This window comes from Saccharothrix ecbatanensis, assembly GCF_014205015.1.
GTDB lineage: Bacteria > Actinomycetota > Actinomycetes > Mycobacteriales > Pseudonocardiaceae > Actinosynnema > Actinosynnema ecbatanense.
In genome coordinates, this window is sequence record NZ_JACHMO010000001.1 from 1,659,963 (window position 1) to 1,717,633 (window position 57,671).

Annotated in this window: 51 protein-coding genes (1 of these 51 only partly in view); 24 read left to right on the top strand and 27 right to left on the bottom strand. The window is 70.6% G+C overall.

Going from position 1 to position 57,671, the window contains the following annotated elements; all coding sequences use genetic code 11:
- A protein-coding gene (locus F4560_RS07325; RefSeq protein WP_184917923.1) for an ABC transporter ATP-binding protein crosses the window boundary here: on the top strand, positions 1–805 show its 3' portion. The gene continues 47 nt to the left of window position 1, outside the view; only the last 805 of its 852 coding nucleotides appear in the window; its start codon lies off the left edge, out of view; it ends in the stop codon at positions 803–805.
- On the opposite strand, the gene F4560_RS07330 is transcribed toward F4560_RS07325, so the two are convergent.
- Complete coding sequence (locus F4560_RS07330; RefSeq protein WP_184917926.1) at positions 789–1,616, bottom strand: SDR family NAD(P)-dependent oxidoreductase; 828 nt, start codon at positions 1,614–1,616, stop codon at positions 789–791. The genes F4560_RS07325 and F4560_RS07330 overlap by 17 nt on opposite strands.
- A 104-nt stretch (positions 1,617–1,720) precedes the next feature.
- Between F4560_RS07330 and F4560_RS07335 the strand changes: the two genes are divergently transcribed.
- A complete protein-coding gene (locus tag F4560_RS07335; protein ID WP_184917930.1) occupies positions 1,721–3,733 on the top strand; it encodes a UvrD-helicase domain-containing protein in 2,013 nt (670 codons plus the stop codon).
- 282 nt (positions 3,734–4,015) lie between these two features.
- Here the strand turns inward: F4560_RS07335 and F4560_RS07340 are convergent, their stop codons facing one another.
- Positions 4,016–5,035, bottom strand: coding sequence for an LLM class flavin-dependent oxidoreductase (locus F4560_RS07340; RefSeq protein WP_184917933.1), 1,020 nt, complete (start codon positions 5,033–5,035; stop codon positions 4,016–4,018).
- An 83-nt stretch (positions 5,036–5,118) separates the two neighbouring features.
- On the opposite strand from F4560_RS07340, the gene F4560_RS07345 reads away from it, so the two are divergent.
- Positions 5,119–5,397, top strand: coding sequence for a GNAT family N-acetyltransferase (locus tag F4560_RS07345; protein ID WP_184917936.1), 279 nt, complete (start codon positions 5,119–5,121; stop codon positions 5,395–5,397).
- A 10-nt stretch (positions 5,398–5,407) separates the two neighbouring features.
- Positions 5,408–6,430: an MBL fold metallo-hydrolase gene (locus F4560_RS07350; protein ID WP_184917939.1), complete on the top strand. Its 1,023-nt coding sequence runs from the start codon at positions 5,408–5,410 to the stop codon at positions 6,428–6,430.
- Positions 6,431–6,450: 20 nt separating this feature from the next.
- Here F4560_RS07350 and F4560_RS07355 read toward each other — a convergent pair whose 3' ends face one another.
- Positions 6,451–7,218: an alpha/beta fold hydrolase gene (locus F4560_RS07355; RefSeq protein WP_184917942.1), complete on the bottom strand. Its 768-nt coding sequence runs from the start codon at positions 7,216–7,218 to the stop codon at positions 6,451–6,453.
- Positions 7,219–7,271: 53 nt separating this feature from the next.
- On the opposite strand from F4560_RS07355, the gene F4560_RS07360 reads away from it, so the two are divergent.
- Positions 7,272–7,883: a TetR/AcrR family transcriptional regulator gene (locus F4560_RS07360; RefSeq protein ID WP_184917945.1), complete on the top strand. Its 612-nt coding sequence runs from the start codon at positions 7,272–7,274 to the stop codon at positions 7,881–7,883.
- 5 nt (positions 7,884–7,888) lie between these two features.
- Here the strand turns inward: F4560_RS07360 and F4560_RS07365 are convergent, their stop codons facing one another.
- From F4560_RS07365 to F4560_RS07375, 3 genes are read right to left on the bottom strand one after another with little or no spacing between them, the layout of a single operon-like run.
- A complete protein-coding gene (locus tag F4560_RS07365; RefSeq protein WP_184917948.1) occupies positions 7,889–8,326 on the bottom strand; it encodes a response regulator in 438 nt (145 codons plus the stop codon).
- Positions 8,323–9,780: a sensor histidine kinase gene (locus F4560_RS07370; protein WP_184928959.1), complete on the bottom strand. Its 1,458-nt coding sequence runs from the start codon at positions 9,778–9,780 to the stop codon at positions 8,323–8,325. The genes F4560_RS07365 and F4560_RS07370 overlap by 4 nt, the downstream gene beginning before the upstream one ends.
- A gap of 38 nt (positions 9,781–9,818) precedes the next feature.
- A complete protein-coding gene (locus F4560_RS07375; protein ID WP_184917951.1) occupies positions 9,819–11,024 on the bottom strand; it encodes a PP2C family protein-serine/threonine phosphatase in 1,206 nt (401 codons plus the stop codon).
- Between the two features lie 77 nt (positions 11,025–11,101).
- Between F4560_RS07375 and F4560_RS07380 the strand changes: the two genes are divergently transcribed.
- A complete protein-coding gene (locus F4560_RS07380; protein ID WP_246477752.1) occupies positions 11,102–11,836 on the top strand; it encodes a lysophospholipid acyltransferase family protein in 735 nt (244 codons plus the stop codon).
- Position 11,837: 1 nt separating this feature from the next.
- Here the strand turns inward: F4560_RS07380 and F4560_RS07385 are convergent, their stop codons facing one another.
- Complete coding sequence (locus tag F4560_RS07385) at positions 11,838–12,302, bottom strand: YkvA family protein (RefSeq protein ID WP_184917954.1); 465 nt, start codon at positions 12,300–12,302, stop codon at positions 11,838–11,840.
- A 118-nt stretch (positions 12,303–12,420) separates the two neighbouring features.
- On the opposite strand from F4560_RS07385, the gene F4560_RS07390 reads away from it, so the two are divergent.
- Complete coding sequence (locus F4560_RS07390) at positions 12,421–13,062, top strand: hypothetical protein (RefSeq protein ID WP_184917957.1); 642 nt, start codon at positions 12,421–12,423, stop codon at positions 13,060–13,062.
- Positions 13,059–14,453, top strand: a complete 1,395-nt coding sequence (locus F4560_RS07395; RefSeq protein WP_184917960.1) for a trypsin-like peptidase domain-containing protein — start codon at positions 13,059–13,061, stop codon at positions 14,451–14,453. Before F4560_RS07390 ends, F4560_RS07395 begins: the two co-directional genes overlap by 4 nt.
- 17 nt (positions 14,454–14,470) lie before the next feature.
- Here the strand turns inward: F4560_RS07395 and F4560_RS07400 are convergent, their stop codons facing one another.
- The 6 genes from F4560_RS07400 to F4560_RS07425 form a co-directional block, all read right to left on the bottom strand.
- Complete coding sequence (locus tag F4560_RS07400; RefSeq protein WP_184917963.1) at positions 14,471–18,958, bottom strand: nSTAND1 domain-containing NTPase; 4,488 nt, start codon at positions 18,956–18,958, stop codon at positions 14,471–14,473.
- 175 nt (positions 18,959–19,133) lie between these two features.
- Positions 19,134–19,835: a D-Ala-D-Ala carboxypeptidase family metallohydrolase gene (locus F4560_RS07405; RefSeq protein ID WP_312869841.1), complete on the bottom strand. Its 702-nt coding sequence runs from the start codon at positions 19,833–19,835 to the stop codon at positions 19,134–19,136.
- Positions 19,836–19,999: 164 nt separating this feature from the next.
- Positions 20,000–21,322, bottom strand: a complete 1,323-nt coding sequence (locus F4560_RS07410; protein WP_184917969.1) for an NAD(P)/FAD-dependent oxidoreductase — start codon at positions 21,320–21,322, stop codon at positions 20,000–20,002.
- Complete coding sequence (locus tag F4560_RS07415; protein ID WP_184917972.1) at positions 21,319–22,158, bottom strand: ferredoxin; 840 nt, start codon at positions 22,156–22,158, stop codon at positions 21,319–21,321. The genes F4560_RS07410 and F4560_RS07415 overlap by 4 nt, the downstream gene beginning before the upstream one ends.
- A gap of 57 nt (positions 22,159–22,215) precedes the next feature.
- Positions 22,216–22,968 (bottom strand): DUF4142 domain-containing protein, encoded by a 753-nt coding sequence (locus F4560_RS07420; protein WP_184917975.1) that lies wholly within the window; start codon positions 22,966–22,968, stop codon positions 22,216–22,218.
- 12 nt (positions 22,969–22,980) lie between these two features.
- The gene (locus F4560_RS07425) at positions 22,981–23,559 is read right to left on the bottom strand and encodes a hypothetical protein (RefSeq protein WP_184917978.1); all 579 of its coding nucleotides are present in this window, start codon (positions 23,557–23,559) and stop codon (positions 22,981–22,983) included.
- Between the two features lie 177 nt (positions 23,560–23,736).
- Here F4560_RS07425 and F4560_RS07430 point away from each other — a divergent pair, with 177 nt between their 5' ends.
- From F4560_RS07430 to F4560_RS07440, 3 genes are all read left to right on the top strand, one after another.
- Positions 23,737–24,300 (top strand): sigma-70 family RNA polymerase sigma factor, encoded by a 564-nt coding sequence (locus tag F4560_RS07430; RefSeq protein WP_081915624.1) that lies wholly within the window; start codon positions 23,737–23,739, stop codon positions 24,298–24,300.
- A 3-nt stretch (positions 24,301–24,303) separates the two neighbouring features.
- Positions 24,304–25,035: an anti-sigma factor family protein gene (locus F4560_RS07435; protein ID WP_184917981.1), complete on the top strand. Its 732-nt coding sequence runs from the start codon at positions 24,304–24,306 to the stop codon at positions 25,033–25,035.
- Between the two features lie 125 nt (positions 25,036–25,160).
- Entirely contained in the window at positions 25,161–26,072 is a 912-nt protein-coding gene (locus F4560_RS07440; RefSeq protein ID WP_221484071.1) for an NAD(P)-dependent oxidoreductase, read from the top strand.
- On the opposite strand, the gene F4560_RS07445 is transcribed toward F4560_RS07440, so the two are convergent.
- Together F4560_RS07445 and F4560_RS43435 are read right to left on the bottom strand one after the other, a co-directional pair.
- Positions 26,025–26,369, bottom strand: a complete 345-nt coding sequence (locus F4560_RS07445; protein ID WP_184917987.1) for a DUF742 domain-containing protein — start codon at positions 26,367–26,369, stop codon at positions 26,025–26,027. The two genes, F4560_RS07440 and F4560_RS07445, sit on opposite strands and share 48 nt — an antisense overlap.
- Positions 26,370–26,666: 297 nt before the next feature.
- Entirely contained in the window at positions 26,667–27,362 is a 696-nt protein-coding gene (locus F4560_RS43435; RefSeq protein ID WP_221483379.1) for an eCIS core domain-containing protein, read from the bottom strand.
- Positions 27,363–27,771: 409 nt separating this feature from the next.
- On the opposite strand from F4560_RS43435, the gene F4560_RS07460 reads away from it, so the two are divergent.
- Together F4560_RS07460 and F4560_RS07465 are read left to right on the top strand one after the other, a co-directional pair.
- The gene (locus F4560_RS07460) at positions 27,772–28,530 is read left to right on the top strand and encodes an ABC transporter ATP-binding protein (protein ID WP_184917990.1); all 759 of its coding nucleotides are present in this window, start codon (positions 27,772–27,774) and stop codon (positions 28,528–28,530) included.
- Positions 28,530–31,070, top strand: coding sequence for an ABC transporter permease (locus tag F4560_RS07465; protein ID WP_184917993.1), 2,541 nt, complete (start codon positions 28,530–28,532; stop codon positions 31,068–31,070). Before F4560_RS07460 ends, F4560_RS07465 begins: the two co-directional genes overlap by 1 nt.
- Before the next feature lie 146 nt (positions 31,071–31,216).
- On the opposite strand, the gene F4560_RS07470 is transcribed toward F4560_RS07465, so the two are convergent.
- The 4 genes from F4560_RS07470 to bdeA all read right to left on the bottom strand — a co-directional run bounded on the left by F4560_RS07470 (position 31,217) and on the right by bdeA (position 36,390).
- Entirely contained in the window at positions 31,217–32,254 is a 1,038-nt protein-coding gene (locus F4560_RS07470; protein ID WP_184917997.1) for a family 2 encapsulin nanocompartment cargo protein polyprenyl transferase, read from the bottom strand.
- Between the two features lie 104 nt (positions 32,255–32,358).
- Positions 32,359–33,768, bottom strand: a complete 1,410-nt coding sequence (locus F4560_RS07475; RefSeq protein ID WP_184918000.1) for a family 2B encapsulin nanocompartment shell protein — start codon at positions 33,766–33,768, stop codon at positions 32,359–32,361.
- A gap of 31 nt (positions 33,769–33,799) precedes the next feature.
- A complete protein-coding gene (locus F4560_RS07480; protein ID WP_184918003.1) occupies positions 33,800–35,206 on the bottom strand; it encodes a family 2B encapsulin nanocompartment shell protein in 1,407 nt (468 codons plus the stop codon).
- Positions 35,207–35,523: 317 nt separating this feature from the next.
- Positions 35,524–36,390: a bis(hydroxyethyl) terephthalate hydrolase gene (gene bdeA, locus F4560_RS07485; RefSeq protein WP_184918005.1), complete on the bottom strand. Its 867-nt coding sequence runs from the start codon at positions 36,388–36,390 to the stop codon at positions 35,524–35,526.
- Between the two features lie 170 nt (positions 36,391–36,560).
- Between bdeA and F4560_RS07490 the strand changes: the two genes are divergently transcribed.
- The 4 genes from F4560_RS07490 to F4560_RS07505 all read left to right on the top strand — a co-directional run bounded on the left by F4560_RS07490 (position 36,561) and on the right by F4560_RS07505 (position 41,465).
- The gene (locus F4560_RS07490; protein ID WP_184918008.1) at positions 36,561–39,053 is read left to right on the top strand and encodes a helix-turn-helix domain-containing protein; all 2,493 of its coding nucleotides are present in this window, start codon (positions 36,561–36,563) and stop codon (positions 39,051–39,053) included.
- 32 nt (positions 39,054–39,085) lie between these two features.
- Entirely contained in the window at positions 39,086–39,502 is a 417-nt protein-coding gene (locus F4560_RS07495; protein WP_184918011.1) for an acyl-CoA thioesterase, read from the top strand.
- Entirely contained in the window at positions 39,499–40,593 is a 1,095-nt protein-coding gene (locus F4560_RS07500; protein WP_184918014.1) for a zinc-binding dehydrogenase, read from the top strand. The genes F4560_RS07495 and F4560_RS07500 overlap by 4 nt, the downstream gene beginning before the upstream one ends.
- Before the next feature lie 86 nt (positions 40,594–40,679).
- Positions 40,680–41,465, top strand: a complete 786-nt coding sequence (locus F4560_RS07505) for a cyclase family protein (RefSeq protein ID WP_312868741.1) — start codon at positions 40,680–40,682, stop codon at positions 41,463–41,465.
- 123 nt (positions 41,466–41,588) lie between these two features.
- Here the strand turns inward: F4560_RS07505 and F4560_RS07510 are convergent, their stop codons facing one another.
- Positions 41,589–41,912: a hypothetical protein gene (locus tag F4560_RS07510; RefSeq protein WP_184918017.1), complete on the bottom strand. Its 324-nt coding sequence runs from the start codon at positions 41,910–41,912 to the stop codon at positions 41,589–41,591.
- A gap of 350 nt (positions 41,913–42,262) precedes the next feature.
- Between F4560_RS07510 and F4560_RS07515 the strand changes: the two genes are divergently transcribed.
- Both F4560_RS07515 and F4560_RS07520 read left to right on the top strand, forming a co-directional pair.
- Positions 42,263–42,901, top strand: a complete 639-nt coding sequence (locus F4560_RS07515; RefSeq protein ID WP_184918019.1) for a RhiA family protein — start codon at positions 42,263–42,265, stop codon at positions 42,899–42,901.
- Between the two features lie 244 nt (positions 42,902–43,145).
- The gene (locus tag F4560_RS07520; protein WP_184918022.1) at positions 43,146–43,718 is read left to right on the top strand and encodes a hypothetical protein; all 573 of its coding nucleotides are present in this window, start codon (positions 43,146–43,148) and stop codon (positions 43,716–43,718) included.
- 201 nt (positions 43,719–43,919) lie between these two features.
- On the opposite strand, the gene F4560_RS07525 is transcribed toward F4560_RS07520, so the two are convergent.
- The gene (locus F4560_RS07525) at positions 43,920–45,431 is read right to left on the bottom strand and encodes a GGDEF domain-containing protein (RefSeq protein WP_184918025.1); all 1,512 of its coding nucleotides are present in this window, start codon (positions 45,429–45,431) and stop codon (positions 43,920–43,922) included.
- A 59-nt stretch (positions 45,432–45,490) separates the two neighbouring features.
- Here F4560_RS07525 and F4560_RS46015 point away from each other — a divergent pair, with 59 nt between their 5' ends.
- From F4560_RS46015 to F4560_RS07545, 4 genes are all read left to right on the top strand, one after another.
- Complete coding sequence (locus F4560_RS46015) at positions 45,491–46,009, top strand: MarR family winged helix-turn-helix transcriptional regulator (protein WP_184918028.1); 519 nt, start codon at positions 45,491–45,493, stop codon at positions 46,007–46,009.
- Positions 46,010–46,219: 210 nt separating this feature from the next.
- The gene (locus F4560_RS07535; RefSeq protein ID WP_184918030.1) at positions 46,220–46,837 is read left to right on the top strand and encodes a DUF4360 domain-containing protein; all 618 of its coding nucleotides are present in this window, start codon (positions 46,220–46,222) and stop codon (positions 46,835–46,837) included.
- 104 nt (positions 46,838–46,941) lie between these two features.
- Positions 46,942–47,574 (top strand): DUF4360 domain-containing protein, encoded by a 633-nt coding sequence (locus tag F4560_RS07540; protein WP_184918033.1) that lies wholly within the window; start codon positions 46,942–46,944, stop codon positions 47,572–47,574.
- Between the two features lie 70 nt (positions 47,575–47,644).
- Positions 47,645–47,863 carry a hypothetical protein gene (locus F4560_RS07545; RefSeq protein WP_184918036.1) on the top strand — a complete coding sequence of 73 codons (219 nt, stop codon included), beginning with the start codon at positions 47,645–47,647 and terminating at the stop codon, positions 47,861–47,863.
- A 77-nt stretch (positions 47,864–47,940) separates the two neighbouring features.
- On the opposite strand, the gene F4560_RS07550 is transcribed toward F4560_RS07545, so the two are convergent.
- The 4 genes from F4560_RS07550 to F4560_RS07565 all read right to left on the bottom strand — a co-directional run bounded on the left by F4560_RS07550 (position 47,941) and on the right by F4560_RS07565 (position 55,320).
- The gene (locus F4560_RS07550) at positions 47,941–49,392 is read right to left on the bottom strand and encodes a glutamate synthase subunit beta (protein WP_184918039.1); all 1,452 of its coding nucleotides are present in this window, start codon (positions 49,390–49,392) and stop codon (positions 47,941–47,943) included.
- Complete coding sequence (gltB, locus tag F4560_RS07555) at positions 49,385–53,881, bottom strand: glutamate synthase large subunit (RefSeq protein WP_312868747.1); 4,497 nt, start codon at positions 53,879–53,881, stop codon at positions 49,385–49,387. Before gltB ends, F4560_RS07550 begins: the two co-directional genes overlap by 8 nt.
- A gap of 384 nt (positions 53,882–54,265) precedes the next feature.
- Positions 54,266–54,478, bottom strand: a complete 213-nt coding sequence (locus F4560_RS07560; protein WP_184918045.1) for a hypothetical protein — start codon at positions 54,476–54,478, stop codon at positions 54,266–54,268.
- 137 nt (positions 54,479–54,615) lie between these two features.
- On the bottom strand, positions 54,616–55,320 hold the full coding sequence (locus tag F4560_RS07565) for a VIT1/CCC1 transporter family protein (protein WP_184918048.1): 705 nt from the start codon (positions 55,318–55,320) through the stop codon (positions 54,616–54,618).
- A gap of 152 nt (positions 55,321–55,472) precedes the next feature.
- On the opposite strand from F4560_RS07565, the gene F4560_RS07570 reads away from it, so the two are divergent.
- The gene (locus F4560_RS07570; RefSeq protein ID WP_312868751.1) at positions 55,473–56,093 is read left to right on the top strand and encodes a peptidoglycan recognition protein family protein; all 621 of its coding nucleotides are present in this window, start codon (positions 55,473–55,475) and stop codon (positions 56,091–56,093) included.
- 63 nt (positions 56,094–56,156) lie between these two features.
- Here F4560_RS07570 and F4560_RS07575 read toward each other — a convergent pair whose 3' ends face one another.
- Both F4560_RS07575 and F4560_RS07580 read right to left on the bottom strand, forming a co-directional pair.
- Entirely contained in the window at positions 56,157–56,711 is a 555-nt protein-coding gene (locus tag F4560_RS07575; protein WP_184918054.1) for a hypothetical protein, read from the bottom strand.
- A 104-nt stretch (positions 56,712–56,815) separates the two neighbouring features.
- Positions 56,816–57,598 carry an SGNH/GDSL hydrolase family protein gene (locus tag F4560_RS07580; RefSeq protein ID WP_184918056.1) on the bottom strand — a complete coding sequence of 261 codons (783 nt, stop codon included), beginning with the start codon at positions 57,596–57,598 and terminating at the stop codon, positions 56,816–56,818.
- Positions 57,599–57,671 lie beyond the last annotated feature (73 nt).

Sequence of the window (57,671 nt, forward strand, 5' to 3'; positions counted from 1 at the left end):
GATCGGACGACTGCGTGGTTCGGATCTGACGCTGTCCTACGACGAGCGCGTGGTCGTGTCCGGGCTGGACGTCGAGATCCCGGACGGCTCGTTCACCGTCATCGTCGGCCCCAACGCGTGCGGCAAGTCCACCGTGCTCAAAGCGTTGGCGCGCATGCTCAAACCGCGCCACGGCGCCGTCTACCTGGACGGGGAGGCGATCTCGTCGTACCGGTCCAAGGAGGTCGCACGTCGGCTCGGCCTGTTGCCGCAGTCGTCCATCGCGCCCGGCGGCATCACCGTCGGCGAACTCGTCGCGCGCGGCCGGTACCCGCACCAGCGGCTGCTGCGGCAGTGGTCGGTGGACGACGAGGTGGTGACCGAGGAGGCGATGCGGCTGACCGGCGTGCACGACCTGGCCGACCGGCTGGTGGACGAACTGTCCGGCGGGCAGCGGCAACGGGTGTGGCTGGCCATGGTGCTCGCCCAGCAGACGTCGATCCTGCTGCTCGACGAGCCGACCACGTTCCTCGACATCGCGCACCAGATCGAGGTGCTGGACCTGTGCGCGAACCTGCACGAGGACGGCAACCACACGCTCGTCGCCGTCCTGCACGACCTCAACCAGGCGTGTCGTTACGCCACCCACCTGATCGCGATGAAGCCCGGCATCGGCGTCGTCGCGCAGGGCAGGCCGAGCGACATCGTGACCGCCGAACTGGTGGAGGACGTGTTCGGCCTGCCGTGCCGGGTGATCGCCGACCCGGAAACCGACACCCCGCTGATCGTGCCGTTGCGCCGGCAGCGCGTCACACTCGCCACCTGACGCGGCTTGGCGGTTCGGCGGTCAGGTCGGTGGCGAACACGGAGGCGATGTCCTCCACCTGCCACGAGTCGCGGACCAGGACGGGCTGCTTCACGGCGTACTGCGCGATGACGTGCAGCTTGTCCGGCAGGAAGCGCACCAGCTGGCCGGAGACGTCACTGGAGAGGTCGCTGAGCAGGTACGTCACCAACGGGGCCATCTTGTCCGGGGTCTGGTCGCGGGAGCTGATCTCGGCGGCGCGCGGGTCGGTGTCCATCATCGGGGTCCACGCCAGCGGCGCCACCGCGTTGACCCGGACGTTCCGCGCGGCCAGTGAGCCTGCCCACGACAGGGTCAGTGACGCGACCGCGCCCTTCGACGCCGAGTAGGCGGCGGCACCGGCACGGCCGAGCATGGCGCCGGACACGACGTTCACGATCGACCCGCCGCGCATCACCTTGGCCGCCGCCGTGCCGCAGTACATGGTGCCGAGCACGTTCACCTCGATCACCGAGCGCAGCACGTCGGGCTCGTCGTCCCACGGCTCGGCGAAGTGCGTGATGCCCGCGTTGTTGACCAGGCCGTCCACCTGCCCGAACGACGACACGCACAGGTCCACGAGCGCCGACGCGGTCGACGGGTCCGCCACCGATCCGGTGTGCGCCACGGCCAGACCTCCGGCGGACGTGATCGAGGCGGCGACGTCCTCCGCACCTTTGATGTCGTTCACCACGACCCGAGCGCCCTCGGCCGCCGCGTGCCGCGCGTACGCCTCACCCAGTCCACGACCGGCACCGGTAACGATCACGGCCTTGCCGTCCAGAATTCCCACGCGACCGATCAAACCACGTGTCGGGGAAATGTGGTAAACATAAAGGTTGACCACGCCAGAAATGGCGGAATAGAGACAACCCAAGTATATCACAGGGGGCAAGCGTGACAACCGGGGAATTGTCCGCCGAACAGCGGCGCATCGCGTTCCTGCACGACCGCCTCGATCGGGAACGGGCCGCCGCCCAAGCCGCGTTCGACGCCGCGCTCAAGGACGGCCACGAGCAGCGCTGGCACCGTGAAGTAGCCGTACGCACGCTGTCCGAGCAGGTCAGCCGCTTGAACGTGGCCGACGAGAACCTGTGCTTCGGACGCATCGACACCACCGACGACCGCGTCTACGTCGGCCGGGTCGGCTTGTTCGACACCGAGAACGACTACGAGCCGTTGTTGACCGACTGGCGCGCACCGGCCGCACGCCCGTTCTACACCGCGACCGCCGCAAACCCCGAAGGGGTGACGCTCCGACGCCATTTCCGCACCAAGGGGCGGCACCTGGAAAGCTTTCACGACGACGAACTCCAGCTCACGTCGAAAGCACTGCTCGACGCCTTGAACGCGCCCCGCTCGGACACCATGCGCGACATCGTGGCGACGATCCAGGCCGAGCAGGACGAGGTGATCCGACTGCCGCAGCGGGGCGTCCTGGTGATCGAGGGCGGGCCGGGCACCGGGAAGACGGCGGTCGCGCTGCACCGCGTCGCCTACCTGCTCTACACGCAGCGGGAGCGGCTGTCCCGGCAAGGCGTGCTGGTGGTCGGCCCGAACCCCGGTTTCCTGCGGTACATCGGTGAGGTGCTGCCGTCGCTGGGGGAGACCGACGTCGTGTTCGCCACGCCCGGTGAACTGTTCCCCGGCGTGCGGACGCAACGGGAGGACACGCCCGAGCTCCAAGCCCTCAAGGGCGGTCTGGCGGCGGTGGACCTGCTGGTGGAGGCCATCGCCGACCGGCAGGAGGTGCCCGCCGAGCCCATCCCGGTCGAGCTGGAGGACGTCACCGTTCCCCTGACCGCAGAGATCGCCGAGCAGGCGCGGGAACGGACGCGGAACGCCGGTCTCAAGCACAACGAGGCCCAGTCCGTGTTCCACGCGGCCCTGGTGGACGCCCTGGTCGGCCCTGCGTTGGACCTCATCGGCGAGGACTGGCCGGAGCTGGCGGCCGACGTGCGCCGCGAGCTGACCGGGCACCCCGACGTGCGGCGTGCGGTCGCGACGTTGTGGCCCAACCTCACCGCATTCGGGCTGCTGGCCGACCTCTACGACGGCCGCTGCTTCGCGCTCGGCTACCCGGAGCTGCACCGCGACGACCCGCACGCGTGGACCGTCTCCGACGTGCCGCTGCTGGACGAGGCCGCCGAGCTGCTCGGGTCGGACGGTGCGGCGGAACGGCGGGCGGCCGAGGAACGCCGGCAGGCCGTGGAGTACGCGCAGGGCGTGCTGGACGTGATCGACACGGACCAGGTCATGCACGAAGACGAGCTGCGGGCCGTGGACCTGGTCGACGCCGAGTGGCTGGCCGACCGGCACACCGCGCTCGACCACCGGGTGTTGGCCGAGCGTGCCGCCGTGGACCGGGAGTGGACCTACGGCCACGTGGTGGTGGACGAGGCCCAGGAACTGTCCGAAATGGACTGGCGGGTGCTGTCCCGGCGCAGCCCGAACCGGTCCATGACGATCGTCGGCGACCTGGCCCAACGCCAGGCGGAAGCGGGGGTCCGCGACTGGCGCCGGGTGCTCGCCCCGCTCGCCCGTGACCGCTGGGAGTACCGCCGGCTCACGGTCAACTACCGCACGCCCGCCGAGATCATGGCGTACGCCGCTGCCACGCTGGCCGAAGTGGACCCCACCGCCGTTGCGCCGACATCCGTCCGGCACGGCGAACCGCCGCTGGAGGTCACCGGCGCCGACCCGGAGTCGTTCCGGCCGACGAGGGGCACGTTCGCCGTGATCAGCCCCGACGGTCCGCTGACGCCGCGTGCGTCCAAGGGGCTGGAGTTCGACACGGTGGTCGTGGTCGACCCGGAGCGGATGACGCCGGCCGAGCGGTACGTGGCCCTGACCCGAGCCACCCGCCGCCTGGTCGTCCTACGTGAGGTGGGCGCCGACAACGTCACGTAGGCGTGGGCGGCTCCGGCGTGGGCGGAACCGGAGGTTCGGTGCCCGGCGAGGGCTCGGGGCCGGGTGGCTTGGGCACCGGCTCCGGCACCGGCACGGGTTTCGGCGGGGGCGGTTGAGGCTGAACCATGGCGACCTCCTCCTCCCGGGACTACCCACCCCGCGACCCCGCCACTCCGCCCGCGCGAGTCGAACGCTCAGGTCCCGCGTGTCGAACACTCACGTCCCGTGAGTCCTACGTTCGCGTCACCCGTGTCCTACGTTCCGGACCCCTGAATTCAACGCTCAGAACGCGGCCCGGCGGGCGGCGGTGGCGGGGGAGGGGGTGAGGTTGGGCAGGACTTCCCGGCCGAACAGGCGGATCGTGTCGAGCACGGCCTGGTGCGGCATGCCGCCGATGTCGACCATGACCAGTTGCGCGTCCAGCCCCAGCAGTTCGGTCAGGCCGTTCAGCCGTTCCGCCACCTCCGCCGGATCTCCGCACACCGCCGCGCCGTCCATCAACGCGTCCAGGTTCACGTCGCCATCCCCGCGCCAGGGGTCGGCGAACTCGGCGTACGCGGCGAGGTGGGGGCGCCACATGGCCCGTGCCCCGGCGGCCGTCGGCGCTACGAACACGTGGCTCGGCAACGCCACCCGGCCCGCGCCACCCAACGCCGCCCGGTAACGCTCCACCACCGAACGGTGCGTGCTCGGGTCGCGCAACGTGCTCGGCAGCATCAACGGCAAGTCCAGCTCGACCGCCAGGTCCGCCGACACCGCCGACCCGCTCCCGATCCACACCAACGGCCGGGGCTGCTGCACCGGACGCGGTGTCGTGGTGACGTCCACCAGCGGGCTCCGGTACTTGCCCTCCCACGTCACGTGCGGCTCCTCCAGCAGCCGCAGCAGCAGCCGCAGGTTCTCGTCGAACCGCGCCCGCAGGTCGTCCTGCACCCCGAACGCCACGTCCGTGCGCTGCGACACCCCCCGCGCCACGATCAGCTCCGCCCGACCCCTGGACAGCACGTCCAGCGTGGCCAACTCCTCCGCCACCCGCACCGGGTCGTGGTGCGCCAGCAACGTCACCCCGGTGGACAGCCGCAACGTGGAGGTGCGCGCGGCGATCGTGGCGAGCAGCAACTCGGGCGCGGACACGATGTACCGGGTGAAGTGGTGCTCGCCGATCGCCACGCCGGTGAACCCGGCCTCCTCCGCCACCACCGCCTGATCCACGAACGCCTGCAGCCGCTCGCCCTCGGTGACGACGATCCCGGTGGCCGGGTCGGGTAGGTGGTCGCCCAGGATCAGCAGGTAGACGTCCATCCGACAATCTTGCACGGCGCGGCTACGGTGGCACGCGGGAGCCTCGACCGAGGCCAGGCCGCGCGAAGAGATCAGGAGCCGACGTGACCGACGTGTCCGTGTCCGACAACCCCGATCAGTTCCGCTACGAGGTGCGCTTGGACGGCGAGCTGGGCGGCTTCGCCGAGTACAAGCTGGCCGACGGTGTCGTGACGTTCACCCACACGGAGGTCGCGATCGAGGGCAAGGGGCTGGGCAGCAAGCTGGTCCGGCACGCGCTGGAGGACGTTCGGGCCAAGGGGCTGACCGTGGTGGCGCAGTGCCCGTTCGTGCGCGGCTACTTGGAGAAACATCCCGAGCTGATCGAAGCTACCGACAAGTAGTATCCCGGGGATGGAGTGGACCGAACCCGGAGTCTTCGAGGTCGCGCCCGGTGTATACCGGATACCGTTGCCACTGCCCAACGACGGACTGCATACCGTCAACGTGTATGCAATAGACGATGGCGACGGCATCGTGCTGATCGACTCGGGCTGGGCGCTCGACGCGGGCGAGACGGCACTGGAGTCGGCACTGGGCAGCCTCGGGCACGGCTTCGAGGACGTCCACCGCTTCCTCGTCACCCACGTCCACCGCGATCACTACACGATGGCCGTGGCACTGCGCCGCCGGTTCGGCACGAAGGTCGCCCTCGGCGCCGGTGAGCAGCCGTCACTGGCGAAGATCATCTCCCGCACTCGGGACGGCCAGGTCAACGACCTGACCACGTGGGGCGCGCCGCACCTGGCCGAGAAGTGGCGGGCACTGATGGCGTCCGTGGGCGAAAGCGCGTTGCGCGACTACGAAGAGCCCGACGAATGGCTCGACGGCACCGATGTGGCGCTGGAGAAACGCGTGCTGCGCGTCCTGCCCACGCCGGGCCACACCCGTGGGCACGTCGTGTTCATCGACGCCGACTCGTCACTGCTCTTCGCGGGCGACCACGTGCTGCCGCACATCACCCCGTCGATCGGCTTCGAACCCGCCCGCCCCGCGCTCCCGCTCGGCGACTACCTCGACTCGCTGCGCCTGGTCCGCGACTTCCCCGACCTGCGCCTGCTGCCCGCGCACGGACCGGTCACCGAGTCCAGCCACGCACGGGTGGACGAACTGCTGGCCCACCACGAGGACCGGTTGGCCGCCACGCTGGACGCCGTCCAGTCCGGCACCGGCACCGCCTTCGAGACCGCCCGCAAGCTCGGCTGGACCCGGCGACAGCGGAAGTTCGTCGAACTCGACGTGTTCAACCAGGTCCTGGCCACCGGGGAGACCGCCGCGCACCTGGACGTGCTCGTCCACCGGGGTCTGCTGACCACTGCCGCCGCCGATGGCGTCATGCAGTACGCGGTCGTGGCTGCTGAGGGCTGTCAGGTCTGAGGAAGTCAGGTCTGAGCAGGTCAGGCCTGGGAGTGGCTGAAGTGGTCGGTCAGGACGGGGGCCAGGACGTCCGGGGCGATGCCGTGCCACTCGCCGTCCAGGGTGCGGCGCCGCGCGTTCGGCAGGCGTTCGGCGACCCCGTCGGCCCAGCCGCGCAACCGCTCGTCGCTGCTCCGGCTGTCCAGCACCAACGTCGGCACCTCGATCGACGCCAGGTCCGGGGGAGTGGCGGTGATCGTCAGGTCGTAGACGGTCGTGTGGGCCAACGCCTCCAGGGCGGGCCAGCCCGGTGACTGCCGCATCCCGGCCGTGAACTCCTCCGGCACGCCGCACGCCACCTGGAAGTGGATCATCGCGTCGCCACGCCGACCGGCCGCCACCAGGGCGTTGATCTCGTCCCGCACGTCCGGACCCGAGTGCTCCTCGAACGACAGCGGCGGCTCCAGCAGGGCCAGTGCGGTGATCGGCACCCCGGCCGCGGCGGCGTGCAGGGCCAGGACGGCGCCGGACGAGAAGCCGTAGACGAACGTCGACCCGCCCGCCGCCTCCACCACCGCGGCCAGGTCCTCCACCTCGCGTGAGATCGCGTACGGCGGGAGGTCCCCGCTTTCGCCCCGGCCGCGGCGGTCGTAGGTGAACGCGGTGTACCCGGTCAACGCCTCCGCCACCGCGGGCATCGGACCGGAACCGCGGAAGCAGCACGCGGCGTCCACCAGCACCACCGACGGGCCGTCACCGACCCGGGAGAACCCGATCGTCGTGCCGTCCTTCGAGGTCACGGTACCCATGGCAACTCCTCACCGGCTAGGAACGGAACTAGACGGTACAGTACTGTGAGCGTATGGAAGAAGGAAGGTCGGCCCGCAAACGCAGGGCAACCCTGGACGCGGCCCGTGCGGTCTTCATGAGACACGGCTACGTCGGCGCGAGCATGGACGAGGTCGCCGCGCTCGCCGCGGTCTCCAAGCAGACCGTATACAAGCATTTTGTAGACAAAAAACAGCTGTTCGCGGAGATCATCACCGCCGACATCCGGAACGCCGAACAACAGTCGGACGACGTGGTCGCCGGGCTCGCGGACACCACGGACCTGGACGGCGACCTGCGCGAGATCGCCCGCAAGCTGGTCACGGTGGTCACCCAGCCGCACCTGGTCCGGCTGCGGCAGGTCGTCATCGGCGAGGCCGACCGGTTCCCCGACCTGGCCCGCGCCTGGTACGCGTCCGGCCCGGAACGCGGTTACCAGCGCCTGGCCGACCGATTCGCCGACCTCACCGAGCAAGGCCGACTGAACACGCCCGACCCGCTGCTCGCCGCCCAGCAGTTCCTCTGGCTGGCGCTGTCGGTCCCGCTGAACCGGGCGATGTTCGACCCTGAGCCCTACCCGCGCGACGAACTGCTGAAGTTCGCCGACGAGGGCGTGCGGGTGTTCCTGAAGGCGTACGAAGCCTGACGGGACTAGCGGGGCAGCTTCACCACGGTCACGAAGAAGTCGTCGATCTGCCGCACGACCTCGATGAACCGGTCGAAGTCCACCGGCTTGGTGACGTACGCGTTCGCGTGCAGGTTGTAGCTGCGCAGGATGTCCTCCTCCGCCTCCGACGTGGTCAGCACCACCACCGGGATCGGGCGCAGCGTCGCGTCCGCCTTGATCTCCGCCAGCACCTCCCGGCCGTCCATCTTCGGCAGGTTCAGGTCGAGCAGGATCAGCCCCGGCCGCGGCGCGTCTTCGTACTGGCCCTCACGGCGCAGGAACTCCAGCGCCTCGATGCCGTCGCGCACCACGTGCAGCTGGTTGCGGATCTTGTGGTGTTCGAACGCCTCCTGCGTCATGAGCGCGTCGCCCGGGTCGTCCTCGACCAGCAGGACGTCGATCACGTTCAGCGGATTGCTCATTGCTCGTCGTCCTCTACGGCCGGCAGGGTGAACTTGAAGGTGGTCCCGGTGTCCTGGCCGGTCTCGGTGTCCAACCAGATCGTGCCACCGTGGTACTCGATGATCTTCCGGCACATGGCCAGCCCGATCCCGGTGCCGGGGTAGTCGTCCTTGTGGTGCAGGCGCTGGAAGATCACGAAGATCCGCTCAGCGTACTCGGCATCGATTCCGATGCCCTTGTCGCTGACCACGAACGTCCAGAAATCACCGGTCCGCTCCACGTCGACGCGCACCTGCGGCGGCTCCGACCCGTGGAACTTCAACGCGTTGCTGATCAGGTTGCCGAACACGCCACCCAGCAACGACGCCTCGCCGCGCACCGTCGGCAGGTCCGCCACCTCGACCGTCGCCCGGGTCCGCTCGATGACCTCGGAGTAGTTGTCCAGCACCTGGGCGACCAGCTCGTCGCAGTCCACCAGCGTCTGCTCGCGCGACATCCGGCCGACCCGCGAGAACGCGAGCAGGTCGTTGATCAGCACCTGCATCCGCTTCGCGCCGTCGACGGCGAACCTCAGGTACTGCTCGCCGCGCTCGTCCAGCTCACCCGAGTACCGCCGCTCCAGCAGCTGGCAGAAGCTCGCCACCTTGCGCAGCGGCTCCTGGAGGTCGTGCGACGCGACGTACGCGAACTGCTCCAGCTCCGAGTTCGACCGCCGCAGCTCCTCCAGGTCGGCCAGGATCCGGACCCGCATGGCCTCCACGTCCTGGCCGAGCATCACCGTCTCCCGCGGCCCACCGGCCTCGACCGGGTGCTCGAAATCGCCGGACGACACCTGCCGCACGTCCGCCGCCAGCCCGGTCAACGGCGCGATGACGATCCGGTACAGGATCACCGCCACCCCGCTGATGATCAGCACCAGCAGCACGCCGAGCATGACGACCAGCCACATCACGTCGGCCGCGAGCTCGTCCAGCCGGTCCCGCGCCTGGTCGGACGCCTGGTCCAGCTCGGCGCCGAGCCCGCCGAGGGCGGCGCGCACCCGGTCGAACAGCTCCCTGCCGCGCTGGGCGTCGGCCAGCCCTGTCCGCGGCACGCCGGACTGCCGCACCAGCTCGACCTGCGGTTCCGCGTAGCTCGCCCGCCAGTCGGCCGCGAGCCGGCCGACCTCGTCCAGGTCGCGGACCAGGTCCGGCCGCACCGGTTCGAGCATGGATCGGGCGACCATGAGCTCGTTGTGCTCCGCGCGCTGCCCGTTGGTGTAGGGGGTCAGGTGGTTCTGCTTCGCCGTGAGCAGGTAGCCCTGCACCCCGGACTCCTGGTTGATCAACGCGGTGTCGGCCCGGAGCACCGCGGTGCGGGCAGGCGCGATCTGGTCCAGCAGCAGCACCCGGGCGTCCGCGAGGCTGGTCAGCGCCACAGCGAGGCTGCCGATCGCGCCCGCGCACACCAGGATCAGGATCGCCACGGCCGCCATCAGCAGCCTGCTGGCCGGCCAGCGGGTGCGGTAAGCGCTCACGCGCGGTCCGGGGTCGCGCGGTCCGAGATCAGCAGTGCCGCCATGTCGTCGTCCAGCTCCCCGCCGTTCAGTTCCTTCACCCGGTTGATGAGGCTGTCCAGCAGCGTCGCCGGCGTCTCCGCCCAGTCCGGCCGGTCCGCGGTGATCTCGCCGATCAGCTCGATCAACCGCTCCGAGCCCAGCCGCTCGCTGTCGCCGTGCACCCGGCCCTCCACCAGCCCGTCCGTGTAGAGCAGCATCACCCAGCCGGGAGGAAGCGGCACGTCAAGGCCGCTCCACGTGCTGTCCGGCAGCACGCCCAGCGGCAGGCCCGCACGGTCCCGGGGCAGCTCCACCACCCGGTCGCCGACCAGCAGCATCGGCTCCGGGTGCCCGGCCAGGTAGACCCGCGCCCAGCGGCGGTCCGGGGAGATCGTCACCATGCACGCCGTGGTGAACAGGCCGGGCTGGTGCCGCTCGTGCTCCAGGATCTCGTGCAACGTGCGCAGCACCCGTGACGGCTCCTGGTCGGCCAGCACCAGCGCCCGCCACGCGATGCGCAGGAACACGCCGATCGCGGCCTCGTCCGGTCCGTGCCCGCACACGTCGCCGATCAGCACCTGGAGCGTGCCATCGGCGGTGCGCACGGCGTCGTAGAAGTCGCCGCCGAGGAGCATCCGGCTACCGCCCGGCCGGTAGCGGACGTGCCAGCCGATGTCGTCGCCGTGCATGATCGGGGACGGCAGCAGGCCGCGTTCGAGACGGGTCTTCTCGGCCGCCAGCAGCTGCTCGTCGCGCAGTTGGCGCTGGGTCTCCTCAGCCCGCTTGCGGCCGACCGCGTACCGGATGCTGCGGGCCAGGCCAACACCGTCCACCTGGCCCTTGACCAGGTAGTCCTCCGCGCCCGCGGCCACCGCGCTGGTGCCCTGGTGCTCGTCGTTGAGGCCGGTGAGGACGATGATCGCGACCGGCGCGGGGTGCGCGAGCAGCCTGGTCAGGCCGTCCAGTCCGGTGGTGTCGGGCAGGCCGAGGTCGAGCAGCACGCAGTCCGCCTTGGGCAGCAGCCCCTCGGCCTCGTGCAGGGTCCGCGCCCGGTGCAGCGCGACGTCCGCCTCCACCTCGTCCAGCAGTGCCTCGACCAGCACGGCGTCGCCCTCGTCGTCCTCGACGAGCAGCACGTCGATCCGGTCCACCGGTGTCCGCGGTGCGGGAAGCCCTGCCACGGGGAGGGAGATTAGTCGAACTGATCAGGCACTGGGCGACGGCGGTCGGGTGGGTCGCGGTAACGGCGCCGGCGGCCATGACCGAAGATCCTGGCGTGACGTTCTCCCAGATGGTGGCTCTGACGGCCCGACTTCCCCGCCGGGGCCGAGGATTCTGGTACTCCGTGGCCATCGACCTGCTGTGGCCGTTCGTGGTGCTTTTCGTGCGGATGCGGATGGCGGGCAGGGACAACATCCCGCGCGACGGTGGAGTGCTGCTGGCGTCCAACCACCTGTCGTTCGCCGATCCGGTGACGTTGACCGCGTTCTCGCTCGTGTCGGGCCGGGTGCCCCGGTACCTGGCGAAGGCGAGCCTGTGGAAGGCGCCGGTCCTCGGACGGGTGATGTCCTCGGGCAAGCACATCCCGGTCGACCGGAACAGCGTGCGCGCGGGCAAGGCGTTGGACAGCGCCCGCACGTCGTTGGAGTCGGGGGAGTGCGTGATCGTCTACCCGGAGGGCACGTTCACCAACGACCCCGACGGCTGGCCGATGCGCGGGAAGAACGGTGTCGCGCGGTTGGCGTTGACGACCCGGACGCCGGTGGTGCCGGTGGCGCAGTGGGGCACGCAGGTGCTGCTGCCGCCGGGGAAGTTCGTGCCCCGGCCGTGGCGGAAGGTGACGGTCGTGGCGGGCGCGGAGGTCGACCTGTCCGACCTGTACGGGCTGGAGCCGACCAAGGCCGTGCTGGACGAGGCCACCGCGCGGATCATGGACGCCATCACCACGCTGCTCACGGGTGTCCGCGAGCTGCCGCACCCCGGGAGCCGGTGAGTCAGGGCTTGCGGGGGCGCGGTGTGGCGCCCGAGCGTTCCCGTTCCCACCGCAGGTACTGGCCGGCGACCGTGGACACGCTGGTGAGCAGCCACACGGCGACACCCGCGTCGTCGGTGACGCCGATGACCGGCAGCAGTTCGGGCAGCAGGTCGATCGGCGAGATCAGGTAGACGAGGGCGAAACCCCACGTCGCCAACGTCGTGGTGGGCAGGCCGTACGCCTTGCGCTCGCGCAGCAGCCGGGGCAATGCCTTGGCCCGCTGGACGACGTTGCCGACCGGCCTGGGCTCGCCGTCGCGCTCCCACCGGCGTCGGCGGCGCACCGCCCACAGCACACCGGCCGCGACACCCAGCACCAGCAGCCCGATGCCCGCGACCACCGGCGGCAGGCCGATCAGGTCGTCGTCACGCCACAGCAGCGTGCCCAGCCCGAGCAGGGTGAGGACCACGCTGAAGAAGATCACGCACCCATGGTAGTGGCGGTCGGGCCTCCGCGCGGGTGGAGAAGGCGTCGGGTCACAGCGCGGAAACTTCCGGATCGACCGGGACCCGGTGCGGAGCGGTGATCAATACCATGGCGGCGTGAGTGAACCGTCCCGATTAGCCGCACCTCCGGCACGACTTGTCGCGGTGCTGTTCGTCATCGCCGCGTGCGCGCTGCTCGCGGCCGGCGGGTTGGCCGCCGTGGCGCTGGCCGACGACCGTCCCGAGACCGCGTCGGCGACGGGTGGCCGGCCCTCGCCCACCGCCAGGGAGTCCACCACGCGTGCGCCGGGGCTTCCGCCGTGTGTGGTCGGCTCCTGGGTCGTGATGGAAGAGACGGCGATGGTCAAGTTCTACAACAACGAGGCGCCACTGCCGATGATCGCCTCGGGTGTGACCTACGAGTTCCGACCCGACGGGACCGGGACCACGCGGATCGACGGCGTGGTGTTCCGCGGCACGTTCCGGGGCAACGACATCCGGTTGGCGGGCAGGGGCAGCTACGACTTCACCTGGTCGGCCACGGACAAGGCGATCACCTACGTCGCCCGCACCCGGTCGGACGCCACCTGGACCTTCTACGACCAGCGCGGGGAACTCAGCACCCAGCCGGTGGAGCCGAACCCGGCCCAGAACGAGGTGGACGACTACACCTGCCAGGCCACCCAGCTGGTCGAGAGCAATTCCGGCGGCTACCGCTCGTCGATGGCGCGCACCAAGGCGTTCGGGGTGTACGGGTGAAGCGGGTGCTGTTGGCGGCGGCTTTGACGTCGGCGTTGTCGGTGCTCACTGCCGCACCGGCCTACGCCCAGCCGACCAGCCCGGAGGAGTCGGCCGCCGCCGTCTCCCGGCCCGGGATCGTGCTGATCACCGTGGAGTGGCACGGGTGGGTGCGCGACAAGCGCACCGGCGAGGTGTTCGGCGGCAAGGACGGCTACACCGTGAAGTCGTCGTGCAGCGGCGCGGTGATCAGCCCGGACGGGCACGTCGCGACGGCGAGCCACTGCGTCCACACCGGACCGGAAGGCGGTGCGGGCGCGTTGTTCGGCGTGGCGATCAAGGAACTCGCGGACACCGGCCGGATCGGCGATCCGGCCGAGGCACGGCGGCAGCTCGCCGAGCACGCGGTCGCCGAGGGCGCCGTCGCGGACCGCCCGGTCGACCGGGACATCCGGGTCGAGCGGATGGAGGCGACCGCCGACGGGCCGGTCCGGGACGTCGCGCCCGCCACCGTGGTGGACCTCGTCGCGCCGACCGACGGCGACGTCGCCGTGCTGAAGGTTCCCCGCGAGCACCTGCCGTCGTTGGAGATCCGGTCGGACCAGGCGCCGGTCGGCACGCCGATCCTGGCCATCGGGTACCCCGGCTCGGCGGGGGCGGCCGAGGACCCCAACCTCGAGCCCAGCAGCAAGAACGGCCAGATCTCGGCCCGACGCACCCGGGGCGACCGCCCGTTCTACGAGTTCAGCGCCGCCGCCACGAACGGCATGAGCGGCGGGCCGGTGGTGGACATGCAGGGCCGGGTGGTCGGCCTGGTCAGCCAGAAGTCGCCGGGCGAGACGCAGTCGTTCAACTTCGCCGCCGCGTCCTCGACCCTGCTCGACCTGCTCGCCGGCAAGCAGGTCGACGTCGACCTCGGGAAGCACGACCGCGCCTACCTCGCGGGTCTCGACCACTACTTCGCCGGCGACCTCGACGACGCGGTGGACGAGTTCGACGACGCGCTGGCCGGCTCGCCCGGTCACCTCCAGGCCACCGAGTACCGGCGGCTCGCGGTCGACCGGGGCGGACAGCCGGGTGGAGCCCCGGTGCTGATCATCGTGCTCGCGGTGCTCTGCGCGGGTGTCGCGGTGGGCGCGGGCACGGCGGGCACGGCGGTCGCCCTGACCCGCAGGCGGCGTTTGGCGGCGGCGGGACCACCACTGTCCGATATGGACACTCCACCGCTCGGCTTCCCGATGCCGCCGGTTGTCCCGATGCCGCCGGTTGTTCCCGGTGATCCGCCGCCGGTTGGTGATCCGCCACAGAGCGGCCCCGAGCGCGACACCGACAAGATCCAGCGGCGGGAGGCCGACGTCGGCGATCAGGGCCACCAGGCCGAGCGGGATCCCGAATCCGAAAGCCGCGCTTGAGGGTCGCGGCGGCTCGGCTACTTGGGGCAACTTGGTGGGTCGCCTCGGTCCGGTCCGAGGGAACGCCATTCGTCGGCGAGCGTGTCGCCGTCCAGCAGCCCACACACCACGTCGGCCGCGTGCTCCGGCACGAGGTGCCAGACCCGGGTGGTGCCGTCCGCCCCGGCGGTGGCGACCCGATCACCGGTCGAGTCGAACGCCACGTCGTTCAGCTCGTCGTCGTGCCGGTCCAGCCGGGCCAGCTGCCGGCCGCCGTCGACCTCCCACAGCCTCAGCACGGTGTCCTGGCTGGCGGTCGCGAGCTGCTTGCCATCCGGGCTGAACGCGACCCGGCGCACGGCGGAGTCGCTGCCGGTGAGCGTGCCGACCTCGACACCGTCGTTGACCCGCCACAGCCGCACCAGCCGATCACCGCCGCCGGTCGCCAGCAGCGTGCCGTCCGGGCTGAACTCGGCGTCGATCGCGATGCCGTCGTGACCGGGCAGGATGGTCAGCTCCGCGCCCTTGTCCACCAGGTTCCACAACCCCACCTCACCCGCGGACAGAGTCACGGCGAGGGTGCGGTTGTTCGGGCTGAACGCGATCCCGGTGGGGAAGTTGGTGTCGACCGGGTTCGCCTCGGCGTCGCGCGGCTCGTCGCGGGTCGGCCGACGGCCCGTCACGCTCAGGTCCGCGGCGGCGAGCAGGAGCACCTCGTCCCGGTCGTCCGGTGAGCCGGTCGGTGTGCGGCCGGCGACCGCGATCGTCCGGCCGTCCGGGCTGAACGCCACCGCGGTGAACTCGGTGCCGGGCCGGGAGAAGCGACGTGCCTCGACGCCGGTGTCGGTCCGCCACACCACGACCGAGCCGTCGCCGCCGACCGTGACGAACTCAGTGCCGTCCGGGCTGAACGCCACGCCGTAAGCGTCGTCCTGGTGACCGGCCGTCCGGTGCACCAGATCGCCGGTGGCGCTGTTCCACAACCGGACCGCGCCGTTGCCGCCCGTAGTGGCGAGCAGGTCCCCGCCGGGCTGGAACGCGGTGGCGAGCACGACGGCGTCCCGGGTGCCGAGCGCCGACCGCCCGTACGACCACACCGTGACCAGGCCGTCCGAGTCGGCGGTGAGGAGGGTGTGGCTGTCACCGGTCACGGCCAGGCCGAACGTGGACACCGAGCCGGTCGGGAACCCCGCCAGCCGCTCACCGGTCGCCGGGTCCCAGCCGAAGGCGCTGGTGCCGATCACACCGGCGAACACGTACTTGCCGTCCGGGGCGAAGGCCACCGCGCTGACCCCGGCCGTGGCCGTCGACAGCACCAAGCGCTCGGTCCACGTCGAGGTGTCCCACAACCGCACGGACGCGTCCAACGAGCCGCTGGCCAGGGTCGCGCCGGTGCGGTCGAACGCCAGGGCGGAGACCTCGTCGCCGTGACCGGTCAGCGTCGCCACCACGGAGCCGTCGGAGACCCTGTGCACCACGACGTTCTCGTCGGCCGCCAGCGCGATCAGCGAGCCGTCCGGGTGGTAGGCCATCCGGAGCGACGTGCCGACCGGGAACACGACCCGTTCGGCGAGCGTCCCGATGTCCCAGACCACCACGCCGCGACTGGTGAAGGCGGCGAACGTGCGGCCGTCGGGGGAGATCACCGCGTCGATCGCGGTGCCCGGCACGGTGAACACGCGCTCGCGGCCGAGCACGTCCCACAGTTCGACCTTCTTGCTCAACGGGTCGGCGGCGACCAGGAACCGGCCGTCGTCGCTCATCGCCACGGTGCGGTACCAGCCGTCACCGTCGTGCAGGACGGCCCTCTCACGGCGTTCGGGCACGTCCCACAGCCGCAGGGAACCGTCCCGGCCGCCGGTCGCGGCGATCTTGCCGTCCGAGCTCACCGCGATCCCCGTGATCGCGCCCAGGTGTCCGGTCATCCGGCCCCGGTACGAGTCGGCACGGGCGCTGAGCAGCGCACTGCGTCCTTCGAGGGTCGACCCGGCCCGCCACGAACCCAACGCGGCCATCGCCGCACGACGCGGATCGACCAGGCTCGTCAACGTCGACTCGGCGGCGAGCTGACGGGAGAGGTTCTGCGACCGGCCGAACTCCGCCCGGTCCCGCTCGGCCCGGGCCGACTGCTGCAGCTGCGTCGCCACCACGACGGCGACCGACGCCACCACCAGCAGCAGGCTCAACGCGACCACCAGGCCGCGCAACCGGTTCGTGCGGCGGCGGGTCATGAGCTGACCGGCCTGCTCGGCGGCCGTGGAGCGGGCCAGGAAGTCCTGTTCCACCGGACGTAATCGGACCCGGTCGCGCGCGGACTCCAACCACGACGTCAACGCGGCCAGTCGCACGCCGCGGTACAGGTCGTCGGTGTGCTGCCCGGAGTCGACCCAGACCCGCACCGCGTCGGTGAACCTCCGGTGCTGAACCAGCCCGGCCCGGTCCTCGTCGATCCAGTCCCGCAGCCGCGGCCACGCGGTCAGCAGCGCCTCGTGGCTCAGCCGCGCGCCGGAACCGTCCACCGTGACCAGCCTGGCCGCGATCAGCTGGTCGAGGATGAACCGGTGCGCGCTGAACTCGGCCGGGTCGACCCGCCGCCGCACCACCGCGCCGTCGTCCAACACGGCCACCAGCCGCAGCAGGTTCGCCTTCAGCGCTTCCCGGCCCATCGGGTCGAGTCGGGCGTAGATCGCTTCGGCGGTCCGCGACACCGCGCCGTCGATGCCACCCGCGCGGCGATAGGAGGCCAGCGTCAGCACCGCGCCCTCGCGGTGGTGCCACGACTCGCGCAGCGCGTGCGCCAACCGGGGCAACGCGCCGGGGTCGTAGCCGATCTCGCCGCGCACGCCGAGGTCGGCGATCATCCGCTCCGGCAGGCCCGGTTCGACCTCGACGCCGCAGGCCCGCGCCGGGGTGACGATCGCCTGCCGCAACTCGGTGGAGTCCATCGGACCCAGCAGCACCGGCGCGGCCAACGCCGACCGCAGCGGCGCCAACTCGATGCACCGGTCCAGCAGGTCGGCCCGCACGGCCAGCACCACCAACGCCGGTTTCGCGGCGGCGAGCGCGGCGGCGACCGCCAACCGGTCCGCCTCCGGGGCGCCGTGCGTGAACAGCTCCTCGAACTGGTCGACCACGATGACCGGCCGCCCGGTGGACGACCTGGCGCACAGCTCACCGAACCGACCGGGCGTCTCGCGGATCACCTTGGCCCACTCGGCCGCCACGACCGAGGTGTGCGGTGCGATCGCCCTGGCGAGGTTGCCGATCGGGTCGACGCCCGGCGTCAGCACGACCTGGGGCCACTCCTGCTCCCGGTCCGACTGCTCCCGGCCTGACTGCGCCAGACCTGGCTGGGCCCGGCCGGACGCGAGCGCGGGGAGCAACCCGGCCCGCAGCACCGACGACTTGCCCGCGCCCGACGCGCCGACCAGCACCACCGGCTCACCGCCGCCGATCTGCTCGGCCAGCCGCACCAGCAGATCCGTCACCACGTGGTCGCGGCCGTGGAACAGGTCCGCGTCCGCCCGCTCGAACCCGCTCAGGCCCGGATAGGGCGCGGTCGCACGCTCGGTGGGCAGCGCGAGCGTCGGACTCCGGCGCGCGGTGGACCGGACGATCGCCCGCAGCAGCCTGCCCTGGTCCGGTTCGACCGCCGGCTGGGGCGCGGTCGACGCCGCCGCCTTCACGGTGGCGCCGTCGAACATCGCCTGTTCCGCCGCGGTCGCCAGCTCGGTGACCGACCCGAACCGCCGGCCCGGGTCCTTGGCCAGGCCCCGCAGCACGACCGCGTCGAGCCGGGGCGAGATGGTCGGGTTGAAGATCGACGGCGCGGGCGGTGGCCGCAAGAGGTGCGCGGCGAGTTTGCTGGCCGGATCGGTGCCGGGGTGCGGCAACCGGCCGGTCAGGCACTCGAACAGCACGCAGGCGAGCGAGTACTGGTCGGACCGCCCGTCGACGTGCGCGGTCGACAGCCGTTCGGGCGCCATGTAGTCCCAGGAGCCGATCACCTCGCCGGACCTCGTCAGCGAGGTCGCGTCCGGCGACATCTCGCGGGCGATCCCGAAGTCCGCCAGGTAGGCGTGCCCCTCCGGGGTGATCAGGATGTTCGACGGCTTGACGTCGCGGTGCACCAACCCCTGCCGGTGCGCCGCGTCCAGCGCGTCGGCGACCTGTCGCAGGATCGCCAGAGCCCGCACGTGGTCCACGTCGCCGACGCCGAGGGCACGCCGCAGGTCCGTGCCGTCCACCAGCATCATGTCCAGGAACAGCTGGCCGTCGACCTCGCCGAAGTCGTTGACCGGCACGACGTTCGGGTGTTCGAGCCCGGCCGCGATCCGCGACTCCCGCTGGAACCTCGACCGGTACTCGCGGTCCGTAGTCGACGACAGGCGCTTCAAGGCGACCACGCGGTCGTTGACCGTGTCGTAGGCGCGGTGCACCACGCCCATGCCGCCCTGCCCGATCAGCTCCCGAATCCGGTAGCGCCCGAACTCGGACATGTTCCGGGTGTCGCCGTCGGCCCCCATGACTCCCCCTCGTTCGGCCTGACGCCACGGTACTGGGTGTGATCATCGCCAGACAGGACGTGGGGAGGGTGCGCGAACGCCGGCCCGCAAGAGTGGCGCGGGCCGGCGTCGGCGAAAACCCGGCGTGAAACCGGGTGCGGTTCGTTCGTGCCTGTCGGATACCGCAGGTCGGACGTCAGATACCGCAGGCGGAAGCCGACCAGAAGCGGCTGCTCCGGTGGTCGACGTGGGTGTGGTCGCCGTGACCCGGGTAGCCCGGGCCGAGGATGCCCCGGAAACCGTGGTAGCGGGCCTGCTGGGCCATCCGGCACAGGGAGTGCGACCCCGCGCCGAGATCCACCCCGTCGCCGTACATGTGCCGTGAGTCGGATGAACCGCCCACCGCGCTGTTGCACGAGATGCTGCGGAAGCCGCTGGTCACGCGGATCGGCTGGTCACCGAGCGCGTGCCGCATCGCCTGGAGCTTCCACATCGACACCAGCGCGTTGAACTTGGCCGTCGCCGCGGACACCTTGCCACCCGACCAGGTCGAGTTGCAGTTGTTCAACTCCCCGTACGAGAAGTTGATCGGCGTGCAGTCGTCGTCCTGGAGCGCGTAGAGCTTCGAGAAGGTGGCATTGCCGGCCACGCCGTCCGCCGCCAGCCCGTAGGCCTGCTGGAAACGCACGACCGCGGACTTCGTGGCGGGGCCGAACGAGCCGTCCAGGCCGAGCACCCCGCCGTAGCCGGGGTAGCCGGACAGCCGGATCTGCAACTGGCGCACGTCCTCGCCGGTCGCTCCTTGCGAGAGCGTTCGGTTCCACGTGTAGCAGCCGTCGGCTTGAGCCGTTCCTCCGCCGGCCACCACTACGACGGCGACAAGGGCTAACGAGGCGATATACGAAACGAGTCGGAGCACAGGACCTCCAGACAGGGTTGGGGGACGGGTCTGGAGCCTTGCGGAGACGAAAACTTACGTCAATCTGTCCTGGATGTCTGAATATTTCACACATCGCGAACAGTTTGTGAACAACCTGCGACCGTGGCCCGTGCACGCGTCGATCACCGGGGTGGCGCCTTCGGTCCCGTGCGGGCCAGCGTGCGGGTGTGCCCGCGTGATCGCACCACAGGCGCGTGCGACGGTAAAGGCTGGGACTCCGGCGGCGCCAGGTGCTGCGGCGGACGTGGTGGCCCGCTCGCGGCCACCTTGTTCTGCCGCCACAGCTCCGTGGACAGCTTGATCATCGCGGTGGGCGCGTCCAGCCCGACCATGCCGACCAGACGGCCGTCGCTGATGAACCCGGTGATGGTCCGGTGGTCCTTCTGCGACCCGGCCAACGTCGTCGTGTCCGTGCCCATCGCGGGCAGGCCCGAGCCCTGGATGCGCATCCCGTACTGCTCCGTCCAGAACCGGGGGACGGGGGTGAACGGCCGCGAAGACTCCCTGCCCGCCAACAGGTTCTCCGCGGCCGCCCGACCCATTTCCACCGCGTTGAGCCAGTGCTCCACCCGACGCGGCTGCCCTCCGAACCGGAGGTTCGGCCACCGCGCGACGTCACCGGCGGCCACGATGTCGGTCCCGCCGACCACGTGGCACGTCGGGTCGCACAGCACGCCGTCCTCCAGCACCAGACCCGACCCGCGCAGCCAGGCGACCGACGGCGACGCGCCCACCGCGATCACCACGACCGCGGCGAAGAACACCTGCCCGTCGGACAGGTGGATGGCGACCCCACCCGACTGCCGCACCCAGTGCCGGATCTTCACGCCCATCGCCATCCGGACACCGCGCGCCCGGTGCGCCTCGGTGACCGTGTCCGCGATGTTCTTGCCGACCGCGCTGCCCAGCAACGTGGACGACCGGCTCACGATGGCCACGTCACGCCCCATCGTCTTCACCGACGCCGCCATCTCGCAGCCGATGAGTCCGCCGCCGATCACCACGATCAGCCCCTGCGTCGAGTTGATCGCCCGCTTGATCGCGATCGCGTCGTCCACCGTCCGCAGCACGTGAATCCGTGGGTCCTGCCGCGGCGCGCCCGCGAGGTGCCGCGGCTCGACGCCGGTCGCGATGATCAGCCCGTCGTACTTCAGCTCCTCGCCACCGGGCAGTCCGACCACGTGCCGGTCCGGCTCCAGGTGCGTCGCGCCCGTGCCCAGCCGCCACACCGCGTCCAGCTCACGGCTGATCGTCAGCCGCAGGTCGGACGCGATCAGCTCGCCGTTGATCGCCTCCTTGGACAGCGCCGGCCGGTGGTAGGGCAGGTGCCGTTCCGCGCCCACGATGACGATCTCGCCGCGGAAGCCCAGCTCCCGCAGCCGTTCGCCCGCCCGCAGCCCGGCCAGGCCGCCGCCCGCGATCACCACGCGTTCCTCGTTCTTCACCGCACACGCTCCCGCAGCTCGATCGCGCGCATCGGACAGGCGCGTGCGGCGGCCCGCGCCTGGGCGAACTGCTCCGGCGGCGGCCTGCGCTCATAACGCAGCCGCTCGTCGTCGACCAGCTGGAACAGCCCCGGCGCCTCGGCCTGGCAGATGCCGTAACGGTGGCAGCGCTCGTTGTCGACGCTGATGTCCAGCGCCGCCCCGCCCGCGCCGTCCGGCTCCGGTTCGAAACCGGGCTCCGGCTCCAGCATGCCCAGCTTCACCAGCACGTGCGGCGGCAGGAAGCGCGCGATGGCGATGGTCGCCGTGGGTATCAGGATGGTGAGGCCGGCCAGCCACACCACGGCCAGGGTGCCGTTGGCGATGGCGCCGAACCACGAGTGCACGACGGTGACGGCGACCGCGACGTAGGCGAGTTGGTGCAGCCTCAGCCACTTGCGGTAGTAGACCTTCTTGCGCAGACCGGCCGTGATGGCGATGGTCAGCATGATCTCCAGGCCCAGGATGCCCAGGGCGTGCCGGAACAGGCCGCCGTTGGCGAACGGCACGAGGAGCTGGAGATAGGTGAACGGGTTGAGCTGCAACAAGGTGAACGCGACTGCGTGCAGCGACCCGAACGTCAGGGCCATGGTGGCCAGCACCATGTGGCTGTTGCGCAACCCCTGTCTGCCGGAGAGCTTGTTGGCCCAGCCCGTCGCGATCAGCACGCCCCAGCACAGGGTGGCGCACATGGTCGCGTAGGCCAGACGCGCCGAGAGCTGCGCCACTTGGCGCACTCCGGCGTCGTGGTCGCCGCCGGCCGCCTGGGCGATCAGCAGCGGAACCTGGGTGAGCACTGGTCATTACCTCCGAGATGGCGGGAGAGAACTCGCAGGTGGTGGGAGGGGACGCTCTTACTTGACGTCGCCGCGAGGCCGCAGCACGCGCAGGATTCCGATCGTCACCACCGCTCCTGCCAGGCACATGAGGAGCACGACAAGGGGACTGGGCCCGTCCGACGGGAGCTGCGCGGACGCCCGCACCGGGTCGCCGCGCACCGCCGCCGCGGGCGCCACACCGGCCGCGACCGGTTTGGACAGGCCCATGTCGGTGACCATGTTGGTGCTCTCCAACAGGGTCATGTGCTTGAGCACGATCTGGTTGCACACCTGGGCGAACTGCCGGATCGCCTCGTTGCGGGTGTTCGCGCGGACCGTGCCGATGGCCGGGAAGATCGAGCCGTGCGCGGCACGCAGCCGGTTGGCGAACGAGTCGTCGAACGCGGTGCCGGTGAGCGAACGCATCTCCGCCATCCAGGACTGCTGGTCGGCGTTGGGCTCGTTCGGCAACGTCACGCCCATCTGCGAAGCGAGCCGCACCACCCGTTCGTCCAGGAACATGTGGTCACTGGCCAGCTGCGCGCCGACCTCCTTGACCCTGGTGCTCGCCGCGCGGGTCTTCGTCTCCTCGCCCATGGGCATCTCCCACAGGCCCGCGAGCCGCACCTTGACCAGCAGTTCCTTGTCCAGCGCGGAGATCGGGCCCAACGGGGTCTGCTGCACCGGCCCCGCCTCGGCCGGGTCGTCGGCGTGCGCGACACCCGGCAGCACGGGAAGCAACAGCAGGTGCACGGCCAGCGCGACCGCCGCGAAACGCTTGGCTGACATGGTTTTCTCGTCCTAGTAGCCGTCGCCGGTGGACGGTCGACCGGGCGCCGCGCCGTCCTCGGCCTGCGCCTTCTTGCCCTCGGGCGTCACCGCGAACCACGTGCCGCCCTTGCCCTGACCGGTCAGGTCGCCCGCCTTCTTGTCGCCCGTGTGCCGGTAGAGCGGCCAACCGGCCAACGTAACCTGCTTCTTGCCGTCCGCGCGGGCCACCGACCCGACCAGCGTCGGGTCCACCCCGGACGTCATCGTGTGCTCGCCGACCAGCACCGGCGGCCACGACTTCAGGCACTCGTCGTCGCAAGTGGACTTCGGTGGTTTCGCGGAATCCTTGTCGTAGCGGTACAGCGCGAAGCCGCCCGCGTCCGCGACGAACCAGCCGACCTGCCTCGACTCGGTCGCCGAGAGCATCTGGTGCGGCTCCTTGCCGAATTCCGGCGCCTGTTGGACAGTCGTCGGACCGGATCCGGCGCCGGCCGCGCCACTCCGGCTCGCGGCGGTGTCGATCGCGGTCGCGCCACAGGCGCTGACCAGCATCAACGCCGCCGCTGCCGGAACCAGCAGCAACGCCTCGCGGGTACGTCGACTTCGCATCGTTGGTCCTTTCTCCGGCCGGCTGGTCCGCCGAAAGGACCAGCGGACCGGTAACCGGGGCCGTGCCATTGCGGCGGATACCGGGAAGTACGGACACGATGCGATGACGGTTCACCAACAAATCAACGACATTTTTTGTCCGGAAACCCTCGACGCGGAACCCGTCGGCGCGCTTGGATGCTCGGCGTGGCGCGGCACAGACGCAGCACTTCCCCCCAAAGTGATCACGGTTGGCCGGACTTGAGTCTGGAAGACGAGCTGATCCGCAGGCTCTACCAGGAGTTCGGCAGCGCGCTGCTCGGACATGCCATGAGGCTGACCGGCAGCGACCGGCAGTGGGCCGAGGACATCGTCCAGGAGACGCTCGTGCGGGCGTGGCGCAACGCCGAGAAGCTGGAGCGGGACCCGGTCCTGCTGCGCTCCTGGCTGTTCACCGTCGCCCGGCGACTGGTCATCGACGACCGTCGCAAGAGGAGCGTCCGACCGCAGGAGTCGGAGTTGACGCCGTCCGACGAGGCGCCGCAGCGGGACGAAGCGGACCGCACGCTGGCGGCGATCGTCGTCGCCGAGGCGATGAACGGACTGACGGAGGAACACCGGGAGGCTATTCTCGAGACATATCTGAGGGATCGAACGGTCGGGGAAGCCGCGGCGGTGCTCGGGGTGCCGCCCGGAACGGTGAAGTCCAGGGTGTATTACGCGCTTCGCGCCCTGCGGCGTGCGTTGCAGGATCGGGGCTGACAGGTGACTTCGCTGCCGAACCACATCGATGTGGCGGCGTACGTCCTCGGTGTCCTCGACGAGGACGAGGTCGACGCGTTCGAGAACCACTTGGCCCAGTGCCGTCGATGTGCGCTCGACCTGCGCGATTTCGCCGAACTGCCCGATCTGCTGGACGAGGCCGACGCCAACGGCATGCTGCGCGCCAACACGGGGGAGCGGCCCGACGGCCGTTCGGTGCGGGCGATGCTCGACTCGGTCTCGGAGACAAGGGCGCGCAAGCGCCGCAACCTGGCGCTGTTGACTGCCGCCGCCGCCACGTTGCTCGTCGTGCTGACCGCGGTCGTGTCGGTGAACGCCGCCTCACCGTCCGACCCGGTCGCCGCCTCGTCGACGCCGTCGGCGCCGGCTCCGTCGTACGTGGCGAAGGGCGCCCCCGACGGAGCCGGCGCCATCGCCCGCACCGACCCCTCGACCGGCGTGAACGCCCGGCTCTCCGCCAGCCCCGAGCCGTGGGGCACGTCGGTGGAGGTCGAGGTGAAGGGCGTGAAAGGCCCCACCCGCTGCGAGCTGATCGCGAAGTCGCGGGCCGGTGAGTCGATGGTGATCGGCTCGTGGCTGGTGACGGCGTCCGGCGCGGGCAAGGACCCGGTGACCCTCCGCGCCGCCGTCGGCATGCGGTGGCACGACATCGCCGAGTTCACCATCCGCGACACCAAGGAAGGCGCGACCCTGGTCCGCCTACCCACCTCCTAACCCGTGAGTCCTACGCTCAGAACCCGTGAGTCCTACGTTCGGAACGCGTGAGTTCAACGCTCAGAACACGCGAGTCCGCCGGTGGGCACTGCGAGTCACGCGTTCGGGCGGGCGATGAGGAGGTACTGGTGGACGTCGGTTTCGTCGGTCTCGGCACCATGGGTCAGCCGATGGCTCTCAACCTGGCCAAGTCCGGCCGGCCGCTGGTGGTGTGGAACCGGTCGCCGCACCGGACCGAACCGCTGCGGGACGTCGGCGCACGGGTCGCGGCGACACCGGCCGAGGTCTTCGCCGACGCCGAGGTCGTCATCCTCATGCTCTCCGACGAGGTCGCGATCGACGAGGTCCTGGACCGCGGCACGCCCCGGTTCGCGGACCACGTCCGAGGCCGCACGATCGTCACCATGGGCACGACGGCAGCGGACTACTCGCACGCCCTGGCCGCCGACGTCCACGCCGCCGGCGGTGACTACGTCGAAGCACCCGTCTCGGGCTCACGCGGTCCGGCGGAGGCCGGGGAACTGGTCGCCATGCTCGCCGGCACGCCCGAAGCCGTGGCACGGGTACGCGAGGTGGTCGCGCCGATGTGCGCGGACGTGGTCGACTGCGGCCGGATCCCCAACGCCCTGCTGATGAAGCTGTCGGTGAACCTGTTCCTGATCACCATGGCCACCGGCCTGGCCGAGGCCTTCCACTTCGCCGAACGCCACGACCTCGACCGACGCACGTTCGTCGACGTCCTCGACGCGGGTCCCATGGCCAGCAAGGTGTCCCGCACCAAGGCCGCGAAGCTCCTCGCCGCCGACTACGAGGTCCAGGCCTCCGCCCGTGACGTGCTCAAGAACAACCAGCTCATCGCGGACGCCGCCCGCGCCGCAGGTGTCGCGTCACCGCTGCTGGACGTGTGCCTGTCCCTCTTCACCCGCACGGTCGAGCTGGGCCACGGCCAAGTCGACATGGCCGCCGTCGTCCACGCGATCAGGGACCGCTCAGATGTTGCGCAACCCCATGAGGACCCGTTCCATCAGGTCCAGTGACGGCCGGCCCCGGTCGTCGATCGCACCGTCCTCGTGAACGTTGATCAGGCTCATGTCGGACATATCCGCCAACAACACCCGGACAACGCCGAGTGGAAGTCGCAGTGTCGCGGCGACTTCCGCCACGGAATGCGGATTCCGGCACAGATCACTGATGATGCGGTGTTCCGCGGTCGACGTGAGGGCGTCTCTCGCCGCCTGTTCGTTCGTCGTCACGATGGTTTCGATGGCCAGCGTCGTCGCGGAACGCGTGCGACCGCCCGTTCTGGTGTAGGGACGCACCCGGAGGGTCGACACACCAGCTCCTAACAGCGGTCGGCGTTGATCTTGGCAGCGCGTTGTCGGAGGCGCTGACGCCGGTAGACCCTACGAGTCGGCACGCCTCCTGTCTCGGTTTTCCCGACATGTGGGACGATTTCGACGTCACCGCGACGGTCCGTGCCTGATCGTTTCCGGGCGGTGTTCGAGGCTGTGGAGAGCCTGTGCGCAGGCATCGGATGATCGGCCCGCTTCACCCTCCGTTCGCCGGGCGTTCGGCTCCGGGGCGCCTGGGACTGCTCGTTCCGGGCGTCTGCCGGCCGCAGCGCATCAGGATTAGTCGGCGTAGAAACTCCTCCGGAGATTGAGAATTCTAATCGCCTCCGCCTTTCGCTCCTCGATGTCGCTGAACTGGCTCACGTGGGCCGCCATCGCGGCCGGGTCTTGCACGCTCAGCAGGAACTCGGCCAACTCCGTCTTCTCCATGTGCATCCGTTGCGTGGGCGTCACACCGCGCTTGAGGTAGACCTCCTGCTCGCTGTCCTCGGGCAGCGCGGCGATGTGGTCCTCGGCGCTGAGCTGCGGAGGTTGCTCCTGCAGGTCGAACCGCCGCCCGGCCGGTTCTTCTTCCTCCTCCATCCGCTGCACGGGCGCGTGGGAGGTGTTCGCCACCGATCGCGCGACGACGACGGCGGGGGCGGTCGTCTCACGCGCGGCGTAGGCGTCGCCATCCCGCTCCGCCACCCGTTCGGAGTGCTGCCCCGGATCGGTGACGGTCACCCCCGCGCCGTTGCTGTGCCCTGTCTCGGGCAGGCCCTTGAGGTTCTTGTCGACGTGGCTGAGCTCGTGCCCGATCAGCCTCTGATCGCCGGTGGTGCCGGCGCCCAAGAAGATGTGGTTGCCGACCGTCATGGCCTGCGCGCCCATCGCCGCAGTGGCGCGCTGGGCCACTGCATCGCGGTGGACGCGAGCGGAGGAGAGCCTGTCGTTCTGGTAGAACGCCTCCGCCTTCGACACCACCGACGCGGGCAACGGCTCGCTCGGCGAGCGCAGCGCGGCGGCCTGCAGGGCGCGATCTCGCCCTGCAGGGCGAGCAGGCGTTGCACGGTCGTCACAGCGGGCGCGGGTGTCGCACGCGGCTGTCGGGGAGCCTGCCCCTCACCCGTCTTGGCGTGCCCGTCACGGATCAGCCCCATGTGCCCTCCTTCGGCGATCGGAAGCGAACCGACCACTCACGCTCGTACGGAAGATCACCGCGTTCCCATGCGCGCGAGGGCACATTCGCAGCCCCGACAGGCACCCGCGCCGCGCCGCCCCGAGCACGACCCAGGGATCACCCCGACCCGATCCCGGGGTCATTCCCGACGCGCCACCGTCCTCCCGTCCGCCACATTTGCCCGGAGTGGACGGCGAGCGCCGTCGGACAAAGGGGTGGAGATCGGTGAAGGGCAACGTGGAGTCGGCCGCCAGGGCGGTTGACGTGTGGAAGTCCTACGGCACGGGGGAGGCCGCGGTCACCGCGTTAGCCGGGGTGAGCGTCGAGTTCGACCGCGGCAGGTTCACCGCGATCATGGGGCCGTCCGGGTCGGGCAAGTCGACCCTGATGCACTGCCTCGCCGGGCTGGACACGATCGACTCCGGTGACGTGTGGATCGGCGACACGAAGGTGAACGGCCTGCGCGACAAGGGACTCACCGAGCTGCGGCGCAGCCAGGTCGGGTTCATCTTCCAGCAGTTCAACCTGCTGCCGACGCTCACCGCGGAGGAGAACATCACGCTGCCGCTGGCCATCGGCGGCCAGAAGGTCGATCGTGCCTGGTTCGACACGGTCATCGACACGGTCGGACTGCGCGATCGCCTCACGCACCGGCCGACGCAGCTGTCCGGCGGTCAGCAGCAACGCGTGGCGTGCGCCCGTGCCCTGGTCGCACGGCCGGACGTGGTGTTCGCGGACGAGCCGACCGGCAACCTGGACTCGCGGTCCGGCGCCGAGGTGCTGGGCTTCCTCCAGCGCTCGGCCCGTGACTTCAACCAGACGGTCGTCATGGTCACGCACGACCCGAACGCCGCCTCGTACGCGGACCGGGTGATCTTCCTGGCCGACGGTCACATCGTGCGCGAGCTGCACGACCCCACCGCCGCGGCCGTGCTGGACACGATGAAGGTCCTCGACGGCGACGACCGGCTGGTCGTGGCGTGATGTTGAAGGCGACGCTCAAGAGCGTGCTGGCGCGCAAGCTGCGGCTGGTCCTGTCGGGACTGGCCGTGGTGCTCGGCGTGATGTTCGTGTCCGGCTCGTTCGTGCTGACCGACACGCTGGACCGCTCGTTCAAGGACCTGTTCGCCACCGCGTACTCCGAAGTGGACGTCGAGGTCGCGGTCAAGTCGAAGGTCGGCGAGGTCGACCCCGATGCCGCCCGCGCCGGCACCCTGACCGCCGCGGACATCAAGACCGTCGAGTCCGTGGACGGCGTGCGCACGGCAGTCGGCGACGTGGTCGGCTCGGCCCGTCCCATCGGCGAGAACGGCAAGGTCCTCACCACGTCCGGCGCGCCGCGGCTGGGCATGGCGTGGCGTGACACCGGCCAGGAGGAGATCCGGGAGGGTCACGCGCCGCAGCGGGACGACGAGGTGGTGATCAACGCCTACCTCGCCGAGACGGGCGGGTTCCAGGTCGGCGAGCAGCTGTCCGTGCTCACCCTGGAGCCGAAGCGGACGTTCACCGTCGCCGGGATCTTCGGCTACCCCGGCGACCGCGGCTCCCTCGGCGGCGAGCTGACCACCGCGTTCACCGAGGCCACCGCCCAACAGCTGCTCCTCGGCACGCCCGGCGCGTACAGCGGCATCACGGTGCGTGCGGACGAAGGCGTGTCGCAGACCGCGCTGCGCGACCGCGTCCAGGCCGAGTTCGGCGACGCGTACCAGGTGAAGACCGGCGAGCAGTTGGCCAAGGAGTCGGCCGACGAGATCGGCGAGGGCCTGGCGTTCTTCAACTACGTGCTGCTCGGCTTCGCCGGCATCGCCCTGTTCGTCGGCATCTTCATCATTCTCAACACGTTTTCCATCATCGTCGCGCAGCGGACCCGGGAACTGGCGCTGCTGCGGGCGATGGGCGCAAGCCGACGGCAGATGATCGCCTCCGTGGTGGTCGAGGCGGTGGTGATCGGCCTGATCGCGTCCGTGGTCGGGCTCGGCGCGGGCATCGGCGTCGGTGCGCTGCTGGCGAACCTGTTCAGCACGGTCGGCGGCGGGAGCCTGGAGCTCGCGGGCATCTCGGTGCCCCCGTCGGCGATCATCTCGTCGTTCGCGGTCGGCCTCGTCGTGACCGTCCTGGCGGCCTTGCTGCCCGCCGTGCGCGCCTCCCGCATCCCGCCCGTGGCGGCACTGCGCGAAGCCGCCACCCCGGACCGGCCGCTCACCCGGCTGACCGTCGCGGGCGGCGTGCTGTCCCTGGCGGGCGGCGGTCTGCTCGGCCTCGGGTTCGCCGACGGGACGCTGTGGCTGATCATGTCCGGGCTGCTGGTGTCGTTCATCGGCGTCGCGCTGCTCACGCCGCTGATCAGCCGGCCCGTGGTGTCGATGATCGGCAAGCTGCTCGCGTGGTCCATGCCGGGCACGCTCGGCCGGCGAAACTCGGCACGCAACCCGCGTCGCACCGCCATCACGGCCGCCGCGCTGATGGTCGGCATCTCCCTGATCACCGGCGTCAGCGTGGTGCTGACCTCGGCCACCACCAGCATCACCAAGGTCGCCGACACGCAGATCAAGGCCGACCTGATCATCTCCGGCGAGTCGTCGACCAACGGCCAGGCCAGTGGCACGTTCGCGGCCGACCGGATGGACCGGATCGTCGGCACGCCCGGCGTGGAGACGGCGTTCGGCTGGTACAGCGACGGCGTCCTGGTCGACGGGCAGCGCAAGTTCGGCACCGTGGTCACCGACGTGCACGCGATGGAACGCACCTTCGGGCTCAGCGCCACCGGCGGCACGGTCGCCGACCTCAAGGACGGCGAGATCGGCCTGGACGCCGTCGCGGCCACCGCGTTGAACCTCCAGCAGGGCAGCACGGCGACCGTGCAGACCACGAAGGGCGAGCAGCGCACCTACACGGTCGCGTTCGTGCTGGCCAAGAACAGGGTGCTCAACGATGCCCTGTTCCTGCCCCGTTCGGTGGCGGTCGAGTTCGCGCTGCCGCAGCTCAACACCGCGTTCATCAAGGCAGATCCGGGCGCGGACGTGGCTGATGTGCGCAAGCGCCTCGAACCGCTGTTCGCGGACAACCCCGAGGTCTCGGTGCAGGACCTCAGCTCCTACGTGCGGCAGCAGGCCGCGCAGCTCGACACGGTGCTGATGATGATCCAGATCCTGCTCGCCCTGGCCATCCTCATCGCGGTGCTCGGCGTGATCAACACGCTGGCGCTGTCGGTGGTCGAGCGGACCCGTGAGCTGGGGCTGCTGCGGGCGATCGGCATGCGCCGGGCCCAGGTGATGCGGATGATCACCGTCGAAGCGGTGGTGATCTCGGTGTTCGGCGCCCTGCTCGGCATCGTGGTGGGCACCGCGCTGGGTGTCGCGGCGGTCCAGGCGCTGAAGGACATGGGCATCACCGACCTCGGCATCCCGTGGGCGCAGCTCGGCAGCTACCTCCTGATCGCCGCCGGCGTCGGCGTGGTCGCGGCGATCCTGCCCGCGATCCGGGCCGCACGGCTCAACGTGTTGCAGTCCATCTCTTACGAGTGACAGTCCCGCACGAGTGACAGCGCCGCTGCCTCCGACCTCGCACGTGAGGTCGGAGGCAGCGGCTGCTGTCAGTGGCTGCTGTCAGTGGTCCCGATCGGTGGCTGCTGTCGGTGGTCCCGGTCGGTGGTCGCTGTCAGCGGTCCCGGTCAGTGGTCCCGGGCGGTGGCCAGGCGGGCGACGGCGTCCAGTTCGCGGGCCGCGCGTTCGGTCGGTTCCGCGGCACGCAGATGCTCCCGGGCACTCGCCAACAGGTCGTCCGCGCGGCCCTGGCTCCACTCGCGCGCGCCGGACAGGTCGATCAGCTCGGCCGCGCGCGCCAAGTCGGCCACGGTGAGCTGTTCGCTGCGGTAGAGCGAATCCAGCTCACGCGCCGCGGGGGTGTCGGAGGTCAGGGCGGCCACCACGGGCAGTGACTTCTTGCGGTTCTCCAGGTCCGAGTACACCGGCTTGCCGGTCACCTCCGGGTCACCCCAGATACCGAGCAGGTCGTCCACGAACTGGAACGCCAACCCGACCTGCTCGCCGAACGACCGCAGGTGCTCCACCTGGTCCGGCCGCCCGCCGCCGAACAACGCGCCCAACGCGCACGACGCGCCCAGCAGCGCAGCCGTCTTGCCCTCGGCCATCCGCACGCACTCCGTCAGCCGCACGTCGCCGCGTTCCTCGAACGCCAGATCCGCGGACTGACCGTCCAGCAGCCGCTGCACCGAGGCCGACACCATCCGGATCGCCTCACGCGCCTTCGGGTGACCACTGCCCGCCACCACGTCCAGTGCCAACGTCAGCAACGCGTCACCGGCCAGGATCGCCGGGTTCACGCCGAACACGTGCCAGGCCGTCGGACGGTGGCGCCGCGTCGTGTCACCGTCCATCACGTCGTCGTGCAGCAACGAGAAGTTGTGCACCAACTCCACCGCCACCGCGGCCGGCAGCGCGGTCTGCACCGCGCCGCCCACCGCCTGTGCCGCCAACAGCGCCAGCGCCGGCCGGATCGCCTTGCCCGGGTCCGCCCCCGTCGGCCGGCCTTCCTCGTCCCACCAACCGAAGTGGTAGCCCGCCACGGCCCGCATCGAGTCCGGCAGCCGGTCCACCGCCGTCCGCAACGCCGGGTCCACCCCGGCACGGCTCCAGCTCAGCACCTCGCGAGCGGATCTCTGGTCGGGGTCCACGCGCAGGTCGGTCATCACCACGACTCCTGTTCCGGGGATGTGCCCACGGCCCTGGGAGCGGGCACGCAGGGGAGGCGGCAGCCGGGCAGAGGGCCCGGCTGCCGTCGACTCCGATGTGGTCAGGACCGGCCGATCTCCACGTTCTCCAGGATCCCGAGCGCGTCCGGCACCAGCACGGCCACCGAGTAGTAGGCGCTGACCAGGTACGAGATGATCGCCTTCTCGTTGATGCCCATGAACCGCACGTTCAGGCTCGGCTGCACCTCGTCCGGGATGCCCGGCTGGTGCAGGGCGATCACGCCGTTGTCCTGCTCGCCGATCCGCATGGCCAGGATCGAGCTGGTGCCCTGAGGCGTGATCGGGATCTTGTCCGACGGCAGCAACGGGATGCCCCGCCACGTGGTGACCTGCGTGCCCTCCACATCGGCCGTGCCGGGGTACACGCCGCGCTTGCTGGCCTCCCGGCCGAACGCGGCGATCGTGCGCGGGTGGGCCAGCATGAACGCCGTCTTGCGCCGCCGCGACACCAGCTCGTCCAGGTCGTCCGGGGTCGGCGGACCGGTGCGGGTGTGGATGCGCTGCTTCAGGTCGGCGTTGTGCAGCAGACCGATCCGGCGGTTGTTGAGCATCTCGTGCTCCTGGCGCTCGCGCAGGGCCTCGATGGTCAGCCGCAACTGCTGCTCGGTCTGGTTCATCGGCTTGTTGTAGAGATCGGAGACGCGGGTGTGCACCCGCAGCACGGTCTGCGCGACCTCCAGCTCGTACTCGCGCGGCGACAGCTCGTAGTCCACGAACGTCGTCGGCAGGTCCGGCTCGCCGTCGTGGCCGGAGGCGATCTCGATCTCCGCCTCACCGTGCTTGTTCTGCGGCTTGCCCGCGTCGCCCAGCACCGACGCGATGTGCTCGCGCAGCGCCTCGGCGTGGCCGTTCAGCTCCTGCACCGACCGCCACGGCAGCACCAGGACCGTCACCGGGGTGACCGCCTTGACGGTGAACTCCCACGTGGTGTCACCGCCCGTCAGCACCTCGTCGCCGAAGCGCTCGCCGTCGGCCATGGTGTCCAGCACGGTCTGGTCGCCGTACTCGCCCTGGCCGATCTTGTTCACCTTGCCGTGCGCGATGAGGTAGATCTCTTCGGCCGGACGACCCGACTCGACCAGGAGGTCGCCGGGCTGGAACTCGCGCTGCCGGAACCGGCTCGCCAACGCGGCCAGCACCTCGTCGTCCGGGAAGTCGCGCAGCAGGGGCAGCTCGCGCAGCTCCTGCGGGATCACCCGGATCTCGGCGCCGGTGCTGGTGAAGCTCACCCGCCCGTCGCCGAGCGCGTAGGTGAGTCGGCGGTTGACCCGGTAGGTGCCTGCCTGGGTGGTGACCCAGGGCAACTTGCGCAACAGCCACCGGGGCGAGATGCCCTGCATCTGCGGGGTGGACTTGGTGGTGCTGGCCAGGTTCCGCGCGCTCGCGGTGCTCAGGCTCTGGCGCTGCTGCTCGGCCTCTTCGGGAGCGAGGCCGGGGTCTGTCACGGTCACTTCAGCTGCCCAATCTGGTCGGTGGACTCACTCAGTCTTCGCGGCCGATTTCGACGTGTTCCAGCACGCCGACCGCGTCCGGCACGAGGATCGCGGTCGAGTAGTAGGCGCTGACGAGGTACGAGATGATCGCCTTCTCGCTGATGCCCATGAACCGCACCGACAGCCCGGGCTGGTACTCGTCCGGCAGGCCCGTCTGGTGCAGGCCGATGACGCCCTGGTTCTGCTCGCCCGCCCGCAGCAGCATGATCGAGCTGGTGCGGGTCTTGCTCACCGCGATCTTGTTGCACGGCAGCACGGGCACGCCGCGCCACGCTGGCACGTGGTGCCCGTTGAAGTCGATGGTGGACGGGTAGATCCCGCGCTTGGTGCACTCACGGGCGAACGCCGCGATGACCCGCGGGTTGGCGAGGAATGCCGTCGGCTCCTTCCAGACGGTGGCCAGCAGGTCGTCCATGTCGTCCGGGGTGGGCGGGCCGCTGCGGGTGTGGATGCGCTGCTTGAGGTCCGCGCTGTTCAGCAGGCCGAACTCGCGGTTGTTGACCATCTCGTGCTCCTGGCGTTCGCGCAGGGCCTCGATGGTCAGCCGCAACTGCTGCTCGACCTGGTCCATCGGCTGGTTGTAGAGGTCCGCGACGCGGCTGTGCACCCGCAGCACGGTCTGCGCGACGCTCAGCTCCAGTTCGCGCGGCGCGGCCTCGTAGTCGACGAACGTGCCGGGCAGGTCCGGTTCGCCCTCGTGGCCGGACGCGATGTCGATCTCGGCCTCGCCGTAGGCGTTCGACCGCCCGTTCCCGCTGGCGAACGCGTGCTGGATGTGCTCCCGCAGCCCGCCGGCCTCGCCGTTGAGCCGCTCGAACACCTCCCACGGCAGGATCAGGGCGATCACCGGCGTCACGGCCTTGATGGTGAAGTCCCACTCGCCCTGGGGGCCGGCGAGCACCTGGCCGCCGAAGTGGTCGCCGTCGGCGAGGGTGCCGATCACGGTGTGGTCGCCGTACTCGCCCTTGCCGATCTTGTTCACCTTGCCGTGCGCGATCAGGTAGACCGTGTCCTGCGGGCGGCCTTCCTCGACCAGCACGTCGCCCGGCTGGAACTCGCGCTGCTGGAAGCGGTCGGCGAGCGCGGTCAGCGCCTCGACTTCCTCGAAACCGCGCAGCAGCGGGAGTTCGGTCAGCTCCAGCGGGATGACCCGCACGTCCGCGCCGATGTTGGTGAACGTCACCCGGCCGTCGCCGACCTCGTAGCTGAGCCTGCGGTTGACCCGGAAGGCACCGCCCTTGGCCTCCACCCACGGCAGGATCTTGAGCAGCCACCGGGAGGTGATGCCCTGCATCTGGGGCACGGACTTGGTCGTCGTCGCCAAATTGCGCGCCGCCGCCGTGCCGAGGCTGAGCCGAGGTCGCTCGGTGTCCAAGTCCGAATCGGTCACAGTCACCGCATCACACCGCCAATCGGATTCCGTCGAGTAGTCCGTGTCGACGGTAGTGACTCCGAATGCCTTACCGGAAGCGGCTGATGTGAGTACACCCCTGAGGGTCAATCGGCCCTGTGATGTGCACAGACGGTGCGGATTGCGGGGCTTGCGAGTAATAACGGGTGATCTTGTGTGGCTTTAGTGGAGGCATTCGCCGTGGCCGCGAATTCGCCTCTCGTCTCGGTGGACGGCCTTTCACCGGAACGTGCACTTGACAAAGTTCACGTGGAACGGGCGTGACGCCGCGATTGGTCGCGGCGCCACGCCCGGGTATCGGATCAGACGGAGTGCGGGCAGGTGTCCCGGTACTCCTCGATCAGCGTGCTGCGACCCGGTGCGGGGCACAGGAACTGCTCGTAGCGGGTGTCGTTGTCGATGAACCGCTTGAGCCACGCGATGCTGTACTTCGCGATCGTCGTGTTCGACGAGTTGGGTGCGAAGTGGTCCGCGCCGTTCAGCTCCAGGTACGCCTTGTCCAAAGTGGACGGCAGCGAGGTGTAGAACGGCTCGGAGTGCGACGACACGGACGCGACCGAGTCGTTCTCGGCGCCGACCACGAGGGTCGGCACGCGGACGCTGCCCCAGCTCTTGTCGGTGTGCCACGCGGTCAGCGGGATGGCCGCCTGGAGGGCGGGGCGGCGTTCGGCGGCGCGCAGGGTGCCGCCGCCTCCCATCGAGTGCCCCATGACGCCGAGCCGGGTCGCGTCGATCCGGCTGCGCACCGAGCTGCTCTGGGTCAGGTAGTCCAGGGCGGCCAGCAGCTGGGTCGCCCGGCTGTCGGGCTGGTCGTAGCGGCTGTTGGTGTCGATGGTGAACACCACGAAGCCCTGTGACGCGATGCGCGGGCCGAGCCAGGCCATGCTGGACTGGCTCGCGGTGTAGCCCGGGGACACGGCGATGGCGCCGAAGGTGCCCTCGGACGTGCTGGTCGGGTAGTAGATCGTGCCGCCGCCGAAGCCGGAAACGGACCAGGAGGACACCGTGGTGGACGCCGTGGCGAACGGGCCGCGGGTCGCCTCGATGCTGGAGTTGGTCGGCGCCGGACCGCGTCGGTACTCGACCTCGGCGGACGCCGGCGGCGTCACGCCGACCAGGGACAGGGCCAGCGCGGGGATCAGCGCGGGGATCAGTTTGCGGAGTTGCACGTCGGTGTACACCTCGCTTGGCAGGGAACTACGGACAGCGATGACCTTGCGCCACCCGGTGAGCACTCCGCATCGGTGCAACCACCGGTCCGGGGACGAAAACTAACGCTGGTAGATAATTTCCGCCGCACCCCTTCCGCCCGGCCTCGATCTCCGGCCAGACTGGCCGCATGCTGCGCGGACGTGACCGGCAGCGCGTCGCCGTAGACGCGTTGCTAGCCCGCGCCCGTGCCGGTCACGGCGGGGCGCTGGTGCTGCGTGGCGCGGCCGGGTCGGGCAAGACCGCGATGCTCGCCGCCGCGCGGGCGGCCGCCACGACCACGGACCGCGAGGTGCTGCTGTGCGTGGACGACGCCCACCTCCTGGAGGACACCGACTGGCTGGTGGAACTCGCCGCGAACGTCGCCGACGAGCCGGTGGCCCTGCTGATCGCCACCGAGGCCGAACCGCACGGCCTGCCGTGGGTGCGGCTGGACCCGCTCGACCACGCCGACAGCCTCCGCGTGCTGCGCGAACTCCGTCCGGGCCTGGCCCCCGGTCTCGCCGACGACGTCGCCGACCTGGCCCGCGGCAACCCGCTCGCGCTCACCGAACTGGCCCGCGCGCTCACGTCCGACCAGCTCGGCGGCACCGCGCCCGGACCCGACGCGCTGCCCGAGGACAGCTCGCTGCGCGCTCGCTTCGGCGCCCGGTTCGGCGCGCTGTCACCGCAGGCCAGGTTCGCGACCGCGCTGTGCGTCGTGGACGACGAGGTGGACGCGGACGCGCTGGCCCGGATGCCGGACCTCGACCTGGCCGCGATCGAGGAGGCGAACGCGCTGCTCGACGGCGGGCCGCTGGTCCGGTCCGCGCTGCGCACCGAGATCCCGCTGGCCCTCCGCTACGCCGCGCACGCCGCGTTGGCCGAGGCGTTGCCGCCCGGTCCCCGTCGCACGTGGCACGAGGCCGCCAGGGCGCCCGGCGCGCGCGACGCGTTCGCCGACCGGCTGGTCGACTCGGCGAACCGGGCCCGGCGCTGCGGCGACTACCCGGCCGCGGCCCGCGACCACGACCGCGCCGCCGCGTTGACCGCCGACCCGGACGCCAGGGCCCGCCACCTGATCGCCGCCGCCACCGACCACTGGGCGTCCGGCGCACCTCGTCGGGCCCGCGTCGCCCTGCGCACGGCCGCCCGGCTGACCGACAGCGACGAACTGCGGGCACGCGCCGAAGTGCTGCGCGGCGGGCTCGACCTGGGCAACGGCCTGCCGGACGTCGCGGTGCGCCGGCTGCTGCACGCGGCGGGCGAACTCGTCGGCACGCACCGCACGCTGGCCATCACCGCGCTCGGCTTCGCCGGGGAGGCGGCCAGCATCGCGGGCGACCACGTCCGGTACGCGGAGACCGCCGCGTTCGCCGCGAGCCTGCGCCGCCCCGACGAGCCGGACGAAACCCGGATCACGCTGGACCACCTCGCCGGCATGGCGGCCACGTTCGCCGGGCGGCATCACGAGGCCCTGCCCGTGCTGCGGTCCGTGGTGGAGCTGGCCGAACGCGTGCCGCACCCGCAGGCGAAGATCTGGGGCGGCCAGGCCGCCTACACCCTGGGTGACGCGACCAGGGCGCACGAGCTGGCGACGAGCGCGGTGACGGCGGCGCACGAGCACGGGCTGACCGCGTTGGTGCCGTGGGCGCTGGTGTACCGGGCGTTGTCCGCGATGCTGCTCGACCAGCACTCGGTGGCGTCGGCCGCGGCGTTCGAGGGGGTGCACGCGGCCACCGCGATCGGCCAGCACAACGCCGTGGTCGACCACCTCACGATCCTGGCGCTGCTCGCCGCGCTGCGCGGTGACACCGACACGGCGGTGCACCGCATCGAAGCCGCCGCCGAGCAGATCGCGGAACGCGGGCTCGGCCGTTCCGGCGCGTTCGGCGCGTGGGCGTTCGCCTGCGTGGACCTCGCGCTGGACCGGCCGGCCGACGCGCTGGACCGGCTCCGGCTGATGGCCGCCGGGTCGGGCGGCGTGCACACCGGCATCAAGGTGATGGCCGCACCGCACGTCGTGGAGGCCGCCGTCGGCTGCGGGCAGCTGTCTACTGCGGACCGGGCGTTGCGGCGGTACGAGAAGTGGGTGGGCACCACCGGCAGCGCGGCACGTCTCGCGTTGTCGCACCGCTGCCACGGCCTGCTCACCGAAGGCGTCCGCTCGGACGAGCACTTCCGCGAGGCGATCCGGCTGCACCGGGTCAGCGGCACCGCCATGGAACTGGCCAAGACCGAGCTGTTCTACGGCCACCGGCTGCGGCGCGACCGCAAACCGCGTGCCGCGCGGGACCTCCTGCGTGACGCGGTGAAGATCTTCCAGCGCTACGAGGCCGACCGGTGGGTCGCGCGGGCACGGGCCGAGCTGCGCGCGGCGGGTGAAGCCGTCGGACCGTCCCAGGCGGACCGGACCGCCGACCGTGCCGCGAACCGCGCCGCCGGCCGCGCCGACGTCGACCCGACCGCCGGACTGACCCCGCAGCAGGCGCAGATCGCCCGCCTGGTCGCCGAGGGCGCGACCAACCGCGAGGTCGCCGCGCGGCTGTTCCTGAGCCACCGCACCGTCGAGCACCACCTGCGCAACATCTTCGCCAGGCTCGAAGTGCGGTCCCGGGTCGAGCTCACCAGGATGCTCGACTGACTCAGGAGGTTTGGTGGCGCCCAGGATGTTGTATGCGTAAGGACTACCGGCACTGGCAGCGGATTCCGACCAGGTGGCACGACAACGACGTGTACGGGCACGTGAACAACGTCGTGCACTACGCCTTCATGGACACCGTGATCAACACATGGCTGATCACGGAGGGCGGGTTGGACATCCACCGCGGTCCGGCGATCGGGCTGTGCGTGGAGTCCCACTGCAACTACCGCTCGTCCGTCGCGTTCCCGGAGGCCGTCGACGCGGGCCTGCGGATCGGGCACCTCGGCCGCTCCAGCGTCCGCTACGAGATCGGCTTCTACCCCGAAGGGCGGGACGACGTGGTCGCGGAAGGGCACTTCGTGCACGTGTTCACCGACCGTTCGACCCGCAAGCCGGTAGCCATCCCGGCCGACCTGCGTGCCGCGATGGAAGGGCTGGTGGTGGCGTGAAGGGCGCGGTGCTGACGGAGGTCGGCGGTCCGCTCCAGGTGCTCGACCTGGAGCTCGACCCGCCCGGTCCCGGTGAGGTGCTGGTGCGGGTGCGCGCCACCGGGTTGTGCCACTCGGACCTGTCGGTGATCGACGGCTCCCGGATCCGGCCGCTGCCCATGCTGCTCGGCCACGAGGCCGCGGGCGAGGTGGTGGAGACCGGGCCGGGCACGTCGGACTTTGCCGTCGGCGACCACGTGGTGCTGTCGTTCGTGCCCGCGTGCGGGTCGTGCCGGCGGTGCGTGTCCGGGCGGCAGGCGTTGTGCGAGCCGGGTGCGGCGGCGAACCGCGAGGGCACGCTGTTGAGCGGTGCGCGGCGGCTCCGGCTGCCCGACGGCACGCGTCCGCACCACCACCTCGGGGTGTCCGGGTTCGCCGAGTACGCCGTGGTGTCGGAGAAATCTGCCACGCTCGTGCCCGCCGACCTGCCGTTCGAGATCGCCGCCCTGTTCGGTTGCGCGGTGCTCACCGGCGCCGGCGCGGCGTTCTACAGCGCGGCCGTCACGCCGGGGGACCGGGTCGCGGTGTTCGGGCTCGGCGGTGTGGGGCTGGCCGCGTTGCTGGCGGCACGGGCGGCCGGCGCGTCGCAGATCGTCGCGGTGGACGTGGTGGAGCACAAGCGCGCGTTGGCGCGGAAGCTCGGCGCCACGCACGACGTGGCCGGCGGACCGGACGCCGTCGCGGAGGTGCGCTCGGTGACGGGTGGTGGCGCGGACAAGGTCATCGACACGACCGGCGTCGCGGCCGTGCTGGAGCAGGCGTACCTGGCCACCTGCGCGGGCGGCACGACGGTGACCGTGGGCCTGCCGCACCCGGACCGGACCATCTCGCTGCCCGCGTTGAGCCTGGTCGCCGAGGAACGGACGTTGAAGGGCAGCTACCTCGGCTCCTGCGTGCCGCGGCGGGACGTGCCGAGGTTCGTCGACCTGTACCGGGCCGGGCAGCTGCCCGTGCACGAACTGTTGTCAGGACGGCTCACGTTGGAGGAGATCAACACCGGTTTCACCCGTTTGGCCGCAGGAGAAGCCGTCCGCCAGGTTGTCGTTTTGTGATCACCGAGCCTGTACCGTTGCCCGGATCGAGTGACGGCTAGGCAGAGGAGTGGTCGGCGGTGCGGAGACGGTCGATGCTCGCGGGTGTGGCTACGGCAGTGGGCGGAATGATCGCGGGCGGTGGTTCGGTGGGCGCGGCGGGGCGTTCGGGCCCGTTGGGGCTGGGCGACTACCGGTTGGTGAACCTGGCGCACGTCAACGACCCGGACCGGACCAACGTCTACCCGGGCGACCCGGAGTTCACGCTGACCACCGTGACCACGGTCCCGGAGCACGGGTTCTACCTCCAGTACGTGTCGCAGGGCGAGCACACGGGCACGCACTGGGGCGCGCCCGCGCACTTCAACGACGACCAGCCGTACGCCGACGAGCTGGACGCCGAAGACCTGTTCCTGCCCGCCGTGAAGATCGACGTGCGGGAGCAGGCCGCGCGGAACGCGGACTACGAGGTCACCATCGCGGACCTCCAGCGGTGGGAGAGGCAGCACGGCCGCATCCCGAACGAGGCCGCGGTGGTGCTGTGGACGGGGTGGGAGCAGCGGTGGGGCACCCCCGAGTTCTTCAACTTCGACGCCTCGGGGCAGATGCACCAGCCCGGGTTCTCGCTCGCGGCCGTGCAGTGGCTGGTCGACACCGGTCGTCTCGGCCGCCGTGGCGCGCTGGGCACGGACACGTTCAGCCCGGAGCCCGCGACCGACGTCGAGTACCGGGTGTCGAAGCTGCTGTACCGGGAGCACCGGATCAGCCTGGAGATCCTGGCGAACCTGGCGCAGCTGCCCGAGCAGGGCGCGCACATCCTGGTCGGCGGCACGGTCAACCGCCGCGGCTCCGGCTCGCCCGCGAGCATCTACGCCTTCGTGCCCAAGCGGTGACGACGGCGGCGTGACCGCGGACCGGATCCGCTCAGGGCACGCCGCCACCTCTTCCGTCACCCGCCAGACCGTCAGGGGTCACCCGTAGGCGGTTCCGGCTGCGGTGTTGCGTTACGCGTTGCGTCACCCGTGCCCGGGCGACACGTCGGACAGGCGCCCACCCAGTTCCCGCAGCCGCTCCGCGATGTCCACAGTGGCCTCGATCAGGTCGGTCAGGGACACCCCGGGCTCCACCGGCGTCCAGCCGCGGGCGAGGAAGTGGATGACCTCGGCGTGGTCCCGCAGCTCCCGAGCGAGCGCCTCCACCTGGCCGGGCAGCGCCACGGCCGACCGCTCGGCGACCTTCCTGGCCCGGAACGCGCGTTGCCGGCACGCCGACGAGCAGTACCGGCGGGGTCTGCCGGTGGTCCGCGCCGGGAACTCCTGCCGACACTGCTCGCAATTCAATTCGCGCGACTTTCGTTTCGGGCCGCCTGCGTTTTCACGTTACGAAAAGGCGTGCCCGGCGCTCCCGGGAAGCCAAGTCAGGTGAATGCGACGTCGACGTATCGAGTGAAGGCCGGTCCCTTGACGCCCTGCGCTCGGCGGCGTGTACTTGTTTCGACGGACGGACCGGAAAAGCGAATATCCACAAGTTCGCGAATCCGCTGACCGGACATCCGTCGGGAACGGGCGAACGCGGTGTCGTCGACCGGCCCGCGACCGATCACACCGCGACCGATCACACCACGCCCGACCATTCCTCGCCCTGGTGTGAATTTATCCGAGTTTTCTCCTTGTGAAGGAGTTGTCCTGCCATGCCAACGAAGTACTCCCTGACGGTTCGCAATGAATCTACCCAGTTCCAGGACCTCTGCGTGTACCAGGAGCCGGTGGACCTCGGCGTGCGCAACGCCATGTCCCTCGCCTGGCTGACCGCGCCGGCCTGGCCGCACACGACCGTGACCTTCGAGTGGTCGCTCGACTACTGCTTCGCCTGGTCCTACACCGGCACGTTGAAGCCGGGCACGCGGTTCCGGGCGCAGCAGGTCCAGCAGGCCAACCCGCAGGACCTGACCTCGAACCAGGTCCTGTTCGACTACGCCGACGGCGCCCACCGGTTCGTTCCTGGCAAGGCGTTCGGCATCCCCGAGCTCGGCAACCTCTACATCAGGGAGTTGCCGACCGTGCCGGCGGACGGCGCGGCGGTCGGCATCGGCATGTCGAACTCCGGCGTGTTCGCGGTGCAGGCGCAGCCCAACGAGAACCTCGTCTTCAGCCCGCACCCCAGCTACTGGCTGACCGCGGGCACGTTCGCGCACGGCGAGGTGCTCGACATCGAGCAGATCAGCAACTCGGTGGAGTTGCAGTACAACGCGGGCTTCCAGATGACCGCGGTGCTGAACCCCGACAACACGTGGACGGTCAACTCCGGCACGCAGTCGATCGCGGCCTGATCACCCCGGGTCGACCCGCTCCCCGGTCGACCACGTGACCCGTGCGCCGGACGTCCCCTCCGGCGCACCGCGAGGACGACGGGGTCGAGGTCCGCAGGGCGCCCACGACCCGCCCCGCTCGACACCCCGGGTGCCCCCACCACACCGGCCCGTCGTCCCGGGCGCGGAGCGCGCACTTCCCCGGCGCGCTCCGCGCCCCCTCCCGAGCGCATTCCGTTCTGTTCTCCCCCTCCAGGAGTCCACCATGGCTTACAACACCATCGGCCCGGTCGACGTCGTCAAGGCCGTTGTCGAATGGATCCAAGCGGACCAGCCGACGATCGACACCCTCTCGGTGTTCGCGGGCGGCTGGGAAGGCTGGGCCCGCAACCAGTTCGCGCTGTGGCTGCAAAACCAGCTCAGGCTGCGGCTGCGGAACAACAATCCACTCGATGTCCTGACGGAAGCCAACTACATTCCGACCGGCGAGGGCGCGGTCCCGGTTTTCGAGAACGCCCAGGCGCGCGCGGACCTCGTGTTCAATGCGCTCAGCCCGGCCGTCGCGGACACCGCGCCGGTCATCATCACGGAGTTGAAGTGCCAGTCGCCGAAACAGACTTGGACCTCTTTCCGGTCCGGGCTGAGCCGTGACGTCACCAAGCTGTACGGCGTCAACCCCGACGTCGACGACGCGTTCGGCCCGGAGAACGTGATGGTGCTGTCGCTGGGCATCTGCTTCAACGAACCCGGCTTCCGCCCCGCGGCGGGCTACCGGGTCGAGAGCGCCGGACGCCAGTACGCCGTGCAGTGGTGGGCGGACCCCGATCTGCTCGGCTGACCCGGTCACGCGGGGGTGGCCGGGCCGCCGGACCGACCGCCCCCGCCGGCCGCCGGACCGACCGCCCCCGCCGGCCGCCGCCGCCGCCGACCGCCGCCGACCGCCGCCGACCGCCGCCGCCGACCGACCGCCGCCGCCGACCGACCGACCGCCGCCGCCGACCGACCGCCGCCGCCGACCGCCCCCGCCGACCGCCTCGTCCTACGAGTGGACGACGAGCCCTCGACCGCCACCGCGCTTGGCCTCGTACATGGCGTTGTCGGCGCGGCTGAGGAGGGACGCGGCGGTGGCTTCCGGGTCTTGGCCCGTGCAGATCACCACTCCGACCGACGCGCTGATCTCTTCGCCGAGCGCGTCGAGCACGCGGGACGCCACCTGCTCCGGCTCCGCTACACCTTCGACCAGGACGCCGAACTCGTCACCACCCAGCCGGGCCACCACGTCGGTGTCGCGGACGCACTGCCGGAGCCGCTGCGCGACCGTTTCGAGCACCGCGTCGCCGTGCGCGTGGCCGGACACGTCGTTGACCGCCTTGAAGTCGTCCAGGTCCACGAACAGCAGCCCGAACGGCGTGCCGTCGCGGTGGTGGTCGGCCAGCGCCTCGTCCAGCCTGCTCTCGAACAGCGCCCGGTTGGCCAGGCCGGTCAACGGGTCGTGGTGCGCCTGGTGGTTCAGGCTGTATTCGGATTCCCGCAGCAACAGCACCAGCTTCGTGTTGTCCACCAACGTCACCAGCTGCCGCAGGATCACCGCGACGAACACGGTGAACCCCGAGGCGATCTCCACCCCGTCCAACGGCCGCAGGTCGCCGATCAGCGTGCGGCGCAGCACCAGGACGCTGCTGACCAACAGCGGCACGTACGGCATGAGCAGGTAGGCCCACTGCCACCGCCGGCGGTGTCGGCCCGGCCCGGACGCGGGCGACGCCACCGGCGCCAGCGCGGCCAACGCGATCAGCGCCGGCCCCACCACGAACCCGGCGTTGGCCAGCGGCGGCACTTCGGGCGCCTGAATGCTGACCAGGTAGGCGAAGGCGAGGTCGGACAGCGCGAGCCCCACCAGACCCAGCCCGAGCAGCCGGAGTTGGTTGCGCAGCACCACTGTCCGGTCCGCGCTCAGCACCACCACGATCACCAGCAACGCCAGGTCCGTCACGGGGTACGCGATGGCCACCAGGAACGCGGCCGTGCTCGGGTTGCCGACCGAGACCAGCCCGCCGAGCGACGTCGTCCACGTGAGCACGAACAGCGACCCGGTCACGATCAGACCGTCCAGCAGCAACACCAGCCGGGCGCTGTGGGAACGGCGGTCCAGCAGCGCGTCGGGTGAGCCGGATCGGCGGAAGTTACCGATCACCAGCAGCGCGATGAACGCGAACGGCACGATGCTCAGGTACCCGGCGTCCGCGAGGGACGGTGACGGCACGGCCCGCCGTTCGACCAGCTGGTACCACGTCCACAGCACCTGCCCGGTGGACCAGCCCGCCATGCCGACGCCCATGGCGAGCCGCCAGCGGCGGTCCGGCCCGGTGGCCCGGCGGGCCGTCCACAGGCAGCAGCCGGTCGCGAACAGGCCCGTGGCGAGCTGTGCCAGGTCGTCCAGCACGACCGCGGCCTCGCCCTTGACGATGTCGAAACTCGCGGCCACGGACGCGGCGGTGGCGATCACCAACACGACCGCGGCCGTGGTGGCGAACCGACGCGTCCCGATCACGCCGGCCAGTGTGCCGTATTCCCGTGTCGTCGGCCGGGTCGCCCTGTCAGGATCAGCGAGTGGCAGAGCAGGAGGTCCCCGTGGCCGCGGAAGTGGTGACGGGGCAGGATTATGAACGTTACGCACGTTATCGGATCGCCGAGTCCGGTGGGGACGCGGACGCGTTCGGGCTCTCGTACAACGTGCTCCACCTCGCGTACATGATGATCACCGACTACGAGGCGTTGGTGCACCGCGAGCAAGGGTGGACCATGCCCGGGTTCCGGTTGATGTTCAAGTTGTGGATCCTCGGTCCGACCCAGCCGGCGCGGCTCGCCGGACTGTCCGGCACCACGCGGTCGGCGATGTCCAACCTGATCAACACGTTGGAGCGGGCCGGGTTGGTGGAGCGGACCAGGGACGACCAGGACCGGCGGGTCGTCTTCGTGGCGTTGACCGACCGCGGCCGCGATTCGGTGGCCCGCGCGTTCCCCAGCCAGAACGCGCGGGAGTCGCGCTGGTTCGAGGCGCTGACCGACGACGAGTGCGCGCGAATGGTGCAGATGATCCGACGTGTGGTGGCCGCCCGGCCCGATTGAGTCCGGACGCAATAGGCGCGACCTGCCTCGTTTCGATTTGGTAGCGATTTCAACGAACGCCGTCCGGGTTGCATATTTGCCCGGCTGAAGTATTCGTTCCACAATGTGGGAGCGCTTCCACTCTAATGGTGGAACTGTGCGCCGATGGCATTGCGCTACCTTCCTGTAACCGCCGTCACATCGTGAAGTGAGGTCAGAGGAAGGCAATCCATGCTGAGCACAGTGGCCGCGGCGGTTTTGGCCATGTCCGCGATCAACCCATTAAGTGAACCGCAGGTCGACATCGCGCCTGATTACGTCACCGTCGAAGTGCGGACGGTGAACGGCTCCGGTTGCCCGGCCGGTACCGCGGCGGTCGCCGCCGCGCCCGACCGCACCGCGTTCACCGTCACGTACAGCCAGTTCCTCGCCCAGGCGGGCGCGGCGTCGGAACCGACCGACTTCCGGAAGAACTGCCAGCTCGCGCTGGAGCTGAGCTACCCGCAGGGCTTCACGTTCGGCGTCACGCAGGCCGACTACCGCGGGTTCGCGCACCTCCAGGCGGGCGCCGTCGGGATGGAGCAGGGCAACTACTACTTCCAGGGCATGTCGCCGACGTCGCGCAAGAGCCACACGTACACCGGGCCGTTGAGCGACAACTGGCAGGCGACCGACAGCACGGAATGGGGCGCCATCGTGTACGCCCCGTGCGGTGAGCAGCGGCTGTTCAACATCAACACGGAACTGCGGGTCTCGGCGGGCACGTCGACCGGCACGAGTTTCATGGTGATGGATTCGACGGACAGCAACGTGAGCACCACCTATCACTTCTCCTGGAAGCGCTGCTAGCACCGGCCGGACCGCCCTCCACCCGGTACTGCGCCGCGTGTTCTCAAACTGCGTCAATTCGCCGCCGATAACCCCTGCTCGAGGACGAGTCGGAAGGTGTCTCCATGTTCAATTTCGTGGTGGCCGCCACCATGGCGGCGGCGATCGTCATTCCTCCCGGTGGTGCGCCGAACACGGTTCCGCCGCCGGACCACATGACGATCGACGTGGTGACCGTGAACGGCTCCGGCTGCCCGGCCGGAACCGCCGCCGTAGCGGTGTCACCGGACAACAAGGCGTTCACCGTCACGTACAGCCAGTTCCTGGCGCAGGTCGGTGTCGGTTCACTGCCCACGGATTTTCGGAAGAACTGCCAGCTCAACCTGAGGCTGAACATCCCACAGGGGTTCACCTACGGCATCGCGCAAGCCGACTACCGCGGCTTCGCCCACCTTGAGCAGGGCGCGACCGGAATGGAACGTGCCAACTACTACTTCCAGGGCATGTCGCCCACGGCGTACCAGAGCCACAGCTACGAGGGCCCGTTCAGCGACGACTGGCAGGCGACCGACACGACCGAGCTCGCCGCGATCGTCTACCACCCGTGCGGTGAGCAACGCCTGTTCAACATCAACACCGAGCTCCGGGTGAGTGCGGGCACGTCCGACCCGACCAAGACCACGAGCTTCATCTCGATGGACTCCACGGACGGCAGTGTCGAGACGACCTACCACTTCGCCTGGAAGACCTGCCCGTAGCCCGACTCCGGTCCCGGCGGGCAGGCGCCGCGCCGGGGCCGGTCGGAGTGGTGACGGGAAGGAGTCCCCGGTGACCGGACCACGCTGTCCGGCCACCGGGGACGGCTCATGGGAACGGTCGCGGTGGGCGGCGGGCACCCGCCCACCGCGGCGGCCGGATCGACGGCCCTGCCCCGAAAGCGGACTCGGGAACTCGCGGGGTGAGGAATGCGGCAGCCGGCTGCGGCACGTCGGCGCGCAAGAGCGCGTGCGCGAGGCGTTCGACCGGCTCGCTGAAGCGCTGAGGTGACGCGTGGCCGGACCACGTTGTCCGGCCACGCGTGCAGGGGGTCCCCGGACGCACGTCGTTGTACGCCCGGGGACGGCTCAGACGAGCGGCCGGTCGGTCGGCTCGATCGGCCGCGGCAGGACGTGCCTGCCGGTGAGGTAGGCGTCCACGCCGGCGGCGGCCGAGCGGCCCTCGGCGATGGCCCACACGATCAGCGACTGGCCGCGCCCCATGTCGCCGGCCACGAACACGCCGTCGACGGAGGTGGCGAACGAGTCGTCACGGGCGACGTTGCCGCGTGCGTCGAGACCGACGCCCAGCTCGGTGAGCAGGCCGTCCTTCTCCGGGCCGACGAAGCCCATCGCCAACGTCACCAGCTGCGCCGGGATCTCCCGCTCGCTGCCCGGCACCGGCTCGAACCGCCCACCGGACGCCTCGACCTCGACCAGCTTCAGCGCCCGCACCGCACCCGCGTCGTCACCCAGGAACTCCACGGTGGACACGGCGTACAGCCGCTCGCCGCCCTCCTCGTGGGCCGACGTCACCCGGTACAGCATCGGGTAGGTCGGCCACGGGTGTGCCTCGGCGCGCTTCTCCGGCGGCCTCGGCATGATCTCCAGCTGCGTCACGGACAACGCGCCCTGGCGGTGGGCGGTGCCCACGCAGTCCGCGCCCGTGTCGCCGCCGCCGATGACCACGACGTGCTTGCCCTCGGCCGTGATGGGCGGCGCGTCCAGCTCGCCGCGCGCGACCTTGTTCGCCCACGGCAGGTACTCCATCGCCTGGTGCACCCCGGTCAACGAACGGCCCGGCACGGGCAGGTCCCGCCACGCCGTCGCGCCACCGGCCAGCACCACCGCGTCGTAGGACTCCCGCAGCTCCTCGACCGTGACATCGACACCGACGTTCACGCCCGTCCGGAACTCGGTGCCCTCGGCCCGCATCTGGTCGAGCCGGCGGTCCAGCCGCCACTTCTCCATCTTGAACTCGGGGATGCCGTAGCGCAGCAGCCCGCCGATGGCGTCCGCCCGCTCCAGCACCACCACGTCGTGGCCCGCACGGGTCAGCTGCTGGGCGGCGGCCAGGCCCGCGGGCCCGGAGCCGACCACGGCCACCTTGCGCCCGGTGCGCGTCGGCGGCAGCTGGGGCGTCACCCAGCCCTCGTCCCACGCCCGGTCGATGATGGAGATCTCGACCCGCTTGATGGTGACGGCATCGCCGTTGATCCCCACCACGCAAGCGGCCTCGCACGGCGCGGGGCACAACGTCCCGGTGAACTCCGGGAAGTTGTTGGTGGCGTGCAGGCGTTCCGACGCCAGCCGCCAGTCCTCCTTCCACACCAGGTTGTTCCACTCGGGGATCAGGTTCCCCAGCGGACAGCCCTGGTGGCAGAACGGGATGCCGCAGTCCATGCAGCGACCGGCCTGCTTCTCCAGCTTGGGCTGCTCGAACTCCTCGTAGACCTCGCGCCAGTCGCGCAGGCGCAGGAAAACGGGACGGCTGCGCGGGGTCTCACGTTCGGTGGTGAGGAACCCACGAGGGTCAGCCATGGGATGCCTCCATGATCGCTTGGTTGACGTCGCGGCCTTCCAGCTCGGCCCGTGCCTGTGCCGCCAGCACCCGCTTGTAGTCCTTCGGCATGACCTTGGTGAAGCGGTCCACCGCCAGGTCCCAGTCGGCCAGCAGCGCGTGCGCCACCGCGGAGTCCGTCTCCAGGTAGTGCTTCTCCACCGCACGGCGGAGGAACTCGCGGTCCGACTCGTCCAACGGGTCCAGGTCCACCATCTCCTGGTTCACCCGCTGCACGGCCGTGTCCAGCACGTACGCGATGCCGCCCGACATGCCCGCGGCGAAGTTCCGCCCGGTCGCGCCGAGCACGACGACGCGCCCGCCGGTCATGTACTCGCAGCCGTGGTCGCCCACGCCCTCGACGACGGCCAGCGCGCCCGAGTTGCGCACGCAGAACCGCTCGCCGACCTTGCCGCGCAGGAAGATCTCACCACCGGTGGCGCCGTAGCCGATCACGTTGCCCGCGATGATGTGCTGCTCGGCGACGAACTGCGCGTCGGCCACCGGCCGGACCACGATCCGCCCGCCGGACAGGCCCTTGGCCACGTAGTCGTTCGCGTCGCCGACGAGCCGCAACGTGATGCCACGCGGCAGGAACGCGCCGAACGACTGCCCGGCGGTGCCGGTGAACGTGATGTCGATCGTGTCGTCCGGCAGGCCTTCACCGCCCCACCGCTTGGTCACCTCGGAGCCGAGCATGGTGCCGACGGTGCGGTTCACGTTGCGCACCGGCAGTTCCAGCCGAACGCGGTCACCGGACGCGATCGCGCCCTCGGCGAGCTGGATCAGCGTGTTGTCCAGCGCCTTGTCCAGCCCGTGGTCCTGCGCCACGACGTGGTGCCGCGCCGCGCCTGCCGGCAACTCCGGCACGTGGAAGATCGGCGACAGGTCGAGCCCGGCCGCCTTCCAGTGGTCCACCGCGACACGCGTGTCGAGCAGGTCCGCGTGCCCGACGGCTTCGGCCAGGGTGCGGAAACCGAGCTGCGCCAACAGCTCCCGCACTTCCTGCGCGACGAACTCGAAGAAGTTCACCACGTGCTCGGCCTTGCCCGCGAACTTGGCGCGCAGCACCGGGTTCTGCGTGGCCACGCCGACCGGACAGGTGTCCAGGTGGCAGACCCGCATCATGATGCAGCCCGACACGACCAGGGGAGCGGTGGCGAAACCGAACTCCTCTGCGCCGAGCAGCGCCGCGATCACCACGTCCCGCCCGGTCTTGAGCTGGCCGTCGGTCTGCACCACGATCCGGTCGCGCAACCTGTTGGCCAGCAACGTCTGCTGCGTCTCGGCCAGGCCCAGTTCCCACGGGCCGCCCGCGTGCTTGATGGACGACAGGGGAGAGGCGCCGGTGCCGCCGTCGTGGCCCGAGATCAGCACGACGTCCGCGTGCGCCTTGGACACGCCCGCCGCGACCGTGCCGACACCGACCTCGGAGACGAGCTTCACGTGGATGCGCGCCGCCGGGTTGGCGTTCTTCAGGTCGTGGATGAGCTGCGCCAGGTCCTCGATCGAGTAGATGTCGTGGTGCGGCGGCGGCGAGATCAGGCCGACGCCGGGCGTGGAGTGCCGGGTCTTGGCGATCCACGGGTACACCTTCGCGCCGGGCAGCTGGCCGCCCTCGCCGGGCTTCGCGCCCTGCGCCATCTTGATCTGGATGTCGTCCGCGTTGACGAGGTACTCGCTCGTCACGCCGAACCGGCCGGACGCCACCTGCTTGATCGCCGAACGCCGCGAGTCGCCGTTGGCGTCGCGGGTGAAGCGCTCCGCGTCCTCGCCGCCCTCACCGGTGTTGGACTTCGCGCCCAACCGGTTCATGGCGATCGCCAGCACCTCGTGCATCTCCTGCGAGATGGAGCCGTAGGAGATGGCGCCGGTGGCGAACCGCTTGACGATGGACGAGACCGGCTCGACCTCGTCGATCGGCACGGGCTCCCGCACGCCCTCCTTGAACGCGAACAGACCGCGCAGCGTCAACAGACGCTTTGCCTGCTCGTCCACCGCCCGCGTGTACTCCTTGAAGATGTCGTAACGCCCGGTGCGAGTGGAGTGCTGGAGCTTGAACACGGTCGTGGGGTTGAAGAGGTGCGCCTCACCCTCGCGCCGCCACTGGTAGTCGCCGCCGACCTCCAGCTCGCGGTGGTGCGCCCGGACGCCGTCGGCCGGGAACGCCATCCGGTGCCGCCGCGCGACTTCCTCGGCGATGACGTCGAACCCGATGCCGCCGAGCCGCGACGTGGTGCCGGTGAAGCAGGAGCGGACGACCTCGTCGCCGAGGCCGATCGCCTCGAAGATCTGCGCGCCGGTGTAGGACGCCACGGTCGAGACGCCCATCTTGGACATCGTCTTGCGCACGCCCTTGCCCAGCGCCTTGATCAGGTTGCGGGTGGCGACCTCCGGTTCGACGTCCGGCAGCTCCTCCACCGAAGCCATGGCCAGGTAGGGGTTCACCGCCTTCGCGCCGTAGCCGATGAGCAGCGCGATGTGGTGCACCTCGCGCGCGTCGCCCGCCTCCACGATCAGGTCCACCTGGGTGCGGGTCTTCTCGCGTACCAGGTGGTGGTGCACCGCGCCGGTCAGCAGCAGCGACGGGATCGGCGCGTGGGTGGCGTCGAGACCGCGGTCCGACAGGACGACCAGCCGTGCGCCGTCCTCGATCGCCTGGGACACCTCGGCCCGGATCTCGTCCAGCCGGCGCACCAGCGCCTCACCGCCGCCCGCGACCTCGTACAGGCCGCGCACGGTGAAGGTGCGGAACTCCGGCAGCGTGCCGTCGTCGTCCACGTGGACGAGCTTGGCCAGCTCGTCGTTGTCCAGCACCGGGAACGGCAGCGAGATCCGCCGACAGCACGACGCGTCGGCGCTCAGCAGGTTGGGCTCCGCGCCGAGCGTGGCGTGCAGCGAGGTCACCAGCTCCTCGCGGATCGCGTCCAACGGCGGGTTGGTCACCTGGGCGAACAACTGGCTGAAGTAGTCGAACAGCTGCCGCGGCCGGTCCGACAGCGGCGCGAACGGGGCGTCGTTGCCCATCGAGCCGATCGGTTCCGCGCCCGAACGGGCCATCGGGCCCAGCAGCAGCGCCATTTCCTCTTCGGTGTAGCCGAAAGCCTGCTGCCGCCGCACGAGGGACGAGTGCGTCGGCACCTCCCGCTCACGCGCGGGCAGGTCGGCCAGGTGCAGGATGCCGTCGGCGACCCACTCCTGGTACGGGTGCTCGGCCGCCAGCTCGCCCTTGATCTCCTCGTCGTCGATGATCCGCCCCTGGGCGGTGTCCACGAGGAACATCTTCCCCGGCTCCAACCGGCCCTTGCGCACGATCGTCGTCGGGTCGAACTCCAGCACGCCCGCCTCGCTGCCGAGCACGACCAGGCCGTCCTCGGTGACCCAGTACCGGGCCGGGCGCAGGCCGTTGCGGTCCAGCACCGCGCCGATCAGCGTGCCGTCGGTGAACGACACCAGCGCCGGACCGTCCCACGGCTCCATGAGCGTGGAGTGGAACTCGTAGAACGCGCGGCGCTGCGGGTCCATCTCGGCGTGGTTCTCCCACGCCTCCGGGATCATCATGAGCACCGCGTGCGGCAGGCTGCGCCCACCGAGGTGGAGCAGCTCCAGCACCTCGTCGAACGTCGCCGAGTCGCTCGCGTCGCGGGTGATCACCGGGAACACCCGGGACAGGTCACCGGGGATCAGGTCGGTGGCGAGCATCGACTCGCGCGCGTCCATCCAGTTCCGGTTGCCGCGCATGGTGTTGATTTCGCCGTTGTGCGCCACGTACCGGTACGGGTGCGCGAGCGGCCACGACGGGAACGTGTTGGTGGAGAACCGGGAGTGCACCAGACCGATGGAGCTCGTCACCCGCTCGTCGGTGAGGTCGGGGAAGAACTTCTCCACCTGGGGCTCGGTGAGCATGCCCTTGTAGATGATGGTGCGCCCGGACAAGCTCGGGAAGTACACGTCCGTCGCGTGCTCGACGCGCTTGCGGACGACGAACGCGAGCCGCTCCAGCTCCAGGCCGGCGGTGCCTTCCGGACCGGCGAGGAAGAGCTGGCTGAACGCGGGCATGGTGGTCTTCGCGGTCGGCCCGACGTGGTCGGTGTCGACCGGCAGTTCACGCCACCCGAGGACCGTCGCCCCTTCTTCGGCGGCGATGCGCTCGATCTGTTCCCTGACCTCGTCCTGGCCCTCTTGCGGGAGGAACGCGGTACCGACCGCGTAGCCGCCGGGCTCGGGCAGGGGGAAGCCGACGACCTCGCGGTAGAACGCGTCGGGCACCTGGATCAGGATGCCCGCGCCGTCACCGGTGTCCGGTTCGGCGCCGCGCGCGCCTCGGTGTTCGAGGTTGCGCAGCGCCACCAGGGCCTGGCTGACGATCGCGTGATTTCTGCGGCCGGCCAGGTCGGCGACGAACGCGACACCGCAGGCGTCGTGCTCGTACTGCGGGTCGTAAAGGCCTTGCGGCTGGTGGTGGGTCACAACGGGCCCTCCCGTGGCGTCGTCCGGGCATCGTCCGGGCATACGGATGCGGCCGAACGCCCACGCGCGGCTTTACGCGGACAGCTCGGCCTACAGGTTCTGGCTGTGGATCCACGCCCGAGAGATCTTCGGCGTGGTGACCGCACTCCGTTGTGCGGGAGAACTGCACTTCCTTGTGCGCGCGTGCCGCGGCCGGATGGGCAGCGAGACGTGCTGAGCGGTGCACCGGGATTGCCGGGGTCTTGTGACGATAGTGTGAATTCGCGGTTATGGCTCTAGTCCGAGAGGGCGTCGTGGTGAATCACACCACTACTTGACGCCGTTGCGACCAACGCTGTACACCCGGTCGGGCTAGTAATTCTTTTCTTTCAGTTGTCGGTGAAGTCAGTCTCCGGCTCTTCTGGACTCCCTGACACAGCCCGCCGCGACGACGAGGCACAGCGCCGCGAGGGCGCCCTGCCACCACGCGGCCTCGCTCACGGCGAGGGTCACGTTGACGCCGGCGACCAGCGCGAAGAGGGCTGCCAAGAGGGTCCAGAGCCGCCGTTCGGCCTTCTCGCCCCGGGGGAAGGGGACGAATGTGGGTGGGTGGGTCACGGCCGACACCTCCAGTCCGGGCTTGCCGCGCTCGACGTCGACAAGTCAGGTGGGAGTACCCGCAGATTGCGTACTCCACACCTCGGGGTGGTGACTTTTTTCGGCCGGTCACCCAGCGTGTGCGTGTGTGATCGTGGTCACGCCACCGTTACGCCGAACAGGACGCCGACGTAGTAGGTGACGATCATCGTGAGTGACCCGACCACGACGTTCCGCCGGACCGCGCGGCCGACGTGGCTCGACCCGAGGCGCGCGCTGATCGCGCCGGTGAGCACCAACCCGACCAGCACGGCCACCGCGCACGCCCACACCCGCCAGGCCGTCGGCGGCAGCACGATCGCGATCACCGGGATCAGCGCGCCGATCGCGAACGCCACCAGCGACGCCCACGCGGCCTGCCACGGGCTGGTCAGGTTGTCCGGGTCGATCTGCAACTCGGCCTCGGCGTGCGCGCGCAGGGCGTCCTGCTCGGTCAGTTCGCGCGCCACCCGTGCGGCCAACTCCTCCGACAGCCCCTTCTCCCGGTAGATGTCGGCGAGTTCCCGTTCCTCGGCCTCCGGCATGTCGCGCAACTCTTGCGCCTCCAGCCGGAGCGCGGCCCGCTCGGTGTCCCGCTGCGTGCTGACCGAGGCGTACTCGCCGCCCGCCATCGACAGCGATCCCGCGACCAGCCCGGCCACACCCGCGGCGAGGATCGTGTTCCGGTCGGCGGTGGCGCCCGCGACGCCCACCACGAGGCCGGCCGTGGACACGATGCCGTCGTTCGCCCCGAGGACGCCGGCGCGCAGCCAGTTGAGCCGTCCGGAGAGGTCGTCGTGGTGCGGTTCGCCGGGGTGCGTCATAACGGAGATGGAATCACCACTCGGCTACCGGGTGGAGTCCCGGGCGCGAACGGGTGAAAGGCTGCGACAGCGGTTCAGTCCAGTCCTGAGTGGTCCGGTGCCGTCCGGCGAGCGCCGTGTGATCCACTCCCGGCTGACGAATGGGGGGAGACGTGGTCAGCAGACGAGCGGTGTTGCTCGGGGTGGGGGCGGTTGTCGGGCTGGGCGCCGTGACCCTGCCGAGTTCCGTCCGGCGACACGTCGAGCCGTGCTCGGAGTGGGGCGCTCGGCCGCCCGTCGAACAGCCGTTGTCGTTGGGCCACAAGCCGGAGCGGATCCTGATCCACCACACGGCGACGGACAACGCGACGGACCTGTCACGGGGGCACGCGCACCGGTTGGCCCGGTTCTTCCAGGAGCTGCACATGGACCGCAACGACTGGGGCGACACCGGGCAGCACTTCACCATCACCCGGGGTGGGGTGTTGTTGGAGGGGCGGCACGGCAGCCTCGACGCGCTGCTCGCCGGTGATCGGATGGTGGAGGGCGCGCACGCGTTCGGGCAGAACCGGAACTCGATCGGCATCGAGAACGAGGGCACGTACGTCGACCAGGAGCCGCCGGCGGTGCAGTGGGACGCGTTGGTGTGGCTGTGCGCGGTGATCTGCCGCCAGTACGGCATCCCGTCCACGGAGATCCACGGCCACCGCGACTTCTGGGACGGCACCGTGTGCCCCGGCGACGCCTTCCACGCCCTGTTGCCCCGGCTGCGGGCCGAGGTCGCGTTGGCCTAGGTCGTGCCGGCTCGGCGTCAGCCCGCCATCGTCGGCCGCCACGCGGTGGCGTCGAACGTGCGGTCAGCTGCTCTCGACGATGCGCCACTGCGGTCCGCCGACCCACGTGGCTTCCAGCCGAGAGGTGTGGCCAGGCCCGGTGAACTCGACCACGACGGCGTCCGCGGGCTGTTCGACGGTCGCGGCGAAGCCTTGGCGTGGGGTGGCGGAGATGGGTTGCATGTCGGCGGGGGAGAAGCGGATCGCGGCCACCCCGCCGTGGAGGCGGAAGCTGCGCAGGTACACCGGTCGGCCGTTCTCCTCGGTCCACGTGCCGTTCTCGGACGGCAAGGGCGGGGGCGGAGTCGTGGTCGTGGTGACGGCGGCCGTGGTCGTGGTCGGCGCGACTGTCGCCACGACAGCCGCCTTGGTCGTCGTCGTGGGGGGAGCGGGGGCGACGGTGGTCGTCGTGGTGGCGGCGGCGCTGCGGATCACGGACGACTGGACGGGCCCGGCGACGACCCGCGGCCGTTCGGGCACGCCCGCGTCCAGCACGAACCGGATGCCCAACCACGACAGCACCACCGCGACGGCGGTAGACGCCAACCACGCGGCGAGGTACTGGAGGCCCCTGGTCACGCGGCCATACTGCCGGAGGCTTCGACCCGGCGGACCCCTGGCCGCCGGAGAGGCGCGCTGCCCTGCGTCAGGGGCGGGTCCGGACGCAGGGCGGCGCGGTCGGGTCAGCCGGTCACGGTGTTGAGCAGGGCGAGGTAGCCCTGGCTGTAGCCGGTGGCGTTGGGGTGGAACGATTCGGCCAGCCGGAAGAGCGAGAACTGGTTGATCCAGGGCGAGCTCCCACAGGCCCCGTGGCCCGTGAAGTGCGCCCGCGCGTCGACGTAGCGGACCCCGGCTGCCGCCGCGCGTCCGGCGATCACCTCGTGCAGGGCGTCGGCGCCCCGGTTGAGCGCGGCTCGCTTGGTCGTGTTCATGCACGTGCCGGTCGGCTCGACCAGCCTCGGGTAACCCAGGACGATCACGGTGGCGTTCGGGGCGCGGTCGCGGATGGTGGCGTAGGTGGAGTCGAGACGTCCCGGCAACGTCGTCCGGGCGCTCTCGATGCCGGTGTTCACGGCGTTGACGCAACTGGTGTCGCTGCCGGTCACGCAGGTGATCATGGTGTTGGCGAAGCCGACGTCGTTGCCGCCGATGGTGATCGTGACCTGGTCCGTGCCCGCGTCCAGCGACGCGAACTGGTCGGTCATGCTCTGCGTGGTGGCTCCGCCGCAGGCGGCGTACTTGAAGGACGACACCGCGTGCGTGTTCGCCCAGAGCTGCGCATACCCGCGCGCGCTGCGGTAGCACGAGCCGCTGACGTACGGCGGCGCGCCCGTCCCGGAGGAGTACGAGTCGCCGAGCGCGACGTAGTCGACGGCCGCCGCGGCCTGTGCCGCGGTCGAGGTGAGCATGACGGCCAGCGCGGCGGGCAGCACCGCGCACACGACCTTGCGAAGACGTAAGCGCACGTCCGGTCCTCCTCGGAAGTCACCTGCGTGAAGGCGGCAGGTCGCCGACGTTACGAAGGCGTTCCGAGGGATC

Coding starts and splice junctions, on each gene's coding strand:
- F4560_RS07340 (WP_184917933.1), bottom strand. CDS start 5,035: ATGGACGTCTACCTGCTGATCCTGGGCGACCACCTACCCGACCCGGCC.
- F4560_RS07350 (WP_184917939.1), top strand. CDS start 5,408: ATGGAGTGGACCGAACCCGGAGTCTTCGAGGTCGCGCCCGGTGTATAC.
- F4560_RS07355 (WP_184917942.1), bottom strand. CDS start 7,218: ATGGGTACCGTGACCTCGAAGGACGGCACGACGATCGGGTTCTCCCGG.
- F4560_RS07360 (WP_184917945.1), top strand. CDS start 7,272: ATGGAAGAAGGAAGGTCGGCCCGCAAACGCAGGGCAACCCTGGACGCG.
- F4560_RS07365 (WP_184917948.1), bottom strand. CDS start 8,326: ATGAGCAATCCGCTGAACGTGATCGACGTCCTGCTGGTCGAGGACGAC.
- F4560_RS07370 (WP_184928959.1), bottom strand. CDS start 9,780: ATGGCGGCCGTGGCGATCCTGATCCTGGTGTGCGCGGGCGCGATCGGC.
- F4560_RS07380 (WP_246477752.1), top strand. CDS start 11,102: ATGACCGAAGATCCTGGCGTGACGTTCTCCCAGATGGTGGCTCTGACG.
- F4560_RS07400 (WP_184917963.1), bottom strand. CDS start 18,958: ATGGGGGCCGACGGCGACACCCGGAACATGTCCGAGTTCGGGCGCTAC.
- F4560_RS07420 (WP_184917975.1), bottom strand. CDS start 22,968: ATGTCAGCCAAGCGTTTCGCGGCGGTCGCGCTGGCCGTGCACCTGCTG.
- F4560_RS07425 (WP_184917978.1), bottom strand. CDS start 23,559: ATGCGAAGTCGACGTACCCGCGAGGCGTTGCTGCTGGTTCCGGCAGCG.
- F4560_RS07430 (WP_081915624.1), top strand. CDS start 23,737: ATGCTCGGCGTGGCGCGGCACAGACGCAGCACTTCCCCCCAAAGTGAT.
- F4560_RS07465 (WP_184917993.1), top strand. CDS start 28,530: ATGTTGAAGGCGACGCTCAAGAGCGTGCTGGCGCGCAAGCTGCGGCTG.
- F4560_RS07470 (WP_184917997.1), bottom strand. CDS start 32,254: ATGACCGACCTGCGCGTGGACCCCGACCAGAGATCCGCTCGCGAGGTG.
- F4560_RS07490 (WP_184918008.1), top strand. CDS start 36,561: ATGCTGCGCGGACGTGACCGGCAGCGCGTCGCCGTAGACGCGTTGCTA.
- F4560_RS07495 (WP_184918011.1), top strand. CDS start 39,086: ATGCGTAAGGACTACCGGCACTGGCAGCGGATTCCGACCAGGTGGCAC.
- F4560_RS07515 (WP_184918019.1), top strand. CDS start 42,263: ATGCCAACGAAGTACTCCCTGACGGTTCGCAATGAATCTACCCAGTTC.
- F4560_RS07520 (WP_184918022.1), top strand. CDS start 43,146: ATGGCTTACAACACCATCGGCCCGGTCGACGTCGTCAAGGCCGTTGTC.
- F4560_RS07535 (WP_184918030.1), top strand. CDS start 46,220: ATGCTGAGCACAGTGGCCGCGGCGGTTTTGGCCATGTCCGCGATCAAC.
- F4560_RS07540 (WP_184918033.1), top strand. CDS start 46,942: ATGTTCAATTTCGTGGTGGCCGCCACCATGGCGGCGGCGATCGTCATT.
- F4560_RS07550 (WP_184918039.1), bottom strand. CDS start 49,392: ATGGCTGACCCTCGTGGGTTCCTCACCACCGAACGTGAGACCCCGCGC.
- F4560_RS07565 (WP_184918048.1), bottom strand. CDS start 55,320: ATGACGCACCCCGGCGAACCGCACCACGACGACCTCTCCGGACGGCTC.